This is a genomic window from Alcaligenes sp. GW821-FHT11D07 (assembly GCF_058808495.1).
Map to the genome: position 1 here is coordinate 1,552,650 of NZ_JBXART010000001.1, position 56,010 is coordinate 1,608,659.

59 protein-coding genes (2 of these 59 running past the window's edge) are annotated in these 56,010 nt (G+C 55.6%); 28 read left to right on the forward strand and 31 right to left on the reverse strand.

Annotation, left to right across the window (positions count from 1 at the left end; genetic code table 11):
• The 6 genes from putA to clpS form a co-directional block, all read right to left on the reverse strand.
• Positions 1-681, reverse strand: the 5' portion of a protein-coding gene (gene putA, locus AC1RSM_RS07125; RefSeq protein ID WP_492930842.1) for a trifunctional transcriptional regulator/proline dehydrogenase/L-glutamate gamma-semialdehyde dehydrogenase. 3,093 nt of this gene lie to the left of the window's left edge; only the first 681 of its 3,774 coding nucleotides appear in the window; the start codon lies at positions 679-681; its stop codon lies off the left edge, out of view.
• Between the two features lie 111 nt (positions 682-792).
• The gene (locus tag AC1RSM_RS07130; protein ID WP_492930844.1) at positions 793-1,404 is read right to left on the reverse strand and encodes a PqiC family protein; all 612 of its coding nucleotides are present in this window, start codon (positions 1,402-1,404) and stop codon (positions 793-795) included.
• Entirely contained in the window at positions 1,401-3,053 is a 1,653-nt protein-coding gene (locus AC1RSM_RS07135; protein ID WP_492930846.1) for a PqiB family protein, read from the reverse strand. The genes AC1RSM_RS07130 and AC1RSM_RS07135 overlap by 4 nt, the downstream gene beginning before the upstream one ends.
• Before the next feature lie 10 nt (positions 3,054-3,063).
• Positions 3,064-4,353 (reverse strand): paraquat-inducible protein A, encoded by a 1,290-nt coding sequence (locus tag AC1RSM_RS07140; protein WP_492930848.1) that lies wholly within the window; start codon positions 4,351-4,353, stop codon positions 3,064-3,066.
• 3 nt (positions 4,354-4,356) lie between these two features.
• Entirely contained in the window at positions 4,357-6,678 is a 2,322-nt protein-coding gene (clpA, locus tag AC1RSM_RS07145; RefSeq protein ID WP_492930850.1) for an ATP-dependent Clp protease ATP-binding subunit ClpA, read from the reverse strand.
• Positions 6,679-6,771: 93 nt separating this feature from the next.
• Positions 6,772-7,095, reverse strand: coding sequence for an ATP-dependent Clp protease adapter ClpS (gene clpS, locus AC1RSM_RS07150; RefSeq protein WP_026482895.1), 324 nt, complete (start codon positions 7,093-7,095; stop codon positions 6,772-6,774).
• Between the two features lie 165 nt (positions 7,096-7,260).
• On the opposite strand from clpS, the gene AC1RSM_RS07155 reads away from it, so the two are divergent.
• On the forward strand, positions 7,261-7,506 hold the full coding sequence (locus AC1RSM_RS07155) for a cold-shock protein (protein ID WP_207873973.1): 246 nt from the start codon (positions 7,261-7,263) through the stop codon (positions 7,504-7,506).
• Positions 7,507-7,549: 43 nt separating this feature from the next.
• Complete coding sequence (locus tag AC1RSM_RS07160) at positions 7,550-8,020, forward strand: DUF192 domain-containing protein (RefSeq protein ID WP_492930853.1); 471 nt, start codon at positions 7,550-7,552, stop codon at positions 8,018-8,020.
• Here AC1RSM_RS07160 and pcaF read toward each other — a convergent pair whose 3' ends face one another.
• Complete coding sequence (gene pcaF / locus AC1RSM_RS07165; protein ID WP_492930855.1) at positions 8,021-9,226, reverse strand: 3-oxoadipyl-CoA thiolase; 1,206 nt, start codon at positions 9,224-9,226, stop codon at positions 8,021-8,023. It abuts the gene before it with no gap.
• Positions 9,227-9,645: 419 nt separating this feature from the next.
• Here pcaF and AC1RSM_RS07170 point away from each other — a divergent pair, with 419 nt between their 5' ends.
• A complete protein-coding gene (locus AC1RSM_RS07170; protein WP_492930857.1) occupies positions 9,646-10,623 on the forward strand; it encodes an AraC family transcriptional regulator in 978 nt (325 codons plus the stop codon).
• 63 nt (positions 10,624-10,686) lie between these two features.
• Here the strand turns inward: AC1RSM_RS07170 and AC1RSM_RS07175 are convergent, their stop codons facing one another.
• The 4 genes from AC1RSM_RS07175 to AC1RSM_RS07190 all read right to left on the reverse strand — a co-directional run bounded on the left by AC1RSM_RS07175 (position 10,687) and on the right by AC1RSM_RS07190 (position 14,328).
• Positions 10,687-11,478: a transporter gene (locus AC1RSM_RS07175; RefSeq protein WP_492930859.1), complete on the reverse strand. Its 792-nt coding sequence runs from the start codon at positions 11,476-11,478 to the stop codon at positions 10,687-10,689.
• Positions 11,479-11,540: 62 nt separating this feature from the next.
• Positions 11,541-12,335 carry a hypothetical protein gene (locus tag AC1RSM_RS07180; protein ID WP_492930861.1) on the reverse strand — a complete coding sequence of 265 codons (795 nt, stop codon included), beginning with the start codon at positions 12,333-12,335 and terminating at the stop codon, positions 11,541-11,543.
• A 111-nt stretch (positions 12,336-12,446) separates the two neighbouring features.
• Positions 12,447-13,280, reverse strand: coding sequence for an acid phosphatase (locus AC1RSM_RS07185; RefSeq protein WP_492930863.1), 834 nt, complete (start codon positions 13,278-13,280; stop codon positions 12,447-12,449).
• A gap of 13 nt (positions 13,281-13,293) precedes the next feature.
• A complete protein-coding gene (locus tag AC1RSM_RS07190; protein ID WP_492930865.1) occupies positions 13,294-14,328 on the reverse strand; it encodes a DUF1254 domain-containing protein in 1,035 nt (344 codons plus the stop codon).
• Positions 14,329-14,539: 211 nt separating this feature from the next.
• Between AC1RSM_RS07190 and bfr the strand changes: the two genes are divergently transcribed.
• On the forward strand, positions 14,540-15,004 hold the full coding sequence (bfr, locus tag AC1RSM_RS07195; RefSeq protein ID WP_492930867.1) for a bacterioferritin: 465 nt from the start codon (positions 14,540-14,542) through the stop codon (positions 15,002-15,004).
• A 140-nt stretch (positions 15,005-15,144) separates the two neighbouring features.
• Here bfr and sodB read toward each other — a convergent pair whose 3' ends face one another.
• Both sodB and xseA read right to left on the reverse strand, forming a co-directional pair.
• Positions 15,145-15,723: a superoxide dismutase [Fe] gene (gene sodB / locus AC1RSM_RS07200; RefSeq protein ID WP_492930869.1), complete on the reverse strand. Its 579-nt coding sequence runs from the start codon at positions 15,721-15,723 to the stop codon at positions 15,145-15,147.
• Between the two features lie 53 nt (positions 15,724-15,776).
• Entirely contained in the window at positions 15,777-17,123 is a 1,347-nt protein-coding gene (xseA, locus tag AC1RSM_RS07205) for an exodeoxyribonuclease VII large subunit (RefSeq protein WP_492930871.1), read from the reverse strand.
• A gap of 425 nt (positions 17,124-17,548) precedes the next feature.
• On the opposite strand from xseA, the gene AC1RSM_RS07210 reads away from it, so the two are divergent.
• The 10 genes from AC1RSM_RS07210 to AC1RSM_RS07255 all read left to right on the forward strand — a co-directional run bounded on the left by AC1RSM_RS07210 (position 17,549) and on the right by AC1RSM_RS07255 (position 25,166).
• Entirely contained in the window at positions 17,549-18,154 is a 606-nt protein-coding gene (locus AC1RSM_RS07210) for a MotA/TolQ/ExbB proton channel family protein (protein WP_492930873.1), read from the forward strand.
• Complete coding sequence (locus AC1RSM_RS07215; protein WP_492930875.1) at positions 18,154-18,558, forward strand: ExbD/TolR family protein; 405 nt, start codon at positions 18,154-18,156, stop codon at positions 18,556-18,558. The genes AC1RSM_RS07210 and AC1RSM_RS07215 overlap by 1 nt, the downstream gene beginning before the upstream one ends.
• A complete protein-coding gene (gene lpxK, locus AC1RSM_RS07220) occupies positions 18,555-19,634 on the forward strand; it encodes a tetraacyldisaccharide 4'-kinase (RefSeq protein WP_492930877.1) in 1,080 nt (359 codons plus the stop codon). The genes AC1RSM_RS07215 and lpxK overlap by 4 nt, the downstream gene beginning before the upstream one ends.
• A complete protein-coding gene (locus tag AC1RSM_RS07225) occupies positions 19,634-19,819 on the forward strand; it encodes a Trm112 family protein (RefSeq protein ID WP_492930879.1) in 186 nt (61 codons plus the stop codon). The genes lpxK and AC1RSM_RS07225 overlap by 1 nt, the downstream gene beginning before the upstream one ends.
• A gap of 1 nt (position 19,820) precedes the next feature.
• Complete coding sequence (gene kdsB / locus AC1RSM_RS07230) at positions 19,821-20,585, forward strand: 3-deoxy-manno-octulosonate cytidylyltransferase (RefSeq protein WP_492930881.1); 765 nt, start codon at positions 19,821-19,823, stop codon at positions 20,583-20,585.
• A gap of 102 nt (positions 20,586-20,687) precedes the next feature.
• Entirely contained in the window at positions 20,688-21,344 is a 657-nt protein-coding gene (adk, locus tag AC1RSM_RS07235) for an adenylate kinase (RefSeq protein WP_492930884.1), read from the forward strand.
• A gap of 65 nt (positions 21,345-21,409) precedes the next feature.
• Entirely contained in the window at positions 21,410-22,174 is a 765-nt protein-coding gene (locus tag AC1RSM_RS07240; protein WP_492930886.1) for a 3-hydroxyacyl-CoA dehydrogenase, read from the forward strand.
• Positions 22,175-22,191: 17 nt separating this feature from the next.
• A complete protein-coding gene (gene murJ / locus AC1RSM_RS07245) occupies positions 22,192-23,745 on the forward strand; it encodes a murein biosynthesis integral membrane protein MurJ (protein ID WP_492930888.1) in 1,554 nt (517 codons plus the stop codon).
• 58 nt (positions 23,746-23,803) lie between these two features.
• Positions 23,804-24,067: a 30S ribosomal protein S20 gene (gene rpsT / locus AC1RSM_RS07250; RefSeq protein WP_492930890.1), complete on the forward strand. Its 264-nt coding sequence runs from the start codon at positions 23,804-23,806 to the stop codon at positions 24,065-24,067.
• A 157-nt stretch (positions 24,068-24,224) separates the two neighbouring features.
• On the forward strand, positions 24,225-25,166 hold the full coding sequence (locus AC1RSM_RS07255; RefSeq protein ID WP_492930892.1) for a 2-hydroxyacid dehydrogenase: 942 nt from the start codon (positions 24,225-24,227) through the stop codon (positions 25,164-25,166).
• A 58-nt stretch (positions 25,167-25,224) separates the two neighbouring features.
• On the opposite strand, the gene AC1RSM_RS07260 is transcribed toward AC1RSM_RS07255, so the two are convergent.
• Complete coding sequence (locus AC1RSM_RS07260) at positions 25,225-25,539, reverse strand: DUF3579 domain-containing protein (protein WP_492930894.1); 315 nt, start codon at positions 25,537-25,539, stop codon at positions 25,225-25,227.
• 253 nt (positions 25,540-25,792) lie between these two features.
• On the opposite strand from AC1RSM_RS07260, the gene argF reads away from it, so the two are divergent.
• Positions 25,793-26,734, forward strand: a complete 942-nt coding sequence (gene argF, locus AC1RSM_RS07265; protein WP_492930896.1) for an ornithine carbamoyltransferase — start codon at positions 25,793-25,795, stop codon at positions 26,732-26,734.
• A 167-nt stretch (positions 26,735-26,901) separates the two neighbouring features.
• Here argF and AC1RSM_RS07270 read toward each other — a convergent pair whose 3' ends face one another.
• The 7 genes from AC1RSM_RS07270 to argG all read right to left on the reverse strand — a co-directional run bounded on the left by AC1RSM_RS07270 (position 26,902) and on the right by argG (position 36,702).
• Positions 26,902-27,609: a response regulator gene (locus tag AC1RSM_RS07270; protein WP_492930898.1), complete on the reverse strand. Its 708-nt coding sequence runs from the start codon at positions 27,607-27,609 to the stop codon at positions 26,902-26,904.
• A 2-nt stretch (positions 27,610-27,611) separates the two neighbouring features.
• The gene (locus AC1RSM_RS07275) at positions 27,612-30,275 is read right to left on the reverse strand and encodes a DUF4118 domain-containing protein (protein WP_492930900.1); all 2,664 of its coding nucleotides are present in this window, start codon (positions 30,273-30,275) and stop codon (positions 27,612-27,614) included.
• 41 nt (positions 30,276-30,316) lie between these two features.
• Positions 30,317-32,341 carry a potassium-transporting ATPase subunit KdpB gene (kdpB, locus tag AC1RSM_RS07280; RefSeq protein ID WP_492931491.1) on the reverse strand — a complete coding sequence of 675 codons (2,025 nt, stop codon included), beginning with the start codon at positions 32,339-32,341 and terminating at the stop codon, positions 30,317-30,319.
• 68 nt (positions 32,342-32,409) lie between these two features.
• Positions 32,410-33,096, reverse strand: a complete 687-nt coding sequence (gene kdpC / locus AC1RSM_RS07285; RefSeq protein WP_492930902.1) for a K(+)-transporting ATPase subunit C — start codon at positions 33,094-33,096, stop codon at positions 32,410-32,412.
• A gap of 12 nt (positions 33,097-33,108) precedes the next feature.
• Positions 33,109-34,812: a potassium-transporting ATPase subunit KdpA gene (kdpA, locus tag AC1RSM_RS07290; protein WP_492930904.1), complete on the reverse strand. Its 1,704-nt coding sequence runs from the start codon at positions 34,810-34,812 to the stop codon at positions 33,109-33,111.
• 138 nt (positions 34,813-34,950) lie between these two features.
• Positions 34,951-35,046: a K(+)-transporting ATPase subunit F gene (gene kdpF / locus AC1RSM_RS07295; RefSeq protein WP_492930906.1), complete on the reverse strand. Its 96-nt coding sequence runs from the start codon at positions 35,044-35,046 to the stop codon at positions 34,951-34,953.
• A gap of 321 nt (positions 35,047-35,367) precedes the next feature.
• A complete protein-coding gene (gene argG / locus AC1RSM_RS07300; protein ID WP_492930908.1) occupies positions 35,368-36,702 on the reverse strand; it encodes an argininosuccinate synthase in 1,335 nt (444 codons plus the stop codon).
• 177 nt (positions 36,703-36,879) lie between these two features.
• Between argG and AC1RSM_RS07305 the strand changes: the two genes are divergently transcribed.
• From AC1RSM_RS07305 to AC1RSM_RS07320, 4 genes are all read left to right on the forward strand, one after another.
• Positions 36,880-37,470: a peroxidase-related enzyme gene (locus tag AC1RSM_RS07305; RefSeq protein ID WP_492930910.1), complete on the forward strand. Its 591-nt coding sequence runs from the start codon at positions 36,880-36,882 to the stop codon at positions 37,468-37,470.
• A 6-nt stretch (positions 37,471-37,476) separates the two neighbouring features.
• On the forward strand, positions 37,477-37,863 hold the full coding sequence (locus AC1RSM_RS07310) for a YbaN family protein (protein ID WP_492930912.1): 387 nt from the start codon (positions 37,477-37,479) through the stop codon (positions 37,861-37,863).
• A gap of 47 nt (positions 37,864-37,910) precedes the next feature.
• Positions 37,911-38,315, forward strand: a complete 405-nt coding sequence (locus AC1RSM_RS07315; protein ID WP_492930914.1) for an NUDIX hydrolase — start codon at positions 37,911-37,913, stop codon at positions 38,313-38,315.
• 114 nt (positions 38,316-38,429) lie between these two features.
• Positions 38,430-38,903: a hypothetical protein gene (locus tag AC1RSM_RS07320; RefSeq protein ID WP_492930916.1), complete on the forward strand. Its 474-nt coding sequence runs from the start codon at positions 38,430-38,432 to the stop codon at positions 38,901-38,903.
• Here the strand turns inward: AC1RSM_RS07320 and metC are convergent.
• Positions 38,883-40,106, reverse strand: a complete 1,224-nt coding sequence (gene metC / locus AC1RSM_RS07325) for a cystathionine beta-lyase (protein ID WP_492930918.1) — start codon at positions 40,104-40,106, stop codon at positions 38,883-38,885. The two genes, AC1RSM_RS07320 and metC, sit on opposite strands and share 21 nt — an antisense overlap.
• 135 nt (positions 40,107-40,241) lie before the next feature.
• Between metC and AC1RSM_RS07330 the strand changes: the two genes are divergently transcribed.
• The gene (locus AC1RSM_RS07330; protein WP_009455584.1) at positions 40,242-40,703 is read left to right on the forward strand and encodes an Lrp/AsnC family transcriptional regulator; all 462 of its coding nucleotides are present in this window, start codon (positions 40,242-40,244) and stop codon (positions 40,701-40,703) included.
• A gap of 8 nt (positions 40,704-40,711) precedes the next feature.
• Here the strand turns inward: AC1RSM_RS07330 and AC1RSM_RS07335 are convergent, their stop codons facing one another.
• A complete protein-coding gene (locus AC1RSM_RS07335) occupies positions 40,712-41,581 on the reverse strand; it encodes an MOSC domain-containing protein (RefSeq protein WP_492930920.1) in 870 nt (289 codons plus the stop codon).
• Positions 41,582-42,130: 549 nt separating this feature from the next.
• Here AC1RSM_RS07335 and AC1RSM_RS07340 point away from each other — a divergent pair.
• From AC1RSM_RS07340 to AC1RSM_RS07355, 4 genes are all read left to right on the forward strand, one after another.
• Positions 42,131-42,397 (forward strand): hypothetical protein, encoded by a 267-nt coding sequence (locus tag AC1RSM_RS07340; protein WP_492930922.1) that lies wholly within the window; start codon positions 42,131-42,133, stop codon positions 42,395-42,397.
• Between the two features lie 179 nt (positions 42,398-42,576).
• Positions 42,577-44,025 carry a GGDEF domain-containing protein gene (locus tag AC1RSM_RS07345; RefSeq protein ID WP_492930924.1) on the forward strand — a complete coding sequence of 483 codons (1,449 nt, stop codon included), beginning with the start codon at positions 42,577-42,579 and terminating at the stop codon, positions 44,023-44,025.
• Positions 44,026-44,337: 312 nt separating this feature from the next.
• Positions 44,338-45,030 carry a 3'-5' exonuclease gene (locus AC1RSM_RS07350; protein WP_492930926.1) on the forward strand — a complete coding sequence of 231 codons (693 nt, stop codon included), beginning with the start codon at positions 44,338-44,340 and terminating at the stop codon, positions 45,028-45,030.
• Between the two features lie 111 nt (positions 45,031-45,141).
• On the forward strand, positions 45,142-45,378 hold the full coding sequence (locus AC1RSM_RS07355; RefSeq protein WP_492930928.1) for a DUF3892 domain-containing protein: 237 nt from the start codon (positions 45,142-45,144) through the stop codon (positions 45,376-45,378).
• A 95-nt stretch (positions 45,379-45,473) separates the two neighbouring features.
• Here AC1RSM_RS07355 and AC1RSM_RS07360 read toward each other — a convergent pair whose 3' ends face one another.
• Positions 45,474-46,625, reverse strand: a complete 1,152-nt coding sequence (locus AC1RSM_RS07360; protein WP_492930930.1) for an ABC transporter substrate-binding protein — start codon at positions 46,623-46,625, stop codon at positions 45,474-45,476.
• Positions 46,626-46,836: 211 nt separating this feature from the next.
• Between AC1RSM_RS07360 and AC1RSM_RS07365 the strand changes: the two genes are divergently transcribed.
• Positions 46,837-47,538, forward strand: a complete 702-nt coding sequence (locus AC1RSM_RS07365; RefSeq protein WP_492930932.1) for a tellurite resistance TerB family protein — start codon at positions 46,837-46,839, stop codon at positions 47,536-47,538.
• A 102-nt stretch (positions 47,539-47,640) separates the two neighbouring features.
• Positions 47,641-48,459 (forward strand): DUF4377 domain-containing protein, encoded by an 819-nt coding sequence (locus tag AC1RSM_RS07370; RefSeq protein WP_492930934.1) that lies wholly within the window; start codon positions 47,641-47,643, stop codon positions 48,457-48,459.
• A 281-nt stretch (positions 48,460-48,740) separates the two neighbouring features.
• On the opposite strand, the gene AC1RSM_RS07375 is transcribed toward AC1RSM_RS07370, so the two are convergent.
• Both AC1RSM_RS07375 and AC1RSM_RS07380 read right to left on the reverse strand, forming a co-directional pair.
• Positions 48,741-49,085 (reverse strand): DMT family protein, encoded by a 345-nt coding sequence (locus tag AC1RSM_RS07375; protein ID WP_492930936.1) that lies wholly within the window; start codon positions 49,083-49,085, stop codon positions 48,741-48,743.
• Between the two features lie 102 nt (positions 49,086-49,187).
• The gene (locus AC1RSM_RS07380; protein ID WP_492930938.1) at positions 49,188-49,553 is read right to left on the reverse strand and encodes a YgiW/YdeI family stress tolerance OB fold protein; all 366 of its coding nucleotides are present in this window, start codon (positions 49,551-49,553) and stop codon (positions 49,188-49,190) included.
• Positions 49,554-49,874: 321 nt separating this feature from the next.
• On the opposite strand from AC1RSM_RS07380, the gene AC1RSM_RS07385 reads away from it, so the two are divergent.
• Positions 49,875-50,336 carry a P-loop NTPase family protein gene (locus AC1RSM_RS07385; RefSeq protein WP_492930940.1) on the forward strand — a complete coding sequence of 154 codons (462 nt, stop codon included), beginning with the start codon at positions 49,875-49,877 and terminating at the stop codon, positions 50,334-50,336.
• Positions 50,337-50,854: 518 nt separating this feature from the next.
• Here the strand turns inward: AC1RSM_RS07385 and AC1RSM_RS07390 are convergent.
• Genes AC1RSM_RS07390 through AC1RSM_RS07400 form a run of 3 tightly spaced genes read right to left on the reverse strand, consistent with a single transcriptional unit; the run spans position 50,855 to position 51,979 of the window.
• A complete protein-coding gene (locus AC1RSM_RS07390) occupies positions 50,855-51,331 on the reverse strand; it encodes a DUF2514 family protein (protein ID WP_492930942.1) in 477 nt (158 codons plus the stop codon).
• Positions 51,310-51,768, reverse strand: coding sequence for a lysozyme (locus tag AC1RSM_RS07395; protein WP_492930944.1), 459 nt, complete (start codon positions 51,766-51,768; stop codon positions 51,310-51,312). Before AC1RSM_RS07395 ends, AC1RSM_RS07390 begins: the two co-directional genes overlap by 22 nt.
• Positions 51,752-51,979, reverse strand: coding sequence for a hypothetical protein (locus AC1RSM_RS07400; RefSeq protein WP_492930946.1), 228 nt, complete (start codon positions 51,977-51,979; stop codon positions 51,752-51,754). The genes AC1RSM_RS07395 and AC1RSM_RS07400 overlap by 17 nt, the downstream gene beginning before the upstream one ends.
• A gap of 135 nt (positions 51,980-52,114) precedes the next feature.
• Between AC1RSM_RS07400 and AC1RSM_RS07405 the strand changes: the two genes are divergently transcribed.
• A complete protein-coding gene (locus tag AC1RSM_RS07405) occupies positions 52,115-53,101 on the forward strand; it encodes a tyrosine-type recombinase/integrase (RefSeq protein WP_492930948.1) in 987 nt (328 codons plus the stop codon).
• On the opposite strand, the gene AC1RSM_RS07410 is transcribed toward AC1RSM_RS07405, so the two are convergent.
• Both AC1RSM_RS07410 and AC1RSM_RS07415 read right to left on the reverse strand, forming a co-directional pair.
• A complete protein-coding gene (locus AC1RSM_RS07410; RefSeq protein WP_492930950.1) occupies positions 53,084-53,779 on the reverse strand; it encodes a hypothetical protein in 696 nt (231 codons plus the stop codon). The genes AC1RSM_RS07405 and AC1RSM_RS07410 overlap by 18 nt on opposite strands.
• A 766-nt stretch (positions 53,780-54,545) precedes the next feature.
• On the reverse strand, positions 54,546-56,010 hold the 3' portion of the coding sequence (locus AC1RSM_RS07415; protein WP_492930952.1) for a hypothetical protein. The gene runs 131 nt beyond the window's last position; only the last 1,465 of its 1,596 coding nucleotides appear in the window; the start codon falls outside the window, past its right edge; its stop codon occupies positions 54,546-54,548.

The window sequence follows — 56,010 nt, forward strand, 5'->3', positions numbered from 1 at the left end:
GATCATGCGAGTCAAGGCGGAGGACAAATTCTTTTCGCTATTCACACTGACCAGACGGCCTGTGAGCATCAAGCCCCAGGTGGCGGCATTTACAAATAACGACGGGGATTCGCCCATATGCGCACGCCAATCCCCGTGACTGATCTTGTCGCGGATCAGAGCATCACGCGTAGCGCGGTCCGGGATGCGCAGCAAGGCTTCGGCCAGACACATCAAGGCCACACCTTCCTGGCTGGACAAAGAGAATTCTTGAATCAGGCCTTCAACGCCACCACCACGACGTTTCGCACGCAGTGCTTTAACCAGGCGAGCAGCCAACTCTTGAGCGCGGCTGCTTTGTGAGGAACGCGCCGCGCTGAGCAACAAGGGCAGGCAATCGGTCTCGGGACGGCGGTAGGCAGCCGTGATGGCCGCCCGCAACACACTTTGGGGTTGAACGTCCTGCGCGAAACCATAAAAGGGAATAGCGGGGGCAATGACACTATCGTCAGGGACAGCGGAATCGCCGCCGCCCAATAAGGTCAATTCACTAGGCAAAATGCCCCGCTCAATCCCTTCGATGTAGGAAAGCAAAGCCTGCTTATGCAACCAATGCGGTGTGCACTGCAATTGGTCCGCTGCACGCCGCAAACGCTCGCGCAGTTCAATATCGACTTTGATCCCTAAGGTTGTGCTTGCCATGCCTCTTGTCCCGGTTACGCTTTATTGATTGCGATAAGCCGAAATAATACCGACGGTTAACCCCGCCCTCCATTAAGGTTAACCCGGACAAGAAAAAGTTAACTTTAGCGGTTAACTCACACAGAGCATGGACTTGGAGAGCGCTGCGGGCACAGGTTTGGACTGCATTTGTGCCGCCAGCGCGTCTGCCCAGCGTTGCTGTAATTGGCGATGGGCCTGCACCAGCTCCGGCACGCTGGAAGCAGGCTCGGAATCCAGCCAGCGACACTGCTGGGTCTTGCCGGCAAAGCCGACTGGACTCAAAGTCCAGCTCAGCTCCAAGGTGGAGCGCTCACCATAAACCGACTCGAAGCGCTGCACTAAAACATCAATTTGCCAAAACGGCGTTTTTTCCCCGCTGCCCGCCAACTGAGGCACGCCCAAACGGTCTTGCAGGCCGGAGACCAGCGCCAGGGACATTTCATCCGGCAACGGCGAGGCCCACTGGCTATCGTTCAGCAGATTGACCTGAGCGCCCGAACCCTGAGTCAACACAAAGGCTCGGCGATCCAACTGTGCAGGCACATCCAGACGGCGCAGTTGAAAGCCTTTCCATTCCTGCGCTGGCAAGGCAGCAGATTGCGTCGTCGCGCCTGCTTGCAGGGTGTAATACGTGGGTGTGGTCGAGGCGCAAGCCGTCAGCAAAGCAGCCACAGAAGCAGAAATCAGGAAACGGGACATCATGGCGTGGGCTCCGGCAGCACGTCAGGGGAACGGCCCCGCAAAACCGCCGAAGGCTGGCTTTGCAAGGTGTCGCTTAAATCGCGTAAGGATCGCAGGGAGCGCTTCAATTCGCTCAAGGTTTGATCCACAGAGGCATTAAAGGAAGAGTCTTTGTCCAGCATGGCGCCCAACTTCTGCACCGCCCCATCCATGGACTTGAGTGCACCATTCAGTTGCGGCACCGTCGCCTTATCCAGTTGCTTGAGCACTTGGCTCATCTGAGTCAGCCCAACTTGAAGATCCTTGCCTATCTGATCGAATGGGATGGCTGCAATTTTGGTGACAATATCGCTGACCTGCTCTTGCAGACGATCGAAGTCACCCGCAATCACTGGAATCACCAAAGGCTTGGTATCGGGAGAGAACTCGGCCTTGGCGGCTTTATCAAAGAACTCCAAAGCAATGTATTGCTGACCAGTAATCAGGCTGGCCGGACGCAATTGGCCACGCAGACCACGTTCAACCATGGGCTCAAACAAGGCGGTCACCGGATCTTTACCATCAGTACGTCCCTCTGCCACTCGTTCGTACAGGCGACCGAAGCGCTGCGGATAGATACGAGCTTTCACTAGCGCGAAGAAACGTTTGCGCTCAAAGTCGAACTCCAGATCAACATCGTAGACCTGACCTAACTCCAGACCACGGAACTCGATCTTGGAACCGGGCACCAGGCCTCGTACTGACTGATGGAAATGGAAGCGCAATTCCACCGCCGGGCCATCAGGCTCCGCCATCGCCCTTTCCTGAGTCGAGAACAGTTCATACTGCTCATCCGCCGATGCTACCTCGGTAGATTCGCCCTCCAACTGGTCAAAGGCCAGACCACCGGCCAAAGCAGACACCAGAGAATGAGTCCGTACGCTAAACCCATCGGAATCCAGCGACATGTTCACGCCACTGACGTTCCAGAAACGCGTACCTTGCGTCACGAACTCGTCGTTGGGCGCATCCACAAACACTTGAATGCGCACACCATCGCCTTTCTCGTTCAGCTCGTAGCTGCTGACCTGTCCGACCTGAATCCCTCGGTAATACAACGGGGAGCCCAAATCCAATGAACCCAGCTCCGGCGCGGTCAACACATAGCGCTTGCCTGCCCGGCCGCTGATAACCTCGGGCGGGCTCTCCAGCCCTACAAACTCCAGCTGCTGCTTTTTGCTATCGGCCTCAAAAGGAGCATCCACCCCGATATACACCCCGGACAGCAAAGTACCCAAACCGGAGACACCGCTTAACCCCAGGCGCGGGCGAACCACCCAGAATCGTGTTTCATCTTGAGTGATGAATTCCGAGCCGTCTCGTTCCAGCTGAGCGGTGACCAGAACCCCTTTGCGATCCGGAGCCACCTGAATATCGGAAATCGTGCCCACATTGACTTCACGGTAGCGCAGCTTGGTTTGATCCACAGCCAAGCCTTCCGCCGAATCAAAGCTGATCGTGATGCGCGGCCCGGTAAGCATCCAGTTACGCAGTACGAGCGACGCCCCCACCAGAGCGGCCGCAATAGGCAGAATCCAGATCCATGAAAAACGGGTTCGTTGAGAGCGAACCAACTTGGGTTGCGCAGGCTCGTTGGGGCCACCAGGCTGAGGAGTTTGTGATTCTTGCACCTTATTTCCTTCAGGAAGATGCCTGTGAGGCAGGCTGAGACTGCTTATGTTGAGATTCAGCAGTTTTTTCTTGTTCGGTATCCTGATCCCAGCCTTGGCGTGGATCGAAACTGAGCGCGGCCAGCATGGTCAAGACCACGACCATGCCAAAACTAAGCGCTCCAGCCCCGGGAATAATCTGGGACAGACCCGGAAAATTCGCCAAGGATGCCATCAGTACTACGACAAACACATCCAGCATGGACCACTGTCCAATCAGCTCGACCATATCGTAAATTCGATTGCGTTGGCGTTGTACGGCATTTCCCCGCCAGCGTTTACCCAGCAGCAAGACTGCTAAGGCCAAGAGCTTGGTAATGGGCACGACGATACTGGCAATGAATACGATCAAGGCCAGGTCCCAGGAATCCATCTGCCAAAGCTCAATCACGCCCCCCAGGATGGTATGCGCGCTACTCCCCACTACGCTGCGCAGTTCCATGACGGGCAAGACATTGGCCGGAATATAAAAGACACAGGCAGTGATGACCAGGGCGGCTACACGTGCACGGCTATTCGGTTTGCGCTTATGCACCGGCGCACTGCAGCGCTGACAATGGTCGGCCTGGCGGCTCTGAAGAAAACCGCAGTGGGTACAGGCGCTCCAGTCAGGATTCTCTTGCAGATCCTGCCGGGTTGCGATCGGCACCATATCCCGGTCTTCGGCCCAATGCCAAAGGCGGCGTGCCGTAATCCGGCTCAAGCCAGTCAGCAAAAAAGTCAGCGCAAAAAAAGCGTATAGTCCCGGTGCAATGGTCAGATGCCCGATACCGGCAAACTTCACGATAGCCACCAGAACGCCCAAAAACAGCACCGCTGTCATGGACCAATGCTCCAGGTGGCTCAGCACCCGCAGGCCAAAACCGAAATCTCCCGGCAAGGGGCGTTCCCGCGCAATCAGGCCTAAGCCCCAGAACTGGAAAATCAGTTGAAATAAGGGCAGCCAAAAACCCACCAAGCCTGCCATAACAGAAAGGCCCCAATAACCCTGCTGCCAAATCAGGAGCAAGGCTTTAGGAAAAGTGGGCGACACCGTTTTGCCCGCCATGCTCAGATGGACGACGGGAAACAGGTTGGCGATCATGAAAAGAATGAAAACCGCCAGAACCAGCGCTTGCCATTCACGGGGCGAAAAGCGGCTGTGGCGGTAAAGTTCGGTATCGCAGCGAATACAACGAGCGAGCCCCGCTCCTTGAACGGGGACTCGCTCGTGTACGGTGTCACAGTGCGTACAGACGACTAAGGGGCGCGATGCCCTCACGGCTTAGTCGACTAATTCCGGCTCCGGACGGGACGACGCTTTACTGTCGGGCGCATCGGGTCCGGAGGAGGGATATTCCAGTACGACCTGACCGTCGTCGTCCAAATCAACTTCGACTTGGCCTCCGTCAACCAGGCGCCCAAACAGCAGTTCGTCAGCCAAGGCACGACGGATGGTGTCTTGAATCAGTCTGTGCATAGGACGTGCACCCATTGCTGGATCAAAGCCCTTGGCAGCCAAGTGTTCACGCAAGGCATCCGAGAAGGACACCTCGACGCGTTTCTCGTGCAACTGATTTTCCAGCTGCATCAAGAACTTGTCCACCACGCGCAGAATCACGTCACGCGACAAAGGCTTAAAGCCAATGATGGCATCCAGACGGTTGCGGAACTCCGGCGAGAAGTGACGCTTGATGTCCTGCATTTCATCGCCCGAGCGCTGAGACTGAGTGAAACCAATGCTGGTCTTGTTCAGCGCTTCAGCCCCGGCGTTGGTGGTCATGATCAGGATCACGTTGCGGAAATCTGCCTTACGGCCGTTGTTATCCGTCAAAGTGCCGTGGTCCATGACCTGCAGCAGGATGTTGTAGACGTCCGGGTGAGCTTTCTCGATTTCGTCCAGCAGCAACACGCAATGCGGTTGCTTGGTGACGGCTTCGGTCAGCAAACCACCCTGATCAAAGCCAACATAGCCAGGAGGAGCCCCAATCAGGCGCGACACGGTGTGACGCTCCATGTACTCGGACATGTCAAAGCGCAGTAGCTCTACACCCAGCACAAAGGCCAGTTGACGAGCCACTTCTGTTTTACCGACACCGGTGGGGCCGGAGAACAGGAAGGAACCAATCGGCTTGTCGGGCAGACCCAGGCCAGATCGGGCCATCTTGATGGCCGCTGCCAGAGCGTCGATAGCCATGTCCTGGCCAAACACCACCGATTTCAGGTCGCGTCCCAGCGTGGCCAGCTTATTGCGATCGTCGCTGGACACAGTCTGAGGCGGAATGCGCGCGATACGCGATACCGTTGCCTGAATGTCAGTTTTGCCAATGACTTTTTTCTGCTTGGAGCGTGGCAGCAGACGCTGCGCAGCACCGGCCTCGTCGATAACGTCGATAGCCTTATCGGGCAAAAAGCGGTCGTTGATGTAACGTGCGGACAGCTCAGCTGCCGCAGTCAAGGCTGCTGCCGAGTAACGTACACCGTGGTGCTCTTCAAAATTGGCCTTCAGACCACGCAGAATCTGAATGGTCTGTTCTACCGTTGGCTCGGCCACATCGATCTTTTGAAAGCGACGCGACAAGGCGTGGTCTTTTTCAAAGATTCCGCGGTATTCCGAATAGGTGGTAGCACCCAGGCACTTGAGCTGACCGGAGGACAGCGCCGGCTTGAGCAAGTTGGACGCATCCAAGGTTCCGCCCGATGCCGAACCGGCACCGATCAGGGTATGGATTTCGTCAATAAACAAAATGGATTGCGCTGTTTCTTTCAGCTGCTTGAGCACCGCTTTCAGGCGTTGCTCGAAGTCACCACGGTACTTGGTACCAGCCAGCAATGCGCCCATATCCAGGGCATAAACACGAGCCTTGCCCAGGATTTCAGGCACATCACCGCGCTGAATGCGCAGGGCCAGACCTTCGGCAATCGCGGTCTTACCCACACCAGCTTCACCCACCAGCAAGGGGTTATTCTTGCGGCGACGGCACAGCACTTGAATGACGCGCTCAACTTCCTTGTCACGACCGATCAGGGGATCAATCCGACCCAAGCTGGCTTCGGTATTCAAGTCCGTGGCGTACAAGTCCAGCGGCGATTTTTGTGCATCCGAACGAGTATCGGACTCGGATGCCGCTGCAGCCTTGGGAGGCTCGGGAGCGGCTGGCTCCGGGTTGGCTTTGGTGATGCCGTGCGACAGGAAGTTGACTACGTCCAGACGTGACACGCCTTGCTGCTGGAGATAATAAACAGCGTGCGAGTCTTTTTCCCCGTACATGGCCACCAGTACGTTCGCCCCGGACACCACGTTTTTACCGGAGTTACTGGACGACACGTGCATGATGGCACGCTGGATCACACGCTGAAAGCCCAGCGTAGGCTGGGTATCAACTTCGCCCTCGCCTGGGAAGGTGGGCGTGTTTTCGTTGATGAATTTGCGCAAATTCTGGCGCAGCGCATCAATATCGGCAGCACATGCTTTCAACACCTCAAGTGTTGAGGCGTTATCGAGCAGGGACAACAGCAGATGCTCTACCGTGATGAATTCATGGCGCGCGGCACGAGCCTCGACAAAGGCCATGTGTAGACTGACTTCAAGTTCTTCGGAGATCATGCTTCCTCCTACACGGCAAGAGTAAAACTAGGGGTTAAGACTATTCTATGACTAATTTGCCTGATCTGAACAATACGGTAAACCATTAAATGGTCAAGCATCAGGCACCGGCTCCATCACACACTGCAAAGGATGCTGTCGCGACTGCGCCAGTTGTCTCACAATTTCCACCTTGGTGGCTGCAATATCGCGCGGGTACACACCGCAAACTGCCCTACCCTCGTAATGTACTTTAAGCATAAGCTGTTCGGCCTGCTCGGGGGTTTTGGCAAACACCCGCTCCAGTATATTCACCACAAATTCCATGGGCGTGTAGTCATCGTTGAGCAGGATGACCTGGTACATGGGAGGTGGGGCAAGCCGCGCGGATTGGCGCTCTACCGTTGTGGCGCCTTGCTTATCGATCTCAATGGCCATAATACAGAACTAGGTGCTTTCCATAGGTTGACTGGGGGGAACAAAATTCAGCATCATCCGACTGATCGTGTCAACTTCGCAATTAAAAGCGAGGTGCCGCGATCACAGGCCCAGGGAGGGGCCGAAAAAAGTATCAACCATACACTAAGTTGAGAGGCAGCAAGCATGTCGGAAACTACCACCACCGCAGGCACTGGAGACAATCAAAAACTATCCGGGACCGTTAAGTGGTTCAATGACGCCAAGGGCTTTGGGTTCATTACACCGGATAACGGTGGCGAAGATCTCTTCGCTCATTTCTCATCCATTCAGATGAACGGGTTCAAGACCTTGAAAGAGGGCCAGAAAGTATTATATGAAGTCGCCCAAGGCCCTAAAGGCAAGCAGGCACTTAATATTACAGCGCCTTAATTCTCTTGCGCTCTCGATTCTAACAAAAGCAGGTTTGCAATACATGCAGTATCGCATTACAGACACGGGGCCTGCGCGCCCTGTTTTTTTTGCTTGCATCCTGACGGCCCTGGTCATGGGCTCGTCTGCGCAGGCACAAAACACGCTTCCCAGCCTTACCTTGGGTCTGGGTTCACACACTATTCAGGCTGAAGTGGCCGACCGGGACGAGACTCGTGCCCAGGGTTTGATGAACAGGACAAGCCTGGCCACCGATCACGGCATGCTCTTTGTCTTTGAAGAAACAGGCATGCCCTGCTTCTGGATGAAGAACACCCCCCTGCCGCTGGATATTGCCTTCATCACCGAAGATGGCACGATCACCAACATTGAGGCCATGCAGCCTTTTGATCTGCAATCTCACTGCCCGGTGCAAGCGGTTCGCTATGCTCTGGAGATGGAGCAAGGCTGGTTCAAGCAAGCCAATAAAAAGGCCGGCGAACGAATCACCGGCCTGCCTGTCCAGCAACCTTAATTAGACACGCTCAAGAATCAAGGCCACGCCTTGACCGACACCAATACACATGGTGCACAAGGCGTAGCGTCCGCCTGTGCGATGCAATTGATTGATCGCGGCAATCGCCAGACGCGCACCGCTGGCACCCAGAGGGTGGCCCAAAGCAATGGCACCACCATTAGGGTTCACGCGCGGATCGTTGTCTGCCAGACCCAACATACGGGTTACCGCCAGACCTTGGGCCGCAAAAGCTTCATTGAGCTCGATGACATCCATTTGATCCAGCGTCAAACCAGCCAAAGCCAACACCTTCTGGCTGGCAGGAGCAGGACCAATGCCCATGATGCGCGGTTCTACACCGGCAAAGGCCATTGCCACCACGCGAGCACGAGGAGTCAGACCCTGAGCTTGCACTGTGGCCTGATTGGCCACCAGCAAGGCGCAGGCGCCGTCATTCACACCCGAGGCATTACCAGCAGTCACAGAGCCGTCTGCGCGCACTACAGGCTTCAGGCGGGCCAGCGATTCCATGGTTGTCGCACGAGGATGCTCGTCCTTGTCCACCACAATCGGATCGCCCTTGCGCTGGGGAATGATGACAGGGGTAATTTCCTCGGCCAGAATCCCGGCTTCTTGAGCCGCCGCAGCGCGCAGCTGGCTGTTCAAGGCAAAGACGTCCTGATCGTGACGCGACACATTAAATTGCTGAGCCACGTTTTCAGCCGTCTCTGGCATGGAATCCACGCCGTACTGCTCTTTCATGGCCTTGTTGATGAAGCGCCAGCCAATCGTGGTGTCATAAATGGCCGCGTTACGGGAAAAAGCCGAATCAGCCTTGCCCATTACAAAGGGAGCGCGGCTCATGCTTTCCACGCCACCAGCCAAAATGAAAGACGCGTCACCCGCACGGATGGCGCGAGCCGCCGAACCAATGGCATCCAGGCCCGAACCACACAGACGGTTCAAGGTTACGCCCGGCACATCCACAGGCAGCCCGGCCAGCAAGGCGGACATGCGAGCGACGTTGCGGTTGTCTTCACCCGCCTGATTAGCGCAGCCATACATCACGTCGTCCAGCTTGCTCCAATCGACATTAGGATTGCGCTTCATGAGCGCAGCGATAGGCACCGCACCCAAGTCATCCGCCCTCACAGCGGACAGCGAACCGCCATAACGTCCGAAAGGCGTACGAATTGCGTCACAAATAAAGGCGTCCTGACTCATGAAATTCACCCTGATAACTTGAATAAAATCACGCAAGAGCGCTATGAAGCGCGCTCAGAATCTACTGTTTTGATAGTAGCGCCTGAGCGCAGGCGGTATTTTCACGGTCATCAAGCCTGTCCACTCAGCGGTCAATTTAGTTTTTCTAATTCCGGCTGGGGTAGTTGCATGAAAAACGGCGGCAGGTTTTTGGGCACCCTATCTCCACACTACACACAAGATCAGCCCCGGATTCAATCCCTATTTTCACGCGCTTGCGAATTTCTGATACGTCCAGCTACACTTGGCGACGATACCCACCTGCCTTACGCAGCACCAGCAGGAATTTGCCCCCGAGGAATCGATCATTTCACTCTTATGCCCACATCCATGAAAGGGCATCCGGTGCATGGCCGCTTTATAGATAGGCGTGACTGCGTATGACTACCCCCGTACCCTGCATCAAGCTCCGAAGCATGCTTCAAATGGCGCCCTATCTGGCGATGCGGGGTGTATCTGTGCTGGATTTCTTCCAGCGCCTGGGCATTTCCATCAATATTTTTCAAAATCCGGATACCTGGCTGCCGCGTGCGGCCTGCTTTCGTATTGCCAATGAGATGGCTGCCATCGCCCAGGATTCATTCAGCGGCGCCTATGTGGGCCACCTGACCGAGATTCGTTCCCTGGGCACCTGGGGCGAGCTCATTATGCGATCCAGCAATATTGCGCAAGCCTGTGCCTTGGCCTCCACCCATGCCACCATGTTGCACCAGGGCGGGGAGGTCAAGATCGTCACCGAAGGCCGCCGCATCAAGATGATTCACCAGTTCACAGGACAATACGAGGAAGACCCCGGACAATTTATTTTGGGTAGCCTGGCGGTTCTGCGCAAAGTGCCGCTGATGGCAGGAGAGCCCTCCGCCGTACAAGTCCATGTCAAGGCATCCCGACGAAAAGGCGATGCGGCGCTGGAAGAGTGTCTAGGACCCAATATTTTCACCAACGCTCAATACAATATGATCGAGTTTGACCGCGATCTATTGGCAGAACCGCTCACCCACACTCGCGACGAGGCCTGGAAAACAACAGACGCCTTGCAGTCCACCATCAAAACAGCGGATCTGCTGCTCCAGAATATTTCAGACCAAGAGCTTTCCAAGCTGGACCCCGTCTCAAAGCGAGTGGGCTTGTCGGCACGTACTTTGCAGCGCCGCCTGAAATACTGCGGTTTTGATTTCGATGCCTTGCGCGATGAAACCCGGCGCAGCCAAGCTCTGCTGCTGATGGCCACTGGCCGCTATACCGCCACCGAGATTGCCTACATGGTGGGTTATAGCGATCAGGCTCACTTCACCCGCGCCTTCAAACGCTGGACGGGCAGCGCACCCTCGCGCTACCCCGATGCGGCGCTAGCCTAAAAGAGCGACAGCCGCATTCAGTTCGAATCAGTTCCTGCCTCGGTGAGCACGTAGCCTCACGCCTTAGTTAGGGAACAAAAACGTAACTCCTGCCCGGACACCCCAACCTGTAGGGCCGTTGTCTGGCGCAGTCGCCCAATAGCGTGCTCCCAACTGAAAGCTGACGGGTTGCGTGCCGAACTTGACCATTTTGGACACTGTGAAGTTCACTGGCACCGCCCAATCCTTATCCTTCCAGTCATAAGAGCTTTCGGTATCCACCCCAAAGGTCCAGGCATCCGCCGTAGTGTGCGACACAAAAGGCTGCATAAAGGTGGCACTGACGTCCTTGCGATCTTTATTACCCGCAAAAGACCAGATGTGGTTGGCCAACAAGCCGTATGTCCAGCCGCCCTCTTGCTTGAGCAACACCGCACTTGGCCCCGCCCCCCATTTCTTGCCGCCCAACATCGAGTCCGTGGCCGAAGGAAGCACTAAGGCAGGCCCGGCACCCCAGATCAAGCCGCTAGCCGTGGGCTCTTTGGGCGAGAGGAAAAAACTTTGCGTAATGTCCCCCAGGCCTGACTGGCTGCCGGATTCCCCGACCATATTGTGCTGATCGATCACCGGCAAAATAGTGCGCGAGATCAGGTTCCAATCCTGATTGACGGAAATGGGGATAACCGGCTGAATATTCAGGACCGAGCGATGACCTTTTTCAGAGCCATAACCTGAGTCGTAGTTGTACTGAAACGGCACGCTTATCATCGCCGCCACCGGATTGGCCAATTGTTTTGCCAGCCCGGCCTCCTCGGCATGGCTGACACCCATCAGCCCCACCAATCCTAAACACAATGCCATTCGCATGAATGCCATACCACCTCCCTTTTTTTATAATGGCCCTGCCAAGGACTTGCCCGGCTGCTTGTTGCACCTGATCAGAATCGGTAAGTCAGACCCAGGATTGGCCCTTTCTGAATGACATCAAATACAAAGCCATCCTTGCTGTAATCCACACCTTGCATGCGGTAGCCTGCAGTCAAAGACAGGTTTTTCTGAAGCTGATAGCCAAAGCCGGCGGCCACATCCCAATCCAGATCGGCTTGCCCCGCCCCCACTGCGCCCCAAGCCATCATGTAGACCTTGTTGGTCAGGAAATAATTTCCGCGCAGGCCTGCCACCACATCAACCCAAGTAGCGCTGTCGCGTCGGCTGACGCCATCCAGCAGCCCGCCCTGAAAACGCATCTTGGTTTTGACGTTCCACAGTCGCGCCCCCGCAATCACATCCAGATGGCCGCGCTCTGACTGGTAAACCGTATAGCCCCCCGCCAGCAAGCTTGAAAATGCTTCCGACGTCACACCCACCTTGCCCGCCAGCACACCTTTGGGGGTGGCATTTTTCAAGGATGTTTTGGTGTAGGCCAGATCGCCCAAGATGCTGTACGGACCTTGGCGCGCTTCCACAATGCCCATAAAGGCAAAATCCAGCTCATTAAAAATTTGCCCGAAATCGGACTTCATTTCCGCTGGCGGCAAATTGAACTGCCCCGATGTGCCCTGAATACCGGCCATCCAAAAATATGGGCTGACACTGAACTGCCATGACGATCCGCCTTCAGCGGGTTCCAACGCCAAAGAGCCAGATGTCCTGGTGGACGACTGCGCCCAGGCAGCGCCTGACGCTGCCGCTAGCGCAGCAGCCATAAGCGATGCTGCAATAGAAAGTCTCATTATTTCCCCCTCAGCAGGGCCCGTCCCCCCCATGCCGGTGCGCAGCGTAAAGCTAGCGGCATCGGTGACACAGCCACAATGGGAGGAAATACAGGGGCCTGATCAGTAGCGTTACGACAGCGCGGCGGACTCCGCAGCGCAATTTAGGGGCTCATTACCTTGGGCAGCTTTCGCTTTGGCCAGCTCTTGTTGAGCGGCCAGGATGTCAGCCTGGAAAGCTTCTTCGCTTTGCAAACGAGCTACCGTCGCCGCCCCCATCACGCGCCCTGCATCCACATCACTTAGCCAATGGGCATTGCAAACAACGCGGCTTTGACCAAAAGACAGACCACGAGCCAGCAGCTCATTGCTTCGTTCCGGGCTGATCTGTGTCAGCACCAGCGCCCAAGCCCAGCCAGCTGCCGTGTGGCCCGATGGATAAGAGCCGTCGCTACGTAACAGGTCTTCATCGCCTGGCGTACATGTCCCTTCCTGATGCAGCGCAAAGGGGCGTGTGCGCTGATACTTATTCTTCACCCCATAGGTAGACAGGCCCGCATCCGTCAGCAAACGCTGCATCATGCGATAAATAATGGGCGTGTTGACCTCGCTGATCTGAACCCCCAGGGCGCAGGAATAGTTTTGAGCCGGCCGTGGGAACACCAGATCGGCATCCTGTCTGGCCAAAGCCCACCGGGCCGATTCCTTGATAGCCAGCGCGGCCTGGCGAGCCTCTTCATCACGGGCAAACGCCGCACTGTCTTTAGCAGGCGGAGGCCCCAGCAACATCAAGCTATCGGGCAAATCAGCCTGTTTCAAATAGCCAGGCGCCAGCTTGAAGTGAGGGTCAGTCACTTTAGCTTCCAGTTGTGGCGAGAGCTGGGCCTGCAGTTGAGCAGACGACAACATCAAGAAACCACCCACAAGGCCTAACAAGGCGGGACGAACACGCAATACAGTAGCCATAATCAGCCTCGACTTAAGGAGCAAGGGGTTCAAGTTTCGGGAAACTCCAGCGACCGCTCAGAAACTCCTCGCCAGGTTGGTAAAGACGGATGGTGAAATTCCAGCCCGGTACGATGGGCAGGCAATTCTCAACCTTGCCGTCGCAGCCACCAAACTGAATCACTACCTTGCCATCTGCCTGTTTTTTGGCGGTCAGACTGTTCAGGGAGTACGCGTCGTAGGGGTTTTTCTCAAAATAGCCTTCGGCGTTATAGACCGTTACCGACCAGAATGCCTTGACGGGCACCTCGCCCACCGTCATACGGTAGAAAGTTTTGCCGTCGTTGACCGGAACATCGCCCCCTAAATAAGTAGCATCTTTGGCAGGATTTCCACCCCAGCCTGTGGCGGTACCAATCAAATGCTGAATCGGATCCACCGATCCCTTGGGGCCGAAGGCTTTCTCATAATGAGGACTGCTATCACCCAGCACAAGCAACGCATCTCGTATTTTTTTCTGGCTAGCAGCATCCCATTTAGGCACGACGAATTCGCCCACCTTGGCCTGCTTGACCTTGATGGCGTCTTGCAAGACGTGCACCTGATCCAAATCCTTGCGGTCCGTTGGATCAGCCAAGGTACGGATCAAAACAAACACATAGCGGGTGCCAATGTTTTCTTTGTTCAGTACGTAATCGCCCGCGGCGTAATTGAAAGCCGGGATAAAGTGGTCTTCGCTGACCACTTGCATGGACATATAGCGCTCCCCGGCATCGGGCAGGGTCACGGTAACGGGGCCTGCATCCAGATCAAATACAGCCGATGAATACAAGGTATCGCGATTCATGCGAATGACGCTTTGCGCATCAACCGAGACGGGCTCCCGGCTGTGCACAAATTTCCCCAAGGCACCATCAGCCACCATTTTGCCCATGTAGAGATCGGATTCGGCACGAATAAAGTTCTCGACATTGACTGGAATGGCGGCATCGGAAGCCGACAGGGCTGGCGCAGCAGCCACGGTTGATAGCACCAATGCCAGTCCAGAGACGGCGGATGAATAGGACATGTTGACCCCTTGAGCAGATGAAGAATTATTCTTTTATCCAGCTCCGGGGCCCTGCCAGATAAATCCAGAAAGAGTGACCACGCAAGGAGCTGGGAATACACAAAGCAGACTGTATAAGAATGTTTCCGGGCGGGCTTGCCATTTGGTGCCACAGAGCACAGACCCCCATGGCATACTTTCGGCATTGGCATACTCTTATAGGCTAATCACCATGCACGGCAATCCTGAAGTTATCAGCTACCTGAACCAGTTGTTGCGCGGCGAACTTGCAGCGCGCGACCAGTACTTTATCCATTCCCGCTTTTACGAGCACCTGGGCTTCACCCAGCTCTACGAACGCATGAACCACGAAATGGAAGAGGAAACCCAGCACGCTGACGCCCTGATCCGCCGCATCCTGATGCTCGATGGCATTCCCGACATGCGCCCTAACGCGTTCGAACCGGGACAGGACGTAGTAAGCATGCTGCGCAAGGATCTTGAGCTGGAATATGAAGTTCGTGCCGCGCTGTGCAAAGGCATTGAACTGGCCGAATCTGCCAGCGACTTCGTTACACGCGACATCATTCTGGCCCAATTGCGCGACACGGAAGAAGACCATACATACTGGCTGGAGAAACAATTAGGCCTGATTGAAAAAGTCGGCCTGGAAAACTACCAGCAGTCGCAAATGTAAGGCGTCAAAGCGGCGTACCCCGCCCCTCAAGGCGGGGACATGCGCCGAACTGAAGCCCAAAAAAACCGCCAGCAATCATTGCATGGCGGTTTTTTGTTTTCTGGCAGCGCTACATTGAGCGCTGCTGTCAGCCCAGGTGATTAACCCAGGTTTTTAGCGGCAAAGTCCCAGTTCACCAAGTTCCAGAAAATTTCCAGGTACTTAGGACGAGCATTGCGGTAATCGATGTAGTACGCGTGTTCCCAGACATCACAGGTGATCAGGGCGACGTCATCGGATGTCAGGGTCGTGCCAGCGTTGCTGGTGTTGACGATATCCAGGGAGCCGTCGGCCTTTTTGACCAACCATGTCCAGCCCGAACCGAAGTTGCCAACGGCAGACTTGGTGAAGGCTTCTTTGAACGCATCAAAGCTGCCCCATTTGGCGTTGATGGCATCAGCCACTTTGCCTGTAGGAGCGCCACCGCCGTTAGGAGACAGGCTGTTCCAGTAGAACGTGTGGTTCCAAACCTGAGCAGCGTTGTTGAACACGCCACCGGAGGACTTCTTGACCACATCTTCCAGGGAAGCATTTTCAAGCTCAGTGCCGGCAACCAGATTGTTCAGGTTGGTAACGTAAGCTTGATGATGCTTGCCGTAGTGATACTCCAAGGTTTCTTTGGAGATATGTGGCTCAAGGGCGTTGAGTTCGTAGGGAAGAGCTGGAAGAGTAAATGCCATTTCAATTCCTTCTAATAAAAACCGAGTTTGGTATCCGAAAAGGACGACGCAGCCTAGAGCAGATCGTGCGTGCGCACCACATCCACAGACACATGACCGCGACTCAACTCGACATCGAGTCGTTCACCAATGTTTAAGTCTAACGCATTTTTTACAACTTTCCCCTCGCTATCCCTGACTATGGCATATCCACGATTGATGATAAGGCGAGGCGACAAGGCTTGTAGCGTTTGCTGGGCAGCGGCCAAGCGCTGACGGCGCAAAACCAGGGCATGGTCCAAACCTTTATCCAGCCGCTGGAAAAGCATATTCAGATTTTGCTGTCTTGACGTAAGTTGCGGAATGCTGCGCTCTAACCGCGCCTTGACCGTTACCAGCCGCAAACGGGCTGCATCCGGCACACTGCGAGCGACGCGCTCCATGCGTTGAACCAGATGATCCAGGCGCTGTTGCTGCTGTGCCAGACGTTGGTGCGGGGACACCAGCTTGGCCACCGCCCGATCCAAACGCAGCGAAGCCCGCTCGATATGGCGCTGTACCCCATAGCTCAACGCACCCAATCGCCCCTGCACTTGTTCCAGTAACTGCTCGCGCCCTAAACAGGCCAGTTCAGCCGCCGCGGTAGGGGTCGGCGCGCGCAAGTCAGCCACAAAGTCGGCGATAGTGAAGTCGGTCTCGTGCCCCACCCCACTAATAATAGGGATAGGACTGCCCGCAATCAGACGCGCCAGGCCTTCGTCGTTAAATGCCCAAAGGTCTTCCAGGCTACCGCCCCCCCGGACCAGCAAGAGCGTATCCACTTCGGCGCGCTCAATGGCGGTTTCCAGCGCCTGTCTTAAGCGCGACGGCGCCTCGGCACCTTGCACCGGCGCGGGGTACACAATAATGCGCACATGGGGCGCACGTCGTTCTAGCGCAGTCAGCACGTCGCGCAAGGCGGCAGCAGCCAGGGAAGTAATAATGCCGATACAGCGAGGCAAGCTTGCGATGGGCCGCTTGCGCTCCGGCTCAAACAGGCCTTCGCTTTGCAACTGAGCTTTCAGACGCAAAAACGCTTCGTGCAGATCCCCCAGACCGGCGCGGCGCATGCCATCCACCTGAACCTGAAAATCTCCGCGCGGCTCGTATAAGCTGACTGAACACCGGAATTCAAAGCGTTCGCCCGCACGCGGCACAAAGCCCACGGCCTGAGCTTTGCCACGAAACATGACAGCGCGCACCGCGGCCTTGTCGTCTTTGATGGAAAAGTACCAATGCCCGGAGGCGGCCTGGGTAAAGTTGGACACTTCACCGCTGACCCACACCACAGGCATATGCTCGTCCAGCAATTGGCTGACGCGGCGGTTCAACTGTGCCACCGTCCAGACCGCTGGCGCTCTAGCTTCTTGATAATGCATCATATTCTTTGTTTTTGACTCGCCCCAGGGTAGTTTTCCACCGGCTCGTATCCACAACTGTCATGCTTTTGTCAAATAGATGACAAGACAACGGCTTCCGTCCAATAGCTGATGCAATACTTTATTGAAAACCCATAAGCCACTGAATTTAAACACTATTTAAAAAAACACGCAGGTGGTCGAAAATTAGCCAGAGAACCTCTAAACCACCGCCCGAGCCACTATGGGATGTTTTATACACAGAATTATCCACAGTTTTTGTGGATAGTTTTAGCACTGGACCTATTACCTCAAATACATCAGAGGTTTGGCGCAGGAATCGGGAAATGGACCGTAAAGTGTACCGCGCTCCAGCCAGAACATTCCCGCAATACGGACAGGGGCTCTACAATAAGCGCTGATTTATTTCGCAACCGGATAATCGACCCGTGCTTACTTTGATCCACGCCGCTGGCTGGCCCGTCTGGTTTTTGCTGGCTTGCTCTATTCTTGCTCTGGGCTTGATCCTGGAGCGCGCTTTGGCGCTGCGTAGCAAACGCATTTTACCGTCAGGTCTGGCGCGTCAGATTAGCGAGCTCACCGCGCAAAACCGGATTCAGGACGAGTCCCTGCCCCGTTTGTACGACAACTCCCCGCTGGGTCGAATATTAGCCACCGTACTACAAAATCGCCATCAAACTGCTGCTTTACGCGAAGCAGCGGTCGAAGCAGAAGGCCAAGACATCAGCTACCAATTGAACAAATACATTCCGGCGTTAGGCACCATCGCGGTGATTGCGCCCTTGCTGGGATTATTTGGTACCGTCATTGGCATGATCGATATTTTTGCCGCCTATGATCCCAGCGGCGGCGACCCCAGCCTGATTGCCCGTGGAATCTCCGTTGCCCTGTACAACACCGCCTTAGGGATTCTGATTGCCGTTCCGGCCATGATTTTTCATCGCTATTTCCGCAGCCGTGCCGATTACCTCTTGCACCGTCTGGAAAGCGAAGCCGGTAGCCTGGACCGTTTAGTCGCTCAAAGGATCGCCTGATGCGCTTTCGCCGAGCCCAAGACCAGGACGCGCTGGAACTGAATCTGGTGCCCTTGATTGATGTGTTGCTGGTCGTGCTGATTTTCCTGGCCGCCAGCAGTACCTTCGTGCGCCATCGTCAGCTGGATGTATCCTTGCCCCAAGCTCAGGCTCAAGCCGCCCAAGCAGCCGATCTGCTCTTGGCAATCAGTCAGGACGGGCGCTATGCCTTGAATGGTCTTTGGCTGGACGCCAGCTCGGGGGCCCCTTTGAGTCAGGCGCTGTCCTCCGAAAGAACGGAAGAAAGCAGCAGCTTGCTGATTCTGGCCGATGCCCAGGCGCCCCACTTTGCCGTTGTGCAAGCCATGGAAGCCGCGCGCCAAGCTGGCATTCACCGCATTCATTTTGCAACGCAAGCCCCATGAGTGTGCGTGTTCGCCTGACTCATTGGCTGCACCGCCAATGGCAAACTCCAGGTTGGTTCAACTGGCTCCTGCGCCCACTTTCCGCGCTTGCGGGCGTATTGGTGCGGCGTAAACAAAAACGCTTCGACACGGACCCCAGCGCGTCCTATCGCAGCCCGGTGCCAGTCATTGTGGTGGGCAATATTATTGTGGGCGGCGCGGGCAAAACCCCGGTCGTGCTGGCCCTGACCGAGCAATTACGGGCTTTGGGCTGGACGCCCGGCATTGTTAGCCGTGGTTATGGTATCGACATAGGCCCCAGTCCCCGCGTGGGGCAAGGCCAGTTAGCGGCCGAGCAGTTTGGTGATGAGCCGGCCTTGATTGCGGCACAAACCCAGGCGCCGATTGCGGTGCACCCACGCCGCGCCTTGGCGGCCCAAGCCTTGTTGAAGGCTTTTCCAACAGTGAACTTGATTATCTCGGACGATGGCCTGCAGCATCTGGCCTTGCAGCGTGATATGGAAGTCGTAGTGCAAGACGGCCGGGGTGTTGGCAATGGCTGCTTATTGCCTGCAGGCCCCTTGCGCGAGCCCCCCGAGCGCTTGCGTCGGGCAGATTGGTTGATTACCCAAATTGTGGCCGACCAGGCTCTGCCCCCTACCCCTGAACCTGCCGAGCCGGGCCGAGCCTTGAGCATGAGTCTGCGGCCCTACCAAGTGGAGCACCTGTTCTCCGGACGCCGGCTGGACTGGACGGACTGGTGCCAGGCGTATGGCCAGCAGGAGCTTCAAGCCCTGGCGGCCATTGGTCAGCCCGAACGCTTTTTCACCATGTTGCGTCACGGCGGCCTGCGCCTGAGCAACACCTTCGCCCTGCCCGACCATGCCGCCTTGCACACGCAAGACTTCAGCCCGCTGCATGCCGGGCCTGTACTGATTACCCGTAAAGACGCCGTAAAATGCCAGCATATGGAAGACCCGCGCTTGTGGGTCGTTGACGTCCAGCCTGTATTCTCCAACCCTGACTGGATTGCTGAACTGGACGGCCTGCTGCGCCAACGGTGCTTAACCTCCCCCTCTTTACCCGGAGCTAAATAATGGAAACACGCCTACTTGAAGTGCTGGTCTGCCCCTTGTGCAAAGGCCCTTTGCGTCACGATCGTGAAAAAGAAGAATTGATCTGCAAGGCTGACAAACTGGCCTTTCCCGTCGTGGACGGCATCCCGACCATGCTGATCAACGAAGCTCGCCAACTGGACGCCCAGGAACAGACCAACAACTGACATGACTTTTTCCGTCATCATCCCCGCTCGCCTGGGTTCTACCCGACTTCCTAACAAGCCCCTGGCCGACATTGCCGGAAAGCCCATGATTGTGCGTTGTGCCGAGCAAGCTGCACGTAGCGGCGCGCGTCAGGTCTGGGTGGCCACAGATTCCGAACAGGTGTTGCAAGCCGTTCAGGAACATGGCTTTCAGGCCTTGCTGACGGACGCGGACCACCCGACCGGCACCGACCGACTAGCCCAGGCTGCCCGTTCTTTGGAACTGAGCTCAGACGAGATTGTGGTCAATGTGCAGGGCGACGAACCCTTGATTCTGCCTGAGCATATCGATGCGGCTGCCGAGCTGCTAGCCCGCCATGCCCAGGCCGATATCGCCACCTTGGCAGCACCCGTCAAGAACGCAGAAACGCTCTTCAATCCCAATGCCGTCAAGGTGGTGTGCGACTTGCAGGGCCGTGCCCTGTACTTTTCCCGCTCCCCCATGCCTTGGGCACGGGATGCCCTGGCCAGTGGCGAACGGGTGCTGGCTGACGGACTTCCCGCATTGCACCATATTGGCCTTTATGCCTACCGCAATCGCTTCTTGCAGCAGTACGCTCAGCTACCACGCGGGCCACTAGAACACTTCGAGTCGCTGGAGCAGCTGCGGGCCTTGGAAAACGGCTTTCAGATTATGGTTCACCGTCTCCAGGAGATTCCTGCAGCGGGGGTGGACACCGAGCAAGACCTGGAAAGAGTACGCGCTCACTTCGCAAATCGGTTATAAAAGATCTTTTTTCTGCTCTATCCGAATAAAAAATGCGCGAAATATGTTGCATTGCATCATACTCAAGCGGGAATCGGATGGACGCATTTCTTGGAGGAATTCATGCGACTAATACTGCTCGGGCCCCCTGGTGCCGGCAAAGGCACTCAAGCCGCTTTCGTTACCGAGAAATTTGGTATTCCACAAATTTCTACGGGCGATATGTTGCGTGCCGCTGTCAAAGCCCAGTCCCCGTTGGGTGTAGAAGCCAAAAAAATTATGGACGCCGGCGGTTTGGTTTCGGATGACATCATCATCGGACTGGTTCGCGACCGTCTGAAAGAAGCTGACTGTGAACCTGGCTACCTGTTCGATGGTTTCCCCCGCACGATTCCTCAAGCAGACGCCTTGAAGGACGCCCAGGTCAAACTGGACTTCGTGATCGAAATCGACGTACCCGAAGAAAGCATCATTGAACGCATGAGCGGCCGTCGTATCCACGCTGCCAGCGGTCGCAGCTACCACGTTACCTTTAATCCACCCAAAACCCCCGGTGTGGATGATGTCACGGGCGAGCCTTTGCTCCAGCGCGACGATGACCGCGAAGAAACCGTTCGCCACCGCCTGTCTGTCTATCGCGAGCAGACCCGCCCTCTGGTCGATTACTACTCGCAATGGTCAGCCACCGGCGACCCGCAGGCACCGGCCTATCGCAAAATTTCCGGCGTAGGCAGCGTCGATGAGATCCGCCAGCGCATTCTGGACGCCCTGGCAAGCTAAAGCCAAATCAAGACTCAACCGGCCCCAAAAGGGCCGGTTGTTTATTATCCAAGGGAGACAAGTTCGTGCAAATCAATAACAAGACTTTTATTGTCACGGGTGGCGCATCCGGTTTGGGTGCTGGCACAGTACGCATGCTGGTTGAAAACGGCGCCCGCGTGGTGATCGCCGATATTCAGGACGAAGCTGGCCAGGCGCTGGCCAAAGAATTGGGTCAACACTATCAGCGCTGCGACGTGACCTTGGAGCAAGATGCTCAGGCCGTTGTGGACCTGGCTTGCCAGGACAGCGACCGCCCCCTGTTTGGCTTGATCAACTGTGCGGGTGTGGCTCCTGCTTCGCGTACCGTCGGTCGCAATGGCCCCCACAGCCTGGACCTGTTCCAAAAAACGGTCATGATCAACTTGGTCGGCACCTTCAATATGTGTCGTCTGGCAGCTGCCGCCATGAGCAACAACACCCCCGAGGCCTCTGGCGAGCGCGGCGTGCTGATCAATACTGCGTCGGTAGCGGCGTATGATGGTCAGATTGGTCAGGCGGCTTATGGTGCCTCCAAGGCCGGCGTGGTCGGCTTGACCCTGCCTTTGGCCCGTGACCTGGCTCAAACCGGTATTCGTGTCATGACAATCGCCCCCGGCATCTTTGGCACCCCCATGATGTTTGCCATGCCCCAGGAAGTTCAGGACTCCCTGGCAGCCAGCATCCCCTTCCCTTCCCGCCTGGGCCGCCCCGAGGACTTCTCGCAGTTGGTTCAGAGCATCATCAACAATGAAATGCTCAATGGTGAAACCATCCGTCTGGATGGCGCCATTCGCATGGCACCAAAATAAGTTTTTAATCAGCACCAATGGGTTTGTTTCGCTCGGCGGCCACGATCAGTGGCCTGACGCTGCTGTCTCGCATTACCGGACTGGCACGCGATATTTTGATTGCCCGCGCCTTCGGGGCGGGCCCCCTCACAGACGCGTTCTGGGTCGCTTTTCGCATCCCTAACCTGCTGCGACGCTTGTTTGCAGAAGGCGCGTTTTCGCAAGCTTTTGTTCCCATCCTGGGACAGGTACGCAAAGAGCACGAACAAGACAAGGTCCAGCAATTGCTGGACCGAGTCGCCCTGCTGCTGACAGTGGCGGTCATGCTGGTTACCGCCATTGGCATGGTGGCCGCCCCCTGGGTGGTCAGCGCAATGGCCAGTGGCATGACGGCCCCGGAGCGCCACACCGAATTTAATGCCGCCATCGACATGACGCGCATGATGTTCCCCTACATCATCTGCATGTCGCTGGTGGCCTTTGCCTCCGCGGTGCTCAACACCTGGAGCCGCTTCGCTGTTCCTGCCTTTACCCCCATCCTGCTGAATTTATCCATGATTGCCGCCAGTATTTTCCTGGCCCAGCACATGGATACGCCTATTTATGCGCTGGCCGTGGGCGTCATGGTCGGCGGCTTTGCCCAGTTGCTGGTGCAATGGATGGCCTTGTCCAAGCTGGGACTTTTGCCCCGCTTTTCATTTCGCCTTGGCGAAGCGCGCCGCGACCCTATCGTCCAGCGCATTCTCAAGCAAATGCTGCCCGCCATTCTGGGCGTGTCCGTGGCGCAGATTTCCCTGCTCATCAATACCAATATCGCCACCTGGTTGCAGTCCGGTAGCGTCACCTGGCTGTCGTTTGCTGACCGCCTGATGGAGTTCCCCACCGCCCTGCTGGGCGTGGCTCTAGGTACGGTCTTGCTACCCAAGCTGTCCGCTGCTCATGCTGGCCAAGACACCAAACACTACAGCGGCCTGCTGGACTGGGGCCTGCGTCTAGTGCTGCTGCTAGGCTTGCCAGCCGCGTTGGGAATGGCCCTGCTCTCTGACGGTCTGGTTGCCACCTTATTCAATTACGGTGCTTTCGGCGCTGCCGATGTGGCTCAAACCAAGCTGGCTGTGGGCGCCTACTCTGTCGGCCTGGTGGGTTTGCTGGCCATCAAAATTCTGGCCCCAGGCTTTTATGCTCGGCAAGACATCCGCACCCCGGTGCGCATTGCCATTGGCGTTCTGATCATTACCCAGTTGTTCAACCTGCTGCTGGTCCCCATTTTTGCCCATGCGGGCCTGGCCCTGTCGATTGGCCTGGGTGCCACCATCAATGCCTTGACCTTGCTGGTGCTGCTCTTGAAACGAGGCATTTATCAGCCCAATCATGACTGGTTACGCTTTTTCCTGAAGATGATTCCGGCCCTGTGTGCACTGGCCGCGGTACTGCTTTTGGCCCAACATTACTTGGACTGGATTGCCCTGGGAGCCACGCCCTTGCTGCGTGTGCTGTACTTGGCTGCAGTGCTGGTCGCCAGCGGGATTGCCTATTTAGGAATGTTGTTTATAGTAGGCTTTCGGCCCTCTTACTTTACAAAGCGGACTTGATGTCCTAGAATAATTGTCTTTGCCGATTAAACTTTAAAACTTAGGCTTTACTAAAAACATGGCTAATACCGCACAAGCACGCAAGCGCGCCCGCCAGGCAGTGGCTCGCAACAAACACAACGCCAGCATCCGTTCCATGCTGCGTACCGCCATCAAGCGCGTTCGTCAGGCTATCGACGCCGGCGACAAAACTGCTGCTAACGAAGTTTTCCGCAAAGCGACCAGCATCATTGATCGCGTCGCCGACAAGAACATCATTCACAAGAACAAGGCTGCCCGCCACAAGAGCCGCCTGTCCTCCGCTATCAAGGCTTTGGCCTGATTGCAGAAGATTTTTAATGGTTTAATCGGCTCTGGCCTAAAAACCAGTTAAAAAGGGGGTGCTTTGCACCCCTTTTTTATTAGCCACAAAACCATTGCCCGGACAAGCAGGCCAATCATGCTAAGTTATGGATTTGCGTTTTTACTAGCGAGTCCCCATGACACGTCCCATCGTGCTGCAACTGGCATCTTTGGCCCAGCACCCCTCCTTTGACGAAATCGATCGTCACTTCGAGCGCCTTGCCCTTCAAGACCTGACACCGCTGTCTGATGAACAGCTTGCACGTGTCCAGGTATTGCTGACCAGCGCTGTCAACGCGACCCCAGCCTCCCTGATGGACCGCCTGCCCGCTTTAAAAGCGATTTGCAGTGTCGGTGTAGGCTACGACTCCATCGACGTACAGGCGGCCCGCCAACGCGGCATCCAGGTCAGCACCACCCCCGATGTTCTGAATGATTGCGTAGCCGACATGGCTTGGGCCTTAATGCTGGACGCTGCCCGTCGCGTGAGCGAGTCCGACCGCTATGTACGTGCCGGGCGGTGGGATAGCCCCAATGGTTTCGGCTTGGGTACCCGGGTCAGCGGCAAGAAGCTGGGTATTGTGGGCCTGGGCCGGATTGGCCAGACCATTGCCCGACGCGCCAGTGGTTTCGATATGGAACTGCGCTACCACAACCGTCGCCCTCGTCACGAAGTGCCTTGGCATTACGAACCATCCCTGATTGAACTAGCCCATTGGGCGGACATTATGGTGATTGCGGCCGTAGGTGGAGACGAGACACGGGGCTTGATCAATATTGATGTGCTGAACGCCTTGGGCCCCAAAGGAATTCTGGTCAATATCGCCCGAGGCAGTGTTGTAGATGAAAGTGCCCTGATCGCTGCCTTGCAGGAAGGACGTTTGGCCGCTGCGGGCCTGGACGTTTTTGAGAACGAACCCCAAGTCCCACAGGCTCTACGCGAGCTAAATCAGGTGGTGCTGGCACCGCATACCGCCAGTGCAACCCACGAGACACGCGAAGCCATGCTCTCGCTGGCCTTGGGTAATATTTTGAATTATCAAAAAACCGGCAAGGTACTGACTCCGCTTACCGTGTAAATAAGTCATGTCGCCGGCCGTCTTGGCAGTGGCGACATGCTTTCAGATCTGTCTGTGATCAGGAATCTACCGGATCCATATTGTCAGGATCGATGCCGCTGGTTTTTAAATTATTATCTTCAGCAAAACCACAGACGAATTTCCAGGCCAAAGGCTCTAGTTCCCGCAAGCGCGCATCCACTACCACACATCGCACGCCATCAATCAAACGCGGCACCACATAGGGCGAATAAGTCAGATGACCACCCATCGCCCCGGCTGGACGAAATTGGGACATTACACCGGCCAAGCGTTCTGCCCAGTCACTGGGGCGAAAGCGCTGATCCTGCCGGGTCACACCATGGATTACAAGTTGCTTCACTGGCTCTGTCATAACAATTAATGGCTAATCGTGCAGTTCAGGTAACGCTGCACCTTTTCCTTTCTCGCTCCGCATTGTATCCGATCGCGGCCACGCAAAGCCCGGGATTCAATAAATTAGCCGCTTGACAATTCATTACTAATCATTGCTTTGCCCTATTCTTTTATTCCAAATCCAGGCAGTCACCAATTGCCTTTAACGTGCTGTCTTTGCTCTAAATAGCCGGACAGGTTAAGATGGCTTTCTTTATCCGCAGGATTTTTTTATGGATGCCATCGTGCAAGCAGGACCGCTTCGGCACTTTCTGCAATTTCGCGACTTTTCTCACGACGAAATTTTATATGTGCTGGAACGCGCACGCCTGATCAAAGACAAGTTCAAACGCTATCAGCCGCACCACACATTGCACGACCGCACCCTGGCGATGGTCTTTGAAAAAGCCAGCACGCGTACCCGGGTTTCGTTTGAAGCCGGTATGTACCAGTTGGGCGGTTCGGTCATTCACCTGACCACCACGGACTCGCAGCTGGGCCGCTCCGAACCTATTGAAGATACCGCACGCGTTGTGTCGCGCATGGTCGATATCGTCATGATTCGTACCTTTGAGCAGACCCGCCTGGAGCGCTTTGCCTCTCATTCGCGTGTACCCGTCATCAATGGTCTGACCAACGAATTTCACCCTTGCCAGATCCTGGCCGATATCTTCACCTTTATCGAGCATCGCGGCGATATCAAGGGCAAGACAGTGGCTTGGATTGGGGACGCCAACAATATGGCGTACACCTGGTTGCAAGCGGCAGAAATCCTGGGTTTCACCCTACATGTGTCTGCCCCTAACGGCTACCATCTGGACCCGGCCCGTACCGGCAATCACGATGCCAGCATTCTGCGCGAATTCGACGACCCGCTGGAAGCTTGTAAAGGCGCCCACCTGGTTACCACGGACGTGTGGACCAGCATGGGTTACGAAGACGAGAACGAAGAGCGTCGCAAAGCCTTTGCCGATTGGTGTGTCGATCAGGAAATGATGGATGTGGCTGATCCCGAGGCCATCTTCATGCACTGCCTGCCCGCCCACCGTGGCGAGGAAGTGACGGGTGAAGTCATCGACGGCCCACAAAGCGTGGTCTGGGACGAGGCTGAAAACCGCCTGCACGTACAGAAAGCATTGATGGAATTCTTGATTCTGGGGCCACAGCAGGCGTAAGCCTTAGGTGCTCAAGACAGATCTCTGTCGATCAAAAAAGGGGATGCACTGCATCCCCTTTTTCATTCCTTGGCCCCAGTCCGGACCACTCTTACTGATCAGCCCGATATCTTGGTGTAGTCCATCGATAGCGCACACCGTCTGAGGCTTGAGCGCGCCTGGGCAAGCTATTCAGCCACTTCCAAACCCGCCAAGCGATATCCAACCTGCAACTCTGTCAGCAAGTATTTGGGCTGTGCCGCATCCTGCTCCAGCTTTTGGCGTAACTGCATCATGTACACCCGCAGATAATGGGGCCGATCCGAATAGGCGGCTCCCCAAGTTTCGTGCAGCAGGTGCTGATGGGTCAGCACCTTACCGTGTCCTCGGATCAAGGCGCTTAGCAAGCGAAACTCAATCGGCGTCAGGTGTACAGCCTGCCCATCGCGCGTCACTTCGTGGGATGCCAAATCCACCGTCACCTTGCCAAAGCCCACCCGCGAAGAAGCTACCTGAGCATTCGGAACCAGCTGAGAACGCCGGAGCAAGGCGCGTATTCTAGCCAGTAGTTCCGGTACGCCAAAGGGTTTAACCAGATAATCATCCGCCCCCGCGTTCAAGGCTGCCACCTTTTCGTCTTCCCGATCCCGGGCGGACAGCACCAAAATAGGCGAATGCACCCAGCTGCGCAGATCACGAATCAAATCCTTGCCGTCTCCGTCCGGTAGACCCAGATCCACAATCATCAAATCAGGACGCCGCGTGGCTGCATCCATACGAGCTTGAGCCAAGGAAGCTGCCTCGATAACAGACATGCCCTCCTGCTCCAGTGCAATTCGGATGAAACGACGAATATTGGCTTCGTCCTCCACAATCAATATCTGAGCTTTAGTCATCGCTATTCTTCATCCCCCTCCACACGCGGGGCCTCGCGCCAGGGCAAACGGATCTCGAACGTCACTCCCTTGGGGAGACGTGGTTTGGCGCTGATCGTACCACCGTGCGCCGCGATAATCGCGCGGCAAAGTCCTAAGCCCAGCCCCACTCCAGCTACCGACGATTCTTTTTGGCCGCGTGTAAAGGTGTCAAACAGACGCTCTGGATCGCCGGGGGGCAAGCCAGGCCCATCATCACTGATCAGCAAATACATGGAGCCCCCTGAGCACAGGCCACGCAAGGTGATCGTACTGTCCACGGGCGTGTACTTGGCAGCGTTATCCAAAAGGTTCGTCACCACCCGCTCCAGCATCACACCGTCCACCTCCACCAAGGGCAAATCCGCAGCGAACTCCGTCTTTATTTTGCGCGGCTGCAAGGCTGCCGCACAGCGGGCCACAGCAATCCCGACAATTTCACCCAGGACATGCCATTCTTTGTGCAATTTGACTCCCTCACTTTGCATGCGCGCCAGATCCAATAAATTGGACACCTGACGGCGTAGCTCATCGGACTCGATCCGTATAGAGCGGGCAATATCGCTGCGTTCTGCTTCGCTTAAACCCTTGGCTTGTTCCAGCGTTTCAGCCAAACCTCGAATCACCGTCAAAGGCGTGCGCAAATCATGAGAGACCGCCGACAGTAAGGTATTACGCATCTTTTCGCCTTCCATGCGCAGAATCGTATCTTGGGCTATTTCGACATAGTGGATACGCTCTAACGCCTGCGCCAGCGTAAAGCAACAAGCGTCCAGCAAGCGGCGCCCATCCGGTGTGCTCAAGGATGCCGCGCCTCCCGACTGCACAACCAGCACCCCGCGCGGGGCCATAGGGCCTTTCAAGGGCAGATATAAGGCACTGGCACCGCTCAAGGTCTCCGTGCCATTACCGGCAGGCTCCATATGCTCAAACACCCACTGGGCAACGGACAGCTCCACAAAACCGGCATGGCGTGTAGCCAGCAACTGATTGTGCTGATCTGGCACAACCAGCACCAACTGCATTTCAAACAAAGGCTCCAGAGTATCCCGGCAGACTGCCAGCACTTGCTCCAGCGCTAATGCCCCGGCCAGGTCTCGACTGACACGCGTCAGGGCGGCTGCTCTGCGCTCACCATCACGCGCGGCTCGGGCCTCGGCCTGCAATTTCGCTGCCAACTGCCCAATCACCAGGGCCACAATCAGCATGACGCCAAAGGTAAAGACGTACTGCGTATCCGTCACTGAAAAGGAAAAACGGGGTTCGACAAAAAAGAAGTCAAAAAAGGCGACCGATAATAAGGACGCCCAGGCCCCAGCCAAACGCCCTAAACGCAGCGCGATAAAGACCACGGTGATCAGAAACAGCATGATCACATTGGACAAGTCAAAGAAGCGTGAGAGTTGCTCAGCCAAAAAAGCCGTCGCCACACAGATGGCGGACGCGATCAGCAGGGCCTTGCCCTGTTGCATGGGCGGCTCCAGCTCCAGTGGTCGTATCGGTCTTGAAACCCCTTCTACCCGAACCAGCAACAAGCCAATCTCGGGATTGCTACGCGCAAGACGCTCGGAAAGGCCAAGACGCCAAGGCCAGGGAGAGCGGGCCGAGGAATTACCCAGAATCAATTTGGTCGCATTGCGCTGACGCGCATAGGCCAAGATTGTATGCGCCACGTCTTGCCCAGCCAGATTCGCAAACTCCGCCCCCGCATGTTGCGCACAAGCTGCCAGCCGCACCAGAGCCTCTTGTGCCTTGATCTGCCCACTTTCCTGCGGCGTGTCCACATGCAGCACAATCCACGGCGTCTGCAATTGCTGCGCCAGACGAGCGCCTTCCCGAATCAAAGCTTCCTGGGCGCTATTGGCGCTTACGCACACCATCAGCAGCTCCCGTGTGGGCCACACAGTCCGTATGGCATGGGAAATGCGGTACACATGCACATCAGCATTGACGCGGTCCGCTACCCGACGCAAGGCCAACTCCCGCAAGGCAATCAAATTTCCACGCCTAAAGAAGTTCTGCTTGGCTTGAGCCGCCGAATCAGGCAGATACACCTTTCCGGCACTTAACCTGGCCAGCAAATCATCAGGTGGCAGATCCACCAGCAGGACATCAGCGGCCCGGTCAAAAATCCGATCTGGCACCGTCTCCCGAACCCGGATTCCCACGATGCCACCCACGACCTCGTTCAAGCTGTCCAAGTGCTGTACATTCAGCGCGGTATACACGTCAATGCCCGCATCCAGCAGCTCTTCCACATCCTGCCAACGCTTGGCATGACGGCTGCCCTCCAGATTGCTATGTGCCAGTTCATCCACCAGCACAAGCTGGTAGCCCGATGCCAAGGCCGCATCCAGATCGAACTCGCTCATCGTCCGGCCCTGGCGCTGATACGTCTTGCGTGGCAGGACGGGCAAGCCCTGCGTCAAAATTTCAGTTTCCTGGCGGCCGTGAGTTTCTACAATGCCGATCGCCACCGACACCCCTTCGGACTGGCATTGATGTGCCGCCTTGAGCATGGCGTAGGTTTTGCCTACGCCCGCACAAGCCCCAAAGAAAATCTTGAGTTGCCCACGCCGTGGCCGGTGCGGGTCTTCACCGACCACCTGCAGCAGCTCGTCCGGGTCGGGCCTTTCCTCAAGCGACATGGGTGTTCCCATCCATAAAAATTGCTATTGATCTTACGCTCTTATCCAAAAAAAGGAGTCAGCAACAGATCGATCAGTTTGATGCCAATGAAAGGGGCAATCAGCCCACCCAAGCCGTAAATGAGCAGGTTGCGTTTGAGCAAACGGCTGGCCGGTTCAGCCCTATATTTCACCCCCCGCAAGGCCAAGGGAATCAAGGCAAGAATAATCAGCGCATTGAAAATCACCGCCGCCAAAATAGCCGAGGACGGGCTGTGCAGCTGCATGACATTGAGCGCCCCCAGAGCGGGATACGTCGCCACAAAAACGGCCGGGATAATAGCGAAGTACTTGGCAAGGTCGTTGGCCACACTAAACGTCGTCAAAGCACCGCGTGTCATGATCATCTGCTTGCCTACTTCCACCACGCGCAGCAGCTTGGTCGGATTGCTATCCAGATCCACCATATTGCCGGCCTCCTTAGCAGCTTGGGTGCCGCTATTCATGGCGACGGCCACATCCGCCTGCGCCAGTGCGGGGGCATCATTCGTGCCGTCTCCTGTCATCGCGACCAGACGGCCTTCCTCCTGATAACGGCGAATCAAGCGCAACTTGTCCTCGGGCGTAGCCTCGGCCAGATAATCATCCACCCCAGCCTCCGCTGCGATAGCGGCGGCTGTTAGCTTGTTGTCACCGGTAATCATCACCGTCTTGATGCCCATGGCACGCAACTCGGCAAAACGCTCTTTGATGCCGCCTTTCACAATATCTTTCAGCTCCACTACACCCAGCACCTGACTGCCGTCGGCGACCACCAGCGGCGTGCTGCCACGTCGGGCAACCTCATCCACCAGTTGATCCAGCTCTTGCGGGAAGATCCCGCCCAAGGACTCGACATAGGCGCGCATGGTATTGGCAGCCCCCTTGCGTATCTGACGGCCTTCAAGATCAATCCCGCTCATTCGGGTATGCGCGCTGAACGCGATAGTCTGGGCACCCTGCAACTCACGACCACGCAGGTTGAAACGCTGTTTGGCCAAGATCACGATAGATCGGCCTTCTGGCGTTTCGTCGGCCAATGAGGCCAGTTGCGCCGCATCCGCCAATACCTGTTCGCTAATCTGCGGAGCCGGCAAAAAGGCGGATGCTTCCCGATTTCCCAGGGTGATCGTGCCGGTCTTGTCCAGCAGCAGCACATCCACATCGCCCGCCGCTTCAATCGCACGCCCGGAGGTGGCCAGCACATTGGCTTTCATCATCCGGCTCATGCCTGCCACCCCGACAGCCGAGAGCAAAGCGCCAATCGTGGTTGGAATCAGGCAAATCAACAAAGCGATCAGGGCCGTGATAGTGACGGGCGTACCTGCTCCGGTCAGCACGGTTGCAAAGCTGGAAAACGGTAGCAAGGTGACCACAACCAGCAGAAAGATCAGGGTCAGGGCGACCAGCAAAATATTCAAGGCGATTTCGTTGGGCGTCTTGCCACGCTTAGCCCCTTCCACCATGGCAATCATGCGATCCAGAAAGGCCTCGCCGGGTTTGGCCGTGACCCGCATCACAAGCCAATCGGACAGCACACGGGTGCCACCCGTGACGGAACAAAAATCCCCTCCGGACTCGCGGATCACCGGCGCAGACTCACCGGTAATAGCCGACTCATCCACCGAAGCGGCACCTTGCAAGACTTCACCATCAGCGGGAATGATCTGGCCGGCTTCGACCAGTACAAAGGCCCCCACCACCAGTTCATCGCTGGGCACAGGCCAGGAGCGGCTTTCACGGGAAGGTTCTTTCAGGACTTGGGCCAGCACACGTTTCCGCGTCGAACGCAGGGCATCCGCCTGGGCTTTGCCCCGACCTTCCGCCACAGCCTCAGCTGCATTGGCAAACAGCACCGTAAACCAGAGCCAGGCTGCAATAGCCCAGATAAAACCGGCGGGCGCCTCCCCCTGCCCCATCAGCGCCTGCGCACCCAGCAAGCTGGTCACGATGCTGCCCAAGTAGACAACACACATCACCGGATTTTTAAACTGTACGCGTGGAGACAGTTTTTTGAACGCTTCTTTGCACACCCGTCCCCAGGGCATGGCCTGAAGACCTGAAGGCTGCTGGGCAACTGGCGAGGTTTTAAGATCAGCAAAAGACATAGTGACACCTACTCCTGATGCGCAACAGGCCGGGCCAAAGAGGCCATATCCAGCGCAAGATTAAGCTCCAGCACATGCACGCGTGGCTCACCCAGCAAACCCAGCTGACGATCACTGGTGTGTTGGCTGAGTAAAGCCATTACTTGATTCACGGACAGCCCGCGCGCCTTAGCAACACGAGCCGCTTGCAAACGGGCATTGGCGACCGAAATATGAGGGTCCAAACCGGAGGCCGAGGCGGTTACCGCATCCACAGGAACCGATACATCCGCCGCCAAGCCATTCATGGCCCGATAGGCTTGAGTTCGCTCAGCCACAGCATCCAGCAAACTCCGGCTTAAGACCCCCTGATTACTGGCACCACTAGCAGCCGCGTTGTACGGTTGCGCACGGCTGCTAGTCGGGTCCGCAGGGTCCACGCCCTGCGTCATGCTGGGCCGGCCATGAAAATACTCGGGGCGACTGAAATACTGACCAATCTGCCGGGACCCCACTGGCTGTCCCTGCAGCCGGATCAAACTGCCTTGAGCCTGATCTGGAAATAAAGCGGTACCGATCACCGTGGTCGCCAAGGGATAAGCCAAACCGGTCAGCATCATAAAAAACACGGCAGATAAGAGCACAGGTCGCAGCAGGCTTCCAAGAGAAGGCTCTGCATCACGTGCTGTGCGAACAAGACCTTGCGATTGAGACATAGCAGTCAAACCTCAAAAAGTAATGCCATCCAGCATCAACACATGCTCGACGATGGGGCCTAGCGCCAGCGCAGGCATGAAAGTCAGGCCACCGACCACCAGCACCACGAAGACCAGCAGACCGGTAAATAAGGGAGTGGCAGTGGACAAGGTGCCCGGCCCTGCCGGCACCGCTTTTTTAGCGGCCAGCACCCCGGCCAAAGCCAGCAAAGGTAGGAGAGTCAGGTAACGGCCAACCAGCATGGCCAGACCGATGGTGGTATTGAAAAAAGGCGTGTTGGCGTTAAAACCGGCAAAGGCCGAGCCATTATTGGCGGTCCCGGAGGTGTAGGCGTACAGGACCTCGCTAAAACCATGGGGCCCCATATTGGACAGGCTGTCCAAAGTGGAAGGCAGCACACTGGCCAAGGCGGTAAAACCCAAAATGCTGAAAGAGTGCGCCAGCATGGCCAGCATCACGTATTTCATCTCCCGCGCCTCGATCTTCTTGCCCAGAAACTCGGGGCTGCGCCCTATCATCATGCCCACCAGGAACACAGTCAGAATCGCGTAACTGACCAGACTGATGAAACCCACCCCAATCCCGCCGAACACATTGTTCAGCATCATTTGCGCGATTGGCACCAGCCCGCCCAACGGGGTCAGGGAGGCGTGCATGGCATCGACAGAGCCGGTTGTGGCAGCCGTGGTAACCGTGGCAAACAAGCTGCTTTGGGCCACCCCGAAACGCAATTCCTTGCCTTCCAGATTGCCTCCCCCCAAGGTGCTGCTTTGCACCTGATCAACGCCCATCGGAGTCAGCAAGGGATTGCCTGCCTGCTCAGCGCTGTAGATCAGGGATAGAAAGCCCACAAACATCACAAAAAAGGCAGCAAAGAATGCCCAGCCCTGGCGGCGACGCAACAGCATGGAACCGAAGGCATAGGTCAGCGCCGAGGGCACTAGCAACATGCTGAGCATATGCACGGTATTGGTCAAAGGCGTGGGGTTTTCAAAAGGATGGGCAGCATTCATGGCAAAGAAACCGCCCCCATTCGTGCCCACGTGTTTGATACTTTCAAAGCTGGCCACGGGGCCCAGAATCAGCTGCTGCGGGAGACCTTCCAGCGTCTGAACCACGGCATCGGCATTTAAGGTTTGCGGCATGCCTTGCCAGATATACAGCAAGGCCAAGCCACAACTGACAGGCAACAGCAAGCGGTACAGGGAGCGTGTGAAATCAACCCAGTAATTACCGATATCCGTCGCACTTTTACGGCTTAAACCACGGATGAAGCCCCCGGCTGCGGCCAGGCCTGTGGTGGCACTGATCATCATCAAAAAAGTGATCGCTGCCATCTGGGAAAAATTGGACAGGCTGGACTCTCCCGAATAGGCCTGCCAGTTGGTATTAGTCGTAAAGGAAACCGCCGTATTGAAAGCCAGGTCAGGAGACTGAGCGGCGCGCATCAGGCTGTCACCGGGAATCAGGGCCTGCGCCCGTAAAAGAACATATCCCAGAAGCAACATGGCCGCATTGCTGAGCAGCAGCGCCAGGCTATATCGCTTCCAGGACATTTTCTCCTCTGGATTCACCCCCAAGAGCCGGTAGGTCCCGCGCTCCACCAGACTGTGATGCCCACTGCTGAAAAAATGGGCAATCCACTTGCCCACCAGCACCAGCAAAAGCGCGGAAACAGCCAGAACCACAAGGAACTGCATCATATCGTCAAGCATGAGCGCTCCAATTACAGTCTCTCAAGACCAATAACAAAACCGGCCGCCAGCGCAAAAAATGCGAAGAGCACCGCCAAAAAGACAAAATCAGTCATTTGCACACCTGTTCAAAACAATGAGGTTTGGCTGGGCCAAAACTTAGAATTTCTCTGCCTTGAGCAAGGCGTAGAACAAATAAATGAACAGGCCCAGGGCAATCAGACCGGCCAGGATCGTAAAAAAAGACGCATTCATTTCCCACTCCACACAATGCTGACCTGCAGCAGACAAGTGAAGTCTAGAAGTGAGGGCGTAAATTCAGGGCTGTGTTTAGGGGCCTGCGTATAAAGACGGCATATAGATTGATGTAAGGGCGCACATCAACTGATCCGGCAGCGGCGCGGGCAGATGCTGATGAGGTTTTTTAGGCGGGGGGGCAGGAACGGCTACTCATGAGCCCAATAAAAAACACCCCAAAGCCTGAACCAACAGGCATTGGGGTGTTTATGTACTGCTGTCTCGGGCCTGCCCTTGCACGTTCCCGGCGGGAACCTCACAGGCCGTCGAACAGAATGCTTACTTCTTGCTGTCTTTCAGCTGAGGAACAGCCGAACCACCAGCAGGAGCCAAAAGGCCAGCCTGGGTGTAGGTAAACAGTTTCTCGCGGGTATCCACGATGTCCAGATTGCGCATGGTCAGTTGACCGATACGGTCACGTGGCGAGAACATGCTGTCCACTTTTTCCATGCTCAGGCGCTCGGCCTTGTAGGTCAGGTTAGCGGAGACAGTATCCAGGATGGAGTAGTCATTGCCGCGACGCAGTTCCAGCGTCACTTCACCGGTAACGGCACGAGCCACCCAGCGCTGGGCAGTTTCACGCAGCATGATGGCTTGCGGGTCAAACCAACGGCCTTGGTACAGCAAACGGCCCAAACGCAGACCATTGATCCGGTACTGTTCGATGGTGTCTTCGTTGTGAATGCCGGTTACCAGACGCTCGTAAGCGATGTGCAGCAAAGCCATACCGGGGGCTTCGTAAATACCACGGCTCTTGGCTTCGATGATGCGGTTTTCGATCTGGTCGCTCATGCCCAGACCATGACGGCCACCAATGCGGTTGGCTTCCATCATCAGTTCAACGGGATCAGCAAATTCCACGCCGTTCAGGGCAACGGGCTGGCCTTCATCAAAGCGCACACGCACTTCTTCAGCAGGTACGGCCACATCATCACGCCAGAACGCCACGCCCATGATGGGTTTGACGATATTGATACCGGCGTTCAGGTATTCCAGATCCTTGGCTTCGTGCGTGGCACCCAGCATGTTGGAGTCGGTGGAGTAGGCTTTTTCGGCCGACATTTTGTAGTCGAAACCGTTTTCCTGCATGTACTCGGACATCTCGGCACGGCCACCCAGCTCATCAATAAAGGTCTGGTCCAGCCAAGGCTTGTAAATCTTCAGGTCCGGGTTGGTCAACAAACCGTAGCGGTAAAAACGCTCGATGTCGTTGCCCTTGTAGGTGCTGCCGTCGCCCCAGATATTGACGTCGTCTTCCTTCATGGCGGCAACCAGCATGGTGCCCGTCACTGCACGGCCAATAGGTGTGGTGTTGAAGTAAGTTACGCCACCGGTGGTGATGTGAAAGGCATTGCACTGCAAAGCGGCAATCCCTTCAGCAACCAGCTGCTGACGGCAGTCCACCAGACGGGCCAGAGTGGCACCGTATTCCTTGGCCTTGCGGGGGATGGCATCGTAATCGGGCTCGTCGGGCTGACCCAGATTGGCAGTATACGCATAAGGGATCGCCCCTTTATTGCGCATCCACAAAAGAGCAGCGCTGGTATCCAGGCCACCGGAAAAGGCAATGCCGACCTTCTGGCCGACTGGAAGAGATTCAAGGATGGTTGTCATTATCGCGTCAGTAGTGGTGTGCAAGTACGGTTCCGCCTGTAGGGCTCTAGGAAGAGCTCTGCCCGAGGCAGGATCAATATGTCATTATATCGTCTTGACCGACCCTGGACACCCTTGCGTAGCTGGATTTAATTAAGCAATGAACTAGAACAGCCATTTTTACCTGGAGACACCGCAATGCCCGATACACCTGCTCAACCCACTATCAGCCGTTATCCTGTACCCGCGCTGGAAGATATGCCCGACGATATCCGCAGTCGCATTCAAGCCGTTCAGGAAAAATCGGGCTTTATTCCCAATGTGTTTCTGGCTTTGGCTCATCGTCCGGACGAGTTTCGCGCCTTTTTCGCCTATCACGATGCGCTAATGGAAAAACCCAGTGGCTTGAGCCATGCGGACCGGGAAATGATTGTGGTGGCCACCTCCGCCGCCAACCAATGTCATTACTGCGTCATTGCCCACGGCGCGATTTTGCGCATCCGGGCCAAAGACCCGCTTGTTGCCGACCAGGTTGCCGTCAATTGGCGCAAGGCCGATATCCCGCCCCGTCAAAAAGCCATGCTGGCCTTTGCCCTGAAAATATCGCAAAACGCCCAGGAGATCGAAGAGGCCGACTTTCAAGCCTTGCACGAACACGGCTTCAGCGATGAAGACGCTTGGGATATTGCCGGCATCAGCGCGTTTTTCGGCCTGAGCAACCGCATGGCCAACTTCATGTCCATGCGCTGCAATGACGAGTTCTACATGCTGGGGCGCGTTCCTCGCTAAGTCATCATGCGTTACGCCCTGTTGTTCGCCGGGTGGGTTTGTGTGGCGCTGGCCATTGCTGGCGCCATTTTGCCCTTGCTGCCCACTACACCTTTCGTCCTGCTGGCCGCTTGGTGTTTTTCGCGTAGCTCTCCCCGCTTTCATCAGTGGCTGCTGGACCAACGTCATTTAGGCCCCTATTTGCGTAACTGGGAAAACGGCCAAGGCTTGACCCGTCAGGCCAAACGCCGGGCCTTGATCATGTTGTGGTTGTCCTTGGCGGCCTCCGCCTGGTTCACCAGTCATCTGGGCTGGTACCGCCTGGGCCTGCTCATTCCCGGTATTTTTGCCACCACATATCTGCTGCGTGCCAAAACCCTGGATGACACCCCTGCAAAGCCTGTGCAAAAATAGCCTGCTTGAGTCCATCTCGGCTTTCACCCCCTTTGCTTGAAGATCCCATGCCCAACCCTGTCATCCTGCTGGCCGCCGCCTACATCACTAATTCTGACGGTCAAATTCTGTTGGTACGAAAACGTGGCAGCGAGTTTTATATGCAGGCAGGTGGCAAGCTGGAAGCGGGCGAAACCCCCTTGCAAGCCCTGCAACGTGAACTGGATGAAGAACTGGGCCTGACCGCAGACGAGACCGCCCCCGCCCACTACGAAGGCTACTTTGAATGCCCCGCCGCCAATGAGCCCGATCACATTGTTCATGCTCACGTCTTTACCTTGACGCTGGACCGTGACGTGCATGCTGCTGCCGAACTGGAAGAAGCACGCTGGGTGAGCGCCGAGGAGATCCGTTCTTTGACGCTGGCTCCGCTGCTGGCCGATCACATTCTGCCCCGTCTGTCACCTGTCTAAGCCCCGAGCAGGCTAATTTTTGGCATAATGACGCCCTTGAGTTCCCCGTCAGGGGACACAGCTATTTGCCCGACCAGCCCGCAACGGCGGGCTTTCTTTATTGAGCGCTAATTTATGTCCTCTTTGCCCTGTCAAGGCGCAATCGTCACCTTTACCCTGCAGCAACTGCGCGCGGCCACCCAAGCCGGAGGGATTTTAGGTGTGTCCATCAAAGGACAAGGCAATCATTTCTTTGTACAAGTGGCTACCCGTGCCGGTCAGGCCGTCCTGGTGACCGCTCGCAGCAAAGATCCCCGCAGCTTCAAAAGCCCCTTGCAAGCCATGGTGCTGCTCAAACAGGTAGGCATTGTGACCGGGCAGTTTGACCTGAGCCAGTACTCCCCGGACCAACAAGAAACTGCGCCCCGTAGCCGCCGTCGCCCCGCTAAACCCAGCAAGCTGGGATTGCGCTGGAACCGAATCGCCGAAAAGATCTCCAGCCCGGCCCAGCCTTCCCTGGATGATCCCAGCCTGGACATCAACGAAGAGCAGACGCGTCGCCTGCTCGCCCGTCAGGAAACTCAGCAGTTAAGCCTGCTGGGTAGCTAAGCGTCGCCCATCTGCCTGGCAAGATGGGCTGAGCGCATACGCTGCATCCAGCGCCTGAGCCAAATCCTGCTGCAAGTGATGGGGCTCTTCCAGCCCCACATGCAATCTTAATAATTGCCCTTGCCCAAACAAAGGCCGGCCATTGCGTTTAGGCATATCCATCGGCAAGGCAAGGCTCTCAAAGCCCCCCCACGACAGCCCTATGCCAAACAGACGCAAGGCTTTGAAAAAACGGGATAACTGCTCTGCGCTCAAGGGCTGCAACACCACACCGAACAAACCCGTTGAACCCGTAAAATCCCGCTTCCAGATTGCATGTCCCGGGTGAGACTCCAGCGCCGGGTGCAACACTTGTTGAACCTGCGGATGACGTTCCAGAAAATGAGCAATGTGCAGCGCACTGGCTTGATGCTGACGCAAGCGCACGCCAAGAGTCCGTAAGCCGCGCAAGGCTAGAAAAACATCATCTGGCCCAGCGGTCTGGCCAAAATCATGCGCCGCGCGTCGCAACATCGGCCAAGCGCGTTCATTAGCCGTTGCCACCCCCAGCAAGGCATCCGAATGCCCGATCACATACTTGGTCGCGGCTTGAATCGACACATCGACTCCGTGCTCAAAAGCCTTGAAAAACAAAGGCGTGGCCCAGGTATTGTCCATGACAACAAAAGCGCCGGCCGCCTGTGCCGCGCGACTAATGGCGGGAATATCCTGAACTTCAAACGTACCTGATCCGGGGGACTCGACGTAAACCACCTTGGTATTGTCTCGAATCAGCTTGGCGATGCCTGCGCCTAATGAAGGCTCATAAAACTGCACCTGGATTCCCATGCGGCTGGCCAAGGTCTGCTGCGCAAACGCACGCACCGGCCCATAAACCGAATCCGGCAGCAATAGATGATCACCCACCTCCAGCATCCCTAGCAAAGCATGCGTACATGCGGCCAGACCGGAGGGAAACAGGCAAGCGCGATAGCCGCCTTCCAGCTCGGCCATGGCCTGCGTGAAAGTCTGCAAAGTGGGATTGGTGAAACGGCCGTAAGAGGCATACGGATTATCGGGTTCTTTGCGCTGCGCCCACTGTTCCAAATCGTCCGCAAGAATCGTAGAGCCGCGGCACACCGGCACATTCACAAAACCACCTGACACGCCTGTGTCTCGGCCCAAATGCGTCAAACGGGTATTTTGGTAATCACAATCCTGCATGCTATTTCCCTGATCTGATCAATGAAAACAGTCTACGCAGTGCAGCGCAGGCAATTATTGCGTATTCACCCTATTGGACAGACAATCAGTAGAATAAAAAACTACTTCTGATTTGATTATTAGGAAAATATTCTTATGTTGGATAAATTCGACAAGCACATTCTGGAAATACTCCAAAACGATGCCACGCTGGCCATCCAGGAAATTGCCGATCGTGTGGGTCTATCCAGCACGCCCTGCTGGCGACGAATCCAGCGTTTGGAGCAAGAAGGCTATATCGAAAAACGAGTGGCCTTGCTCAGTTCAGAGAAGCTAAATGTGGGGGTAACGGTATTTGTGGCCATCAAGACCAATCAGCACAATAAGCAGTGGTATAGCCAGTTTTCAGCGGTGGTGGAGGCCATTCCACAAATTGTGGAGTTCTACCGCATGAGCGGTGACACTGATTATTTGCTGCGCGTGGTCGTGCCGGATATCAAAAGTTTTGACCGCGTTTACCAACGCCTGATATCGGAAATAGAGCTGACTGATGTCAGCTCCAGCTTTGCCATGGAGCAGATCAAGTTCACCACTCGCCTGCCCCTGGACTACGCCTGACAGGCTAGCTAGAAGCTGTATTCAACATCCAGAGTCTGGCCCACACTGATCATTTGGGGCTTGGATTCCACCAGCATGGCTTGCATGCCAAACAAAGTCCCTTGGGGAAACTGGCGGCTTTGCGCCAAGGCCAGGCCAGGCTGCGTACCCACATCAGCGGTGAGCTGATTCACATTGGGCATAGGGCAACGGGTGCACGGGCGGATAAAGGCGAAGCTTAGGTTTTCGCCGCTAAGGCCCAAGACATAGTCTTCTTCGTAGGCCGGCAAGCCCTCAAAGACAACATTGGCGCGGAACCGATCCATAGGCACAGCCTGCTCGCCGGACTGTTGGACCAAACGGTTCAACTCCTCCAAAGACGCTTCATTCGTAAACAGAAAGGGTAAGGCGTCAGCAAAACCAAAACCTCGTTCTTGGTCTCCAATCTTGCGCCATCCTTGGGATTTATCCTCCCAAGGCCGCACCCGCTCCGTCAACACATGGCGACGTGCCCGGCTGTGGTTACGCAGCAGCCGGCAAGGGGTCTGCAAAAAGTCACTGAACCATTGCGCGACCACATCGCCTTCATCACGTCCTAAGGTGTCCGAGCTCCAGATTCGTACCGATACAGCGACGTTATCGCCTGCTGCGGCATCCAGAGACCAAGACAAAGGCTCCATCCCTGGCGCCTGAATCGTGATTTGCCCATCTTTGACCTGGGGCTGGATCAGAGCCATGCGAGGCCAGCGCCGTTGCGTCATGAACACACCTTGCTGATCGACCACAACCCACTCCCGGTCGTAGGCCAGGCCCGCAACGCTGACCTCTACCCCCTGAGGATGCGCCTGGGCAGCACAAGATTTGATGGGATGGGTAAACAAGCCAGTAATGGTAATCATGAGTCGCTACAAGAAAAGGCAAAGACAAGGGACTTATTCTAGAACAGCCCCGCGTGTGAGTCGCAGGCGCCTTGATACCGCAGCCATCTGGCGTGGGTCGTAAACATCGCTCCTGCAAACTTTTTTCCTGGCAGGGCTTGACAAAGCATTAAAGGCATGAGTAAATAGTTAGCTGTTCGCACCAACATATACATTACATTAAGAAAGTGCGATCACCTTTTTTGAATGTACCCATTTTTCAGGTCTTGTTGACCTGCCGGCACTTTCCCAACAGTGCGGGTCTACATTCACAATGGCGACGACAGCCACATCCAGACTTATTTTTTGCATCGTAGCGGACTCGCTCCGTCCATTAGCTTGGCAAACGAATAAGGCGCTGTCCATGCCGTCAGAGAACTACTCTGCCCTGATGTTTTCAGCATCCTGCCAGCAAGGTTCTACATTGAAATAGTAATGGCCTGGTCTCCGTGTGGAGCCCGGTCCATCATGGTGTCATCAAATCTCAATAAAAACACGATGTAATGACGCCACACGATAAGGAAAAAAATTATGAAAAATATCTATCCAACTGGTTTGATCTCGCGCCCTGAGCATGTTGCCTTGAACAAAACCGACATTCGCATTGGCGATACCGTTTACCTGCAACCTAAAAACGGCCCCCGCATGGCTGGTACCGTTATTTTCAGCTCGCCCGTGCATGGCTGCACCACCTACACCGCTGACGCGCAAAGTCAGGACGCCAACGTCCGCTTTCGTTTCCGCCTGCAGGACGTGCATCACGTGGCTCCACGCCATGCCATGCCTGCCTTGAACTAAAGGCTTTGCACGCTAATTAATACGGGGCCCTGATTGGGCCCCGTATTAATTTCATTCAAAAACAGTTAATTACAATTTGTAAAAATCATTTCTGCTTTCATCCTACAATAGTGGCGCCTTGAAACTTATCCGACGCTGTAAAGCGTCCACGACGAGCGTGCGCTCTTATGGCAACGGATATGAAACCAGAGCAGGCTTTCTGCTTGCGCCCGTCCCGGCGCCCTTCCTGTCTCACCCACGTTTTCTTGTTCAGCCTGGTCTTGACTTTGACCCTGCTGGGTACAAAACTGCGCCATTACGATGCCCTGACGATCTTCTGGCCTGCCGAAGCCGTGCTCTTAGGGCTGTTCATCCGTCGCCCCGACTGGGCTAATAGCCGACTGAGCTGGCTAGTCATCACCTTGGCCTATCTGTGCGCCGAACTTACGGCCCACAACCCCTTGTCGATTGCCCTTTTGCTGACTGCCGCCAACGTCAGTGGTGTCAGCCTGGCGTACTGGTTAATCGTACGCAGCCCACTGCTGGATCTGTCCCTACGCCGCCCCCAGGCCATGCTGACCTTGGCGGCCTATTACAGCGTCGCGTGCATTCTGTCCGCCATACTGGGCGGCTTTGCCCTGTACCTACATACAGACCAGGCACTGCCTCTGGCCATTACGTCCTGGATTCTGACTGGCATCATTTCCTATACCGCCATTCTGCCCGTCATCCTGACGGCCCCAGCACGGCCCTGGAAACGATTCCAAGAATATTGGAACGAGCCCCATTTACTCAGCCTGGCCCAATTAGCCCCGGCCCTGTCATTGCTGTTGACCAGCTTATTAAGCTTGCTGATTGATGGCCCGGGCTCCCTGGCCTTTCCTGTGCTGCCTTTACTCTGGTGTGCGCTGAGCTACTCGCTGTTTTCGATCACCCTGCTGACCTTGTTTTATGTGCTGTGGACATTGTTTGCTCTAAGCCAGCCGACGTACTTTCTGCCCAGCCAGCTCCATACCTCGCTGGACCTGTTGTCACTGCGCATTGGCATTGCCTCTATTGCGCTGGCGTCCATCACCTGTGCCAGCTTGATGTCCGCCCGCAACCTGGCCGTGGAAAAGCTTCAGCGCATGGCCCATCACGATGCTTTGACGGGCCTGTTGAACAAGCAAGCCTTCTTTCAACAAAGCCAGACCGTACTGACACAATGCCGTTTGAAGCAGGTGCCAGTCAGCGTCATCGTCCTGGACATTGATCACTTCAAACCCATTAACGACACGCACGGCCATCATGTCGGGGATCTGGCCTTAAGCGCCATCACCCAACGTATTTCCCTGGCGCTGCGGGATACGGATCTGTGTGGGCGGCTGGGGGGTGAGGAGTTCGGGATATTATTGCCCGACTGTAGTGCCGGACAAGCCCATGCCGTGGCTGAACGAGTCCGTAAAGGTATTGCGATGCTGCCCTTCTCACTGGACAACAATCAGCAACTGGCCATGACAGCCAGCTTGGGCGTGGCCACCCTGGAAGCCAGTACGCTGGACTTGCATGCTTTGCTGCGCCAGGCTGATACCGCTTTATATGAAGCCAAGCGGGCCGGCCGGGACCAAAGTTTCTCCTATCATTTCCCTGAAGCCAAAACAGGCACTTGACGCTATCCGTAAGCAAACCGATACTGATGTGTCAATACGAAACAAAAACTAGGGAGCGGTGATATGGCGTCAATTTACGGCTCGCCCTTGTGTCAAGCATGTCAAAGCTTGCCACACGGTTTAAGTACCAGCCAAGCGCATGCCGATTTGCGTTTACTGGGTCAACACCCCCCCTCTGCGGACGGGACACACGAAACCCAATACCGTTGCCTGAGCTGCCAGACCCACTGGCTTTTGCGCACCAATCGCTGGGGCGTACCTGAGGGCTTTCGCCTGAAACCTGTATAGGCAAAGCCAGGCACATGCACTACCATGACAGCTTTGTCTGTTAGCGATTCCTGTATGTCTGCCCTGCTGTTTGATACTGAAACCACCGGCACTGCCAAGCCTCAAGTCATCGAGGCGGCATGGCTGCGCTTAAGCGACCCCGTCTTCTTGCTGATCAATGAAGAGTTTGAACAGCGCTATCGCCCCGATGAAGCCAACACCTTGGGTGCGCTGGCCACTCATCACATTTACGATGAAGAGCTGCAAGACTGCCCTTCACACACTGAATTTGCGTTGCCCGCCGACACGCACTACATCATTGGCCACAACGTGGACTATGACTGGGCGGTTGCCGGTTCACCCGATGTCAAACGTATCTGTACGCTGGCCTTGGCGCGCCGTCTGATCCCTGGTCTGGATAGCTACAGCCAGTCTGCCCTGATCTATCACATAGACCGAGCCAATGCGCGCGACCGCCTGCGCAATGCACACAGTGCCTTGGCCGACGTGCGCAACTGCCTTGCCTTGCTGCAGCATCTGCTGGGTCTGATGCAAAACGTCAATACGTGGGAACAACTGTGGCAGTTGTCAGAGCAAGCCCGAATTCCCACCACTTTGCATTTTGGCAAACACAAGGGCATGGCCATCGCTGATGTGCCACAGGACTACAAGAACTGGCTGCTGCGTCAGCCTGATCTGGACCCTTACCTGCTCAAGGCTTTGAAGGTCCAAGCCTAAAGGTTCGTAATATCCCTAATGGCTGCAAGCCGGCTTATGCCCAATGATGAAGGTCCCAACAAGAACTTCATGAGGTGGCAAATGATCGAGGTTGCATACGTCACGAAAGATATGAGTCGGGATCCATACGAACGCATCACCCATCTTGGAGGTACGGGCTGGCAACATTCTCAACCGGATGTTGTTCAGCACATCGAGCAAGGCAAAGAAGACTATTACATTCTTCTGGATGGTATTCCCGCCAAACTGACCGTGGCGCTCAGCCGTTTTGGTGCCAAGTACCTGAAAACTGAGCTTGAAATTGAAGAGCCTCACATTTTGCTCAGCCTACCCAATCAGGCCGGATAAGCAGCCCGGCTTCCCCTGTGCACAATCAATCCTTAATGGGGATACAAAAAACGCGGCCTCAGCCGCGTTTTTTTATGCCTGTGTAGAAACCGGCCTTAAGGCTTGAGCAAGCGCCACTGACCATCACGCACGGTAATCAGCTCACGACCACGCTCGTCAAAGCCGCTGTGGTCTTCGGGAGACATGGAATACACCCCTTGCGTGGCAACCAGATCGCGCGTTTGCTCCAGGGCATCGCGCAGCGCTGAGCGGAACTCCGGCGTACCCGGCTTTGCCTTGGCGGCCGCAGTTGGAATCGCTTTTTCCAGCAAGAGGCCCGCATCAAAAACATTGGCGCCAAAGGTTGCTGGAGCCTGGCCGTAACGCTCCGTGTAGCGCTGGATATAGTCCTGGGCGATAGGCTTGGCAGGATTGCTGTCATCAATTTCAGGCAGGACCAACATCAAGCTGGCCGCCAGAATTGTGCCTTCTACTTGCTCGCCACCCAAGCTCAAGAACGCTGGTAAGGCGGCTCCGTGCGTTTGATAAATTTGCCCTTTGTAACCTTGCTTAACCAGGGTCACCTGGGGCAAGACGGCGGCAGCGCCCGTTCCGGCCACCAGCACCACGTCCGGCTTGGCGGCATAAATCTTCAAGGCTTGCCCGGTTACCGAGGTATCGGAACGCACATAGCGCTCTGTGGCCACGATCTTGATATCGTTGGCTTGGGCCAGCTCTTTGAAGACTGTCAGCCAGCTCTCGCCGTAGGCATCGTTAAAACCCAGGAAACCGGCCGTTTTGACCCCATTGTCAACCATGTGCTTGACCAGGGCCTGAGCAATAATGTCGTCGTTCTGGGTAGTCTTGAACACCCACTTCTTCTGCTCGGTCATGGGCAGCACAACCGAAGCCGCGCCAACCGGAGCCAGAATCGGTGTACCGGAATCCGCTGCAAACTGGATCAAGCCCATGGCATTGGGGGAGCCGGTAGGCCCGATCAAGGCGTCGATCTTGTCCTCGGAGATCATTTTCTTGAACAGCGTGACCGTTTGGTTCGGATCGCTGGCATCATCCAGGGAGACATACTCAACCGTCAGATCCCCAATCTGGGTGGGTAGCAAAGGAACGGTATTACGCTGCGGCAGGCCGACCACGGCAGTCGGGCCCGTCGCCGAGGCGATGACGCCGATCTTGACTTGTGATTGGGCTGGAGTGGCCAGAGCGGCCAGAACAACGGACAAAGCGAAAGCAGTTCGAGTCAATTTCATAATATGCAGAGCCAATAAAGCCCTTCCCCCCTTGATATCAGCGCAGCCGCGCCTGTATGGATTGATCTGGACCTAAGATACCAAATTCACCGTACCATCACGCCTTATTCTGACGATCTCCTCTGGCAGGTCTGCTTACAATTGTACGCGGGCAGGCCTAATAAAGTAGTTTATAACGAAGCTACTGTTTTACCTCTCTTTGAGCGAATCTATGTCACTACAACAAATGTTGCAGCAAATTCTGCAAAGCGGACAAAGCACCCTCAAACAGGGCCAACTGAACTCCTCGGGCTTGGGCAAGAAACTGGGTGAACAGGCAAGCGGTTTTGGCGGTGGTGCCGTCGTGGGCGGTGTGCTGGGCATGCTGCTGGGCAACAAGAAATTCCGCAAAATGGGCGGCTCATTAGCCGGCTATGGCGGCGCAGCGGCCTTGGGGGCTTTGGCCGTCAAGGTCTACCAAAACTGGCAAGAACAAAATGCAGGCCAACAAGCTGCACCTGCTCCCGTGCAGGCTGTTCCTCCTGCCCCCTTAGCACTGGCCAGCAATAATCAGGCCGACAACCACGCCCAAGCCATTTTGGCGGCGCTGGTGTCCGCGGCCAAGGCAGATGGCCATATTGGCGATACCGAACGCGAACTGATCGAGGCTGAAATCAATAAAATGGCCGCCCCCGAACAGGCGCGTCACTGGCTGTCGCAAGAGCTGCTTAAACCCGTCGATCCCCAGGCCATCGCCCAATTGGCACAAAGCCCGGAGATGGCGGCCGAAATTTATCTGGCCAGCGTCATCGCGATTGACGAGCAAAGCTATATGGAGCGCGCCTACCTGGATGAACTGGCTCGTTTACTATCCTTGCCAGACTCTTTGCGCCAAAGCCTGGATAATCAGATCCAGACAATAAGTTCTTCTTAACTTCGGGGTCGGACGCTTCACTAAAACGCTCCCGCTCTGAGGGCATTTTTCCCCTCGGGCAGCAAATGTCATGCTGCCCATGACTCATCAAGGAAAATACCAATGAAAAGCACCTTCAAATTGGCTCTTGGTTCACTGGCAGTAATGGGTCTGGCCGCCTGCGCGGCTCCAAACGGCACCTCCAACTCCGCGGATTCTGTACGTCATATGGATAAAGAAACCTCTCTGCAGGCGTATCACTGGCGCTTGTTTGCCACTACGGGTAAAGACGGCCAGCCCTCGGCCGCCATTCCTGGCGCAGGCGGTGAGCAAGTCACCTTGAACTTCACCGACACCATGATGTCGGTAGACAATCTGTGTAATACCTTGGGCAGTGGCTACACCATCAAAGGCCCCAAGATCACTTTCACCTCGCCCGTGAGCACGCTGAAAATGTGTTCGGACCCCGAGCTGATGCGCAATGAACAGGCCGTTGGCAAACTGCTGCCCACAGCAACAAGCTGGAGCATGGCCAAGGCGGACTCCGCACCGGACAATCCGGCCCCTGTGCTGACCCTGACCTTCCAGGACGGTAGCAAATGGCGCTTGAAGGGCGAGCCTACAGCGACGACCCGCTACGGCAGCGAACCTACCCGCGTCTTCCTGGAAGTGGCTGCCCAGCGCGAAGCTTGTTCACACCCCTTGATACCCAACTACCAGTGTCTGAAGGTTCGTGAGATCCAGTACAACGACGCCGGCCTTAAAACCTACACCGGTGAATGGATGTACTACTACGGCGACATCGAAGGCTACACCCACCAAGCTGGCGTTCGTAATGTGCTGCGGGTGAATCGCTACGAACTGAAGAACGTGCCCGCTGACGCCTCTTCCAAGGCCGACGTGCTGGACATGGTGGTTGAATCTGAACAGGTTGGCAATTAAGCCTTGGCTGAATGTCAATCACCAAAAAACGGCCCTGCGGGGCCGTTTTTCTTTCTGCAACTTTTCTTATCCAAACGCCGTGAAGCCAGGCCTATTTGCCTGTAAGCCCAAGCGCGACCGCCACAAATAGTTACTCACTGCTAAGCTTTGAGCCTAGTCAGTAGGCACCCTCGTCCGTAGTATGGAATGCATCCGGGTATCATTTTTCACCTCCCTATATATCCGGCTTCTGGCCTTGCCACGCTGCAAGGCCTTTTTTTGCCTGTCTATTTGGGGCAGCCCTACTTCAGTGGCCCGTAAAAAATAAAAAACGCACCGGCACCAATCAGAGCAAAACCCACAACGTGGTTCAGCGTAAAGCTCTCTTTCAGATACAGCACAGAGAACACCACGAAGACCAGCAAGGTAATTACCTCCTGTATGGTCTTTAGCTGAGCAGCGCTATAGACGGTATGCCCCAGGCGGTTAGCGGGTACCGCCAAACAGTACTCCACAAAAGCGATACCCCAACTGATCAACACTACCTTGAGCAAAGGACTGTTCGGGTACTTCAAGTGTCCATACCAGGCAATCGTCATGAACACATTGGAGGCCACCAGCAGCAGGATAGGAAGAATTTTTGCCATTCTGGACACAGGGAAAAAAGCGGCCCAAGCCGCAACCTGGCCAGTGTAGCGTCACATCCGATCAAGGGATATGGGGACAATCAGGCAGCAAGAGATCGGAACTTATTGGACGACTTTCAAGAAATCCACTTCAATTTCTGGTGGCCTCTTGGAGCTGGTATCGACTTCCCCGATCAGTTCCACCTTGGTTTTTTCGTCAAGGGTTTGGCCAACAAAGTGCTTGGCTTTGATTTCCGCAATAATCTCGCCCGTCCCATCAGAAAAAACAAACTTGTCATGGGCAGACTGTTTCAACAAATGCCCTTGAACCCGAACATCCTGATCATCTACGGGATTCTTTAAAATCTCTGCAACCGTTGTCTGACCAATATCCGATGGCCCGGTATATTGAGCCGACGCAGGAAAGGATAATACTGCGGCCGACAAAGCCACAGCAAAAACCGAACGTGCTTTTAAATGAATGGACATAATGACTCCCAAAATTCATGGCATGACGCTTAACCATAACAGTAGATATAGTCAGTAACCTAATAAACAGCCCGCACCTTCGCCCTTTTCTAAAGAACAAGCCAGCCCTTCAAAGCATCACCCGTACAATAAGCAGCGGTGATTTCTCACCAGAAAGCCGTACTGCTCTTTCCAGGGGCCGCTTCACGTCACCTCATCCGGAACCAGGCTTACAAGAGCCAGCTTTTCTTGAACACGCCGAGCCACTGCACTATGACAAGTCTTGAGCAACTTGGGCCTCGAATCTGTATTCTGGGCCCGTCCAATAGCGGTAAATCCAGCTTGGCCAATGCCATTGAGCGCAAGCTGGCTATCCCTGCCGTGCACCTGGACCAATTATTTCATCAGCCCTATAGCAACTGGGTACCACGCCCCGAATCAGAATTTATCGAGCTGCACCAGGCAGCCATCGCTAAAGACAGCTGGGTGATGGAAGGCAACTACACTCGGCATCTTGCACCGAGACTAGAGCGCGCCACAGGTTTTATTGTGCTGGAGGTGTCCACTGCAACCAGCCTGCTCCGCTACTTTCGCCGCACCTTGTTTGAACGCAAACGGCAAGGTGCATTAGCTGGCGGGAAGGACAGCGTGAAGTGGCAGATGATCCGCCACATTGCCATCGTGACGCCACCGAACCGGTACAAATACCTGAACATCTTCGAACAAAGCAGCTTGCCTAAAATCAGGCTGGAATCAGCACGGGCGTTGAAGCAGCTCTACAAACGCGAAGGATTAAAGAGATAAAGCTGGCCAGGACAAACAGAGTCCTAAACTGCATCGCTCTTCCCAAGTATGGGCATTGCTCAACCCAACAGCTATACCTATTCATCTCGATCCGGTGCATTAAACGAGCTTGAGCTCTTGGATGATTATGTTGGCCGTGAGTCCATATGCCTTACTGCTTGGTCAAAGGTCTGGTTGTGAATGGTCTAAAAGATTCACTTCGCTGGGATAGCACGCTGACAAACTCACTTTGGGCTCAATTGCTACCACCACTCTGGCCGTATTGACCTACTACTGGCCACTTTCGTTCCGATACGATTCCATTCACAGGCGCAAGCTTGACCTATTTGGCACACACAAGTGGCTCAGTCGCCTTAAAGCAATCCTAGCCGTGGCTTTAAAAGGAACTGGTGCAGATGCAGATGCAGATGCAGATGCAGGTGCTGGTGCTGGTGCTGGTGCTGGTGCTGGTGCTGGTGCTGGTGCAGCACTAGCCTGGCAGTATTTCCACACTAAGCCATAGCTTCTGTGCACAAGTTCTACCGTAGCAAACTCAACGCATACCCCTGCCACGCATTTATAGTGCTCCGATATTCATCAGCGTGTTGTGCCAGCTCTGTATATCGAGCTGCGCACATTCCGACCACGTTTCGCAGTTCAGCGGCAATTCGGGCGTTTTCATCCAGCGCATGTCCGGCTCGGGCAGCCTGAGTGGCGACACGATCATTGGCGGCGGCGAGCTTGCCGCGCAAGCTGTCAAGATCGGTGCGAGTAGCCACAGCAGCGTCACGCGCCGCATCCAACTCGTTTTGAAAATTAGCGCGTACATCATCCACCTCTTTTTGTAATTGCTGCTCCATTACGCGTGCACGAGACTGCGCCTGCACCAAAGCGGCCCGATTCTCTGCCTGAGCCAACTCATAGCCTTGGTGATGCTGCGCTTTACCATATTGCATCAGGGCTAAAAAAAGGGCTGCTAAGACAGCAGCCCCCACTAATGCAGACTTGATAGACATAGCTGCCTCTCGGCTTGCCGACGACGCTCCAGCCCACGCAGCTTGCGGCCCCCGGCGTAAACCCAGCGATCCAACTCCTGGCATGCCCCCGCGATATCCCCCGCCTTCAGCTTGCGCAACAAGGTGGACTTTGCATAAGCACCGGCGCCCACGTTGTACACAAAGCTGCTCAGTGCCACTCTTGCCGGGTCGGGCAAGGGATACGAGACCGATCGATCAACGACCGCCAGGGCCTTGCGCACCTCTTGCTCCGTCAAAGCATCGCACTGAGCGGGCGTTGCCACGTCCCCCAGACGCACACCCTGCGTATAGCCTTCGCAGATAGTTGGAATCCCCACCGGGTCTGCGTAGGCAATCAAGGACCGGCCCTCCCAAGCCGCAACCAACCCGATCGCTGCCGCAATCACACCGGTGCCCACCTTAGTTTTTAGATCCATGTCTCCACTCCTTGATCTGACGCCAAGTCCGCTTTACCCCGCCCACAATACGCGCCGCAGCACGAGTGAATTCCGGCAGCTTGGTCACAATCAAAATCACCACATAAGCCGCCCACAGCGTCAACACAAAATCCTGCATCGTCCAACCATAAATAAGCAGGGCCGAGCCGGTGCTTATGGGTAAATGAGCGGCGTCGTTATCGAACATCATTTGTTCCCCTAAAAACCTGATAAATCGGGCTCACGCCAACAGATCAAAATCAGTCAAACTCCGCCGTCCAAGAGCTGACTGTAAAAAAGCACAGTTGAACTAGCCAAGCAGATCGCCTACAAGACAGATTTACTTATGAATGCCACCCGCCAGCGCCGCTTGTCCCGATTCTGCCCTTCTCTGGCAGAAGCCCTGGAGCGATATCTGAATGAGGTGTCATCGCTCAAGAAATCTGCTTATCAAGAGCGATCCTTGACACGCGCCTGGAGCAGTACACTGCTTGCAAATCGCAATCTGGCCCGCATCACGCCCCTGGACTTGCAACGAATTCGAGACGAGTGGATGCAAGACCGCGCACCCGCAACGGTCAACCGTCGGATGGCACTGCTATCACATCTGTACACCGTAGCCCGCAAAGACTGGGGCTATAACTGGCTGGCCAACCCGGTCCAGCTAATACGGCGTCCGGCAGTCAACGATGCTCGTGATCGCCGCCTGTTCAACCAGATCCGTCTTTATGGTCTCAGCCCTGAAGAGTGTCCGCGCTCAGAGATCGAATGGATCTTGAAGCACACCCGTTCCAGCTGCCTGCCTACGGTGGCAGCTCTGGCTGTAGAAACAGGCATGCGTCGTTCGGAGATCGTGACGTTGACGCGTGAGCAAATCGATCTGACTCATGGTGTCATCACTTTGCAAGACACCAAGAACGGGGATAGCCGCTATGTCCCACTAACGCCCTTTGCGCGCGATGCCTTACGTAAATGGCTAGTCGGCAAACCACTGCGAGGCCGTATTTTTGATGTCACGCCTGGCTCCATCAGCCGAGCCTTTGCCCGCGCCCGCCTGCGTGCCCGCAAAGCTTACGAAGCACTGTGTCGTCAATACAGTCGCCGTCCTGTACGTGCCTACTTTCTTGACCTGCGATTTCACGACCTACGCCATGAAGCCACCTCTCGCTTGGCCGATGTCTTCCCCGCCCACGAGCTCGCAAAAGTAACGGGGCACAGAGACACCCGCATGCTTCAGAGGTACTTCCATCCGCGCGGCCGGGACTTAGCCCAGAAGCTGATGCGCAGCAAACTGGGCCGAAACCAAGCAGATCAACTACGCCTGCTTGCTTGAAGCAGGCCAAACCAGCAGCGCAATGGCTTCAGCCGTCTCTGCTGCATCCAGCTGATCGCGCAGACGCTGCCGCACTCCAATGAACTCTTGAGTCACTGCGAGAAACGCATGCACCTGAGTCAGCGCCTTCTGCCGCATTTCTGTGGCAGGGATGCCGCGTGCCGCGGCAATCCCATCCAGATAAGGCGTAGGGACCGATGAGTCCGCAGACCAAGCCAGCACCTCAGATTGCTGTAGAGGCCAGGTCAAACGCTCGGTGGCTGGATAGCCTGTGGTCAAACCCAGTACAGCCTGCTCAAAGCCGGCATTGATCACGGCCAGTTGCTGTTCACGCAACTGATCCAAAGTGGGAGCGGCACCAGGTAGGGGCTCAACACTCAACCAGGCGGGCAAAGCGCCAAGCCCATCGAAGATTTCGCCAAAATACGATTGCCCCAAGGTGTAAGGGCCCTCTGGGGTATACAGCGAGAGATGACGGTTATCGTCAACCACTTGCCATTCTCCCGTACCTGGCTCGCCGTACTCCAAAGCCTGAGCATCAACACGCGATACCCAACGCACGACCTGCCCTGCCGGAATAGTGCTGGGAGGAGCAACGGCAACATCACCAAAGCCCTTGCCCTCATAAGGCGACTGACCATTGAGGATGCCATGAACATCAGTTTGAAAATTAGGCATAAAAAACTCCTGGCCACATAAGTGGCATAGAAAAATGAATAGGTGGCTATGGGACTGCAAATGCGAGGGGTTTAGGTACCAGCCAAATTGAGAACTTTAAAGCCCACACGCACTTGGCTCCGACTCCGCAGGGTGACACCGGCAGTCGGTACTTTATTTATGGCTCTCCTGTCGATGCCTACGACTACATAGAGCCTGGCGGAACGTTGCCCACCGCGTCTACTGGTGGGGCAGAAACCAGGCCAGTCAACGTCGCATTGTTCCCCAGGATTCAGATTTGAATACGTGGGTGCAGCGCGACGTTCACTGGCCGGTTCTCATTTGATGTCGGTACCACTTTAGAGGCATCAAATGTTAGCGTCGTTCCCTGATTGAGACCGCTAGAGTTTGAGGAGCCGGGCCCATATGCATATCCCAAAGCGCCCCATGAGCCTCCCCAGCTATCGCCGTGATCACGCCAGTTTCCGTTGCTATATCCACCAGTGATGTTTCTGATCGCGTCGGTCTGAGTTGAGCTCAAGGGTCTCGCATTTGCAGTCAAGTAGCCACCTTGTTGCAAATGCGAGGGTGCTCGGTTCGTGGCAGTGTCAGCAGTTGGCTTCGTACGATCACATGTTGCCAGCCAATACCTTTTTGATGCACACGGTGATCTGCTGTTCAACTCGGAATGCAGGCAAAGATTTGTGTCAAATAGAGCTTCCCGACCCGTACATACAAAAAGTGGAACCGAAACAAGGCCGATAAACGTCGCCCGTCACCCCAGGATTCAGATTTGAATGCGTGGGTGCAAAGATGTATTCAAAGGCCTTGTTTCTAGGTCTTGAGTAGGAAACATGGAGCTAGACAACTCTCCTAGAGAGCCTACCGCGTCCGCACCGACAACGGATGTTTCACCACCTGTTGGGTCAAAGCCCGAGGATATCCAAGTTTGTATTGGATGCATGCGGGTAGCTTCAGTTTGCCTGCTGCCTAATACCCTCGCATTTGCAGTGTCAGCGTCAGTTCCCGTTGCACGGATAAATTGGTCACGTAAATCAGGTAAGCGAAAACTGCCTGCGGAGACCTTAGCAAACACAAACGCACCCTTCTTCCAGTTCGCCGGAGCGACCACGTGGCCATTCGCTTCAGCCCAAGCAACCAGAGCCAAAAAGCGAGCGTTTGTAGGAGCGACCACTTGGCCAATCGCATCTACTTCATCCACTCGTGCAGTTGTGGAAGTCCCCCACACAAATCGGCCTACGTTCAAGCTGGCGTAACCGGTAAACGTACCAATTGTTTGCCACTGCAAAAGCTGTTGCCGGTCCGTTACGTAAACGACGGGGCCGACGTTCGTTTTAGGTGCCGTCGCATAAGTCGGGATGATGGCCGACTGATCTGCTTTGGTCGCAGGATCAAAGTTTTTGTCGTGCCACAGTTTGCAAGCTGGTCGGTATTCTTTCTTGCCCGAAACCCCACCATTCAGATAAAAATTGTCGGTGTATGGTTCGGTGGATAAACGCAAGCCTGCATTAAGCGTGGTGCCAAAAGGCATGTCCAGAAAAAAGCTACCACCGCCCCAGGTCGTCGCTCGATTCTGGTAATACCAGCCAAAGGGGTTCACGCTATCGCGACCAAACTGCGGCGCGGCAGTAGCACCGCCCAGGCCATAGTCACCTACTGCCAGGCCACGCTTCCAGGCGCCGTATTCGCCGGAGCGACGACCACGCCAAGCCAGTTCGCCATCAAATGAAGCGTAGATCTGACCGCCACCCGATCCAGCCTGGCGATGCACTACGACCCCTTGGCTAGTAACGCCCGCTGGCAGGTTACTGGCCGCACCTTGTGCATTAGGCACGTAATACATGCCCGCACCGACAGCCAGAACACCCAAATTCTCTGCTGGCCATACATCACTGACAGGATCCGCGCCCGAACTTCCCAAACCAAAAGCGCCTACGGTCAGAATTTTCCCTGCAGTCGTATCTCGAGCTGAGGACTGAAGATTCAGGCTCAAGCCAAAAGGGGTCAGGGTTTTTGTCTTGCTCGTGCGGGCGGCCGCCTCTGCATCTGTGGCAAATGCCGCCAAACCCTTTTTAGCAGTGGTGGCATCAGGAGTCACTGCCGTCAGCAACTTGTTCAGGCCCAGCAGGTCATTAGCGCCGATGGTCACCTTGCGTGCATCAGCAGCCTGTTTGAACTGCCCCCACAACCAGGCGAACTTTTCATCGTTAAGCTGTTGAAGCTTGTTGAAC

Bases quoted from the DNA above. Each gene is read 5' to 3' on its own strand.
- AC1RSM_RS07180 (WP_492930861.1), bottom strand. From the start codon at position 12,335: ATGAGACTTTCTATTGCAGCATCGCTTATGGCTGCTGCGCTAGCGGCA.
- rpsT (WP_492930890.1), top strand. From the start codon at position 23,804: ATGGCTAATACCGCACAAGCACGCAAGCGCGCCCGCCAGGCAGTGGCT.
- AC1RSM_RS07130 (WP_492930844.1), bottom strand. From the start codon at position 1,404: ATGATGTCCCGTTTCCTGATTTCTGCTTCTGTGGCTGCTTTGCTGACG.
- AC1RSM_RS07355 (WP_492930928.1), top strand. From the start codon at position 45,142: ATGAGTCGGGATCCATACGAACGCATCACCCATCTTGGAGGTACGGGC.
- AC1RSM_RS07335 (WP_492930920.1), bottom strand. From the start codon at position 41,581: ATGATTACCATTACTGGCTTGTTTACCCATCCCATCAAATCTTGTGCT.
- AC1RSM_RS07225 (WP_492930879.1), top strand. From the start codon at position 19,634: ATGGAAACACGCCTACTTGAAGTGCTGGTCTGCCCCTTGTGCAAAGGC.
- AC1RSM_RS07400 (WP_492930946.1), bottom strand. From the start codon at position 51,979: ATGATGTTCGATAACGACGCCGCTCATTTACCCATAAGCACCGGCTCG.
- clpS (WP_026482895.1), bottom strand. From the start codon at position 7,095: ATGGCCATTGAGATCGATAAGCAAGGCGCCACAACGGTAGAGCGCCAA.
- kdpC (WP_492930902.1), bottom strand. From the start codon at position 33,096: ATGTCTCAATCGCAAGGTCTTGTTCGCACAGCACGTGATGCAGAGCCT.
- AC1RSM_RS07390 (WP_492930942.1), bottom strand. From the start codon at position 51,331: ATGTCTATCAAGTCTGCATTAGTGGGGGCTGCTGTCTTAGCAGCCCTT.
- AC1RSM_RS07315 (WP_492930914.1), top strand. From the start codon at position 37,911: ATGCCCAACCCTGTCATCCTGCTGGCCGCCGCCTACATCACTAATTCT.
- AC1RSM_RS07405 (WP_492930948.1), top strand. From the start codon at position 52,115: ATGAATGCCACCCGCCAGCGCCGCTTGTCCCGATTCTGCCCTTCTCTG.
- xseA (WP_492930871.1), bottom strand. From the start codon at position 17,123: ATGATGCATTATCAAGAAGCTAGAGCGCCAGCGGTCTGGACGGTGGCA.
- AC1RSM_RS07395 (WP_492930944.1), bottom strand. From the start codon at position 51,768: ATGGATCTAAAAACTAAGGTGGGCACCGGTGTGATTGCGGCAGCGATC.
- AC1RSM_RS07275 (WP_492930900.1), bottom strand. From the start codon at position 30,275: ATGTCGCTTGAGGAAAGGCCCGACCCGGACGAGCTGCTGCAGGTGGTC.
- murJ (WP_492930888.1), top strand. From the start codon at position 22,192: ATGGGTTTGTTTCGCTCGGCGGCCACGATCAGTGGCCTGACGCTGCTG.
- AC1RSM_RS07270 (WP_492930898.1), bottom strand. From the start codon at position 27,609: ATGACTAAAGCTCAGATATTGATTGTGGAGGACGAAGCCAATATTCGT.
- AC1RSM_RS07320 (WP_492930916.1), top strand. From the start codon at position 38,430: ATGTCCTCTTTGCCCTGTCAAGGCGCAATCGTCACCTTTACCCTGCAG.
- AC1RSM_RS07310 (WP_492930912.1), top strand. From the start codon at position 37,477: ATGCGTTACGCCCTGTTGTTCGCCGGGTGGGTTTGTGTGGCGCTGGCC.
- AC1RSM_RS07215 (WP_492930875.1), top strand. From the start codon at position 18,154: ATGCGCTTTCGCCGAGCCCAAGACCAGGACGCGCTGGAACTGAATCTG.
- AC1RSM_RS07370 (WP_492930934.1), top strand. From the start codon at position 47,641: ATGAAAAGCACCTTCAAATTGGCTCTTGGTTCACTGGCAGTAATGGGT.
- AC1RSM_RS07175 (WP_492930859.1), bottom strand. From the start codon at position 11,478: ATGGCATTCATGCGAATGGCATTGTGTTTAGGATTGGTGGGGCTGATG.
- kdpB (WP_492931491.1), bottom strand. From the start codon at position 32,341: ATGCCCTGGGGACGGGTGTGCAAAGAAGCGTTCAAAAAACTGTCTCCA.
- lpxK (WP_492930877.1), top strand. From the start codon at position 18,555: ATGAGTGTGCGTGTTCGCCTGACTCATTGGCTGCACCGCCAATGGCAA.
- AC1RSM_RS07170 (WP_492930857.1), top strand. From the start codon at position 9,646: ATGACTACCCCCGTACCCTGCATCAAGCTCCGAAGCATGCTTCAAATG.
- metC (WP_492930918.1), bottom strand. From the start codon at position 40,106: ATGCAGGATTGTGATTACCAAAATACCCGTTTGACGCATTTGGGCCGA.
- sodB (WP_492930869.1), bottom strand. From the start codon at position 15,723: ATGGCATTTACTCTTCCAGCTCTTCCCTACGAACTCAACGCCCTTGAG.
- AC1RSM_RS07190 (WP_492930865.1), bottom strand. From the start codon at position 14,328: ATGTCCTATTCATCCGCCGTCTCTGGACTGGCATTGGTGCTATCAACC.
- kdsB (WP_492930881.1), top strand. From the start codon at position 19,821: ATGACTTTTTCCGTCATCATCCCCGCTCGCCTGGGTTCTACCCGACTT.
- adk (WP_492930884.1), top strand. From the start codon at position 20,688: ATGCGACTAATACTGCTCGGGCCCCCTGGTGCCGGCAAAGGCACTCAA.
- AC1RSM_RS07155 (WP_207873973.1), top strand. From the start codon at position 7,261: ATGTCGGAAACTACCACCACCGCAGGCACTGGAGACAATCAAAAACTA.
- AC1RSM_RS07185 (WP_492930863.1), bottom strand. From the start codon at position 13,280: ATGGCTACTGTATTGCGTGTTCGTCCCGCCTTGTTAGGCCTTGTGGGT.
- argG (WP_492930908.1), bottom strand. From the start codon at position 36,702: ATGACAACCATCCTTGAATCTCTTCCAGTCGGCCAGAAGGTCGGCATT.
- AC1RSM_RS07380 (WP_492930938.1), bottom strand. From the start codon at position 49,553: ATGTCCATTCATTTAAAAGCACGTTCGGTTTTTGCTGTGGCTTTGTCG.
- pcaF (WP_492930855.1), bottom strand. From the start codon at position 9,226: ATGAGTCAGGACGCCTTTATTTGTGACGCAATTCGTACGCCTTTCGGA.
- AC1RSM_RS07160 (WP_492930853.1), top strand. From the start codon at position 7,550: ATGCAGTATCGCATTACAGACACGGGGCCTGCGCGCCCTGTTTTTTTT.
- AC1RSM_RS07305 (WP_492930910.1), top strand. From the start codon at position 36,880: ATGCCCGATACACCTGCTCAACCCACTATCAGCCGTTATCCTGTACCC.
- AC1RSM_RS07345 (WP_492930924.1), top strand. From the start codon at position 42,577: ATGAAACCAGAGCAGGCTTTCTGCTTGCGCCCGTCCCGGCGCCCTTCC.
- argF (WP_492930896.1), top strand. From the start codon at position 25,793: ATGGATGCCATCGTGCAAGCAGGACCGCTTCGGCACTTTCTGCAATTT.
- AC1RSM_RS07340 (WP_492930922.1), top strand. From the start codon at position 42,131: ATGAAAAATATCTATCCAACTGGTTTGATCTCGCGCCCTGAGCATGTT.
- AC1RSM_RS07360 (WP_492930930.1), bottom strand. From the start codon at position 46,625: ATGAAATTGACTCGAACTGCTTTCGCTTTGTCCGTTGTTCTGGCCGCT.
- kdpA (WP_492930904.1), bottom strand. From the start codon at position 34,812: ATGCTTGACGATATGATGCAGTTCCTTGTGGTTCTGGCTGTTTCCGCG.
- bfr (WP_492930867.1), top strand. From the start codon at position 14,540: ATGCACGGCAATCCTGAAGTTATCAGCTACCTGAACCAGTTGTTGCGC.
- AC1RSM_RS07365 (WP_492930932.1), top strand. From the start codon at position 46,837: ATGTCACTACAACAAATGTTGCAGCAAATTCTGCAAAGCGGACAAAGC.
- AC1RSM_RS07330 (WP_009455584.1), top strand. From the start codon at position 40,242: ATGTTGGATAAATTCGACAAGCACATTCTGGAAATACTCCAAAACGAT.
- AC1RSM_RS07255 (WP_492930892.1), top strand. From the start codon at position 24,225: ATGACACGTCCCATCGTGCTGCAACTGGCATCTTTGGCCCAGCACCCC.
- clpA (WP_492930850.1), bottom strand. From the start codon at position 6,678: ATGATCTCCGAAGAACTTGAAGTCAGTCTACACATGGCCTTTGTCGAG.
- AC1RSM_RS07410 (WP_492930950.1), bottom strand. From the start codon at position 53,779: ATGCCTAATTTTCAAACTGATGTTCATGGCATCCTCAATGGTCAGTCG.
- kdpF (WP_492930906.1), bottom strand. From the start codon at position 35,046: ATGAATGCGTCTTTTTTTACGATCCTGGCCGGTCTGATTGCCCTGGGC.
- AC1RSM_RS07260 (WP_492930894.1), bottom strand. From the start codon at position 25,539: ATGACAGAGCCAGTGAAGCAACTTGTAATCCATGGTGTGACCCGGCAG.
- AC1RSM_RS07350 (WP_492930926.1), top strand. From the start codon at position 44,338: ATGACAGCTTTGTCTGTTAGCGATTCCTGTATGTCTGCCCTGCTGTTT.
- AC1RSM_RS07375 (WP_492930936.1), bottom strand. From the start codon at position 49,085: ATGGCAAAAATTCTTCCTATCCTGCTGCTGGTGGCCTCCAATGTGTTC.